Source organism: Streptomyces roseicoloratus, assembly GCF_004117935.1.
In the GTDB taxonomy this organism is placed as follows: domain Bacteria; phylum Actinomycetota; class Actinomycetes; order Streptomycetales; family Streptomycetaceae; genus Streptomyces; species Streptomyces roseicoloratus.
Window position 1 is genome coordinate 1 of record NZ_SDOY01000101.1, and the last position, 57,671, is coordinate 57,671.

38 protein-coding genes (1 of these 38 running past the window's edge) are annotated in these 57,671 nt (G+C 72.8%); 21 read left to right on the forward strand and 17 right to left on the reverse strand.

Annotated features, from left to right (window positions below; translation table 11 throughout):
- Positions 1-321 precede the first annotated feature (321 nt).
- From ESG85_RS11205 to ESG85_RS11220, 4 genes are all read left to right on the forward strand, one after another.
- Complete coding sequence (locus tag ESG85_RS11205; protein WP_128978066.1) at positions 322-1,149, forward strand: hypothetical protein; 828 nt, start codon at positions 322-324, stop codon at positions 1,147-1,149.
- Positions 1,146-2,579 carry a sensor histidine kinase gene (locus tag ESG85_RS11210; RefSeq protein WP_246094933.1) on the forward strand — a complete coding sequence of 478 codons (1,434 nt, stop codon included), beginning with the start codon at positions 1,146-1,148 and terminating at the stop codon, positions 2,577-2,579. The genes ESG85_RS11205 and ESG85_RS11210 overlap by 4 nt, the downstream gene beginning before the upstream one ends.
- 96 nt (positions 2,580-2,675) lie before the next feature.
- The gene (locus tag ESG85_RS11215; RefSeq protein ID WP_128978068.1) at positions 2,676-4,124 is read left to right on the forward strand and encodes an FtsW/RodA/SpoVE family cell cycle protein; all 1,449 of its coding nucleotides are present in this window, start codon (positions 2,676-2,678) and stop codon (positions 4,122-4,124) included.
- Between the two features lie 28 nt (positions 4,125-4,152).
- Positions 4,153-5,625 (forward strand): penicillin-binding transpeptidase domain-containing protein, encoded by a 1,473-nt coding sequence (locus ESG85_RS11220; protein WP_128978070.1) that lies wholly within the window; start codon positions 4,153-4,155, stop codon positions 5,623-5,625.
- 91 nt (positions 5,626-5,716) lie between these two features.
- On the opposite strand, the gene ESG85_RS11225 is transcribed toward ESG85_RS11220, so the two are convergent.
- Together ESG85_RS11225 and ESG85_RS11230 are read right to left on the reverse strand one after the other, a co-directional pair.
- Positions 5,717-6,334: a hypothetical protein gene (locus ESG85_RS11225; RefSeq protein ID WP_128978072.1), complete on the reverse strand. Its 618-nt coding sequence runs from the start codon at positions 6,332-6,334 to the stop codon at positions 5,717-5,719.
- Between the two features lie 88 nt (positions 6,335-6,422).
- Entirely contained in the window at positions 6,423-14,315 is a 7,893-nt protein-coding gene (locus ESG85_RS11230) for a ricin-type beta-trefoil lectin domain protein (protein WP_246094935.1), read from the reverse strand.
- A gap of 648 nt (positions 14,316-14,963) precedes the next feature.
- Between ESG85_RS11230 and ESG85_RS11235 the strand changes: the two genes are divergently transcribed.
- The 5 genes from ESG85_RS11235 to ESG85_RS11255 all read left to right on the forward strand — a co-directional run bounded on the left by ESG85_RS11235 (position 14,964) and on the right by ESG85_RS11255 (position 21,729).
- Positions 14,964-18,089, forward strand: coding sequence for a DNRLRE domain-containing protein (locus ESG85_RS11235; RefSeq protein WP_246094934.1), 3,126 nt, complete (start codon positions 14,964-14,966; stop codon positions 18,087-18,089).
- Positions 18,090-18,285: 196 nt separating this feature from the next.
- Positions 18,286-19,221 (forward strand): AurF N-oxygenase family protein, encoded by a 936-nt coding sequence (locus tag ESG85_RS11240; RefSeq protein ID WP_128978078.1) that lies wholly within the window; start codon positions 18,286-18,288, stop codon positions 19,219-19,221.
- A 29-nt stretch (positions 19,222-19,250) separates the two neighbouring features.
- Positions 19,251-19,973, forward strand: coding sequence for a TetR/AcrR family transcriptional regulator (locus ESG85_RS11245; RefSeq protein WP_128978080.1), 723 nt, complete (start codon positions 19,251-19,253; stop codon positions 19,971-19,973).
- 43 nt (positions 19,974-20,016) lie between these two features.
- A complete protein-coding gene (locus tag ESG85_RS11250) occupies positions 20,017-20,331 on the forward strand; it encodes a hypothetical protein (protein ID WP_128978082.1) in 315 nt (104 codons plus the stop codon).
- Positions 20,332-20,586: 255 nt separating this feature from the next.
- Positions 20,587-21,729, forward strand: coding sequence for a C40 family peptidase (locus ESG85_RS11255; protein ID WP_181019009.1), 1,143 nt, complete (start codon positions 20,587-20,589; stop codon positions 21,727-21,729).
- Here ESG85_RS11255 and ESG85_RS11260 read toward each other — a convergent pair.
- The 5 genes from ESG85_RS11260 to ESG85_RS11280 all read right to left on the reverse strand — a co-directional run bounded on the left by ESG85_RS11260 (position 21,702) and on the right by ESG85_RS11280 (position 27,777).
- Positions 21,702-22,955 carry a styrene monooxygenase/indole monooxygenase family protein gene (locus ESG85_RS11260; protein ID WP_128978084.1) on the reverse strand — a complete coding sequence of 418 codons (1,254 nt, stop codon included), beginning with the start codon at positions 22,953-22,955 and terminating at the stop codon, positions 21,702-21,704. The two genes, ESG85_RS11255 and ESG85_RS11260, sit on opposite strands and share 28 nt — an antisense overlap.
- Before the next feature lie 182 nt (positions 22,956-23,137).
- Entirely contained in the window at positions 23,138-23,845 is a 708-nt protein-coding gene (locus ESG85_RS11265) for a GTP-binding protein (RefSeq protein ID WP_181019010.1), read from the reverse strand.
- Positions 23,826-24,239: a DUF742 domain-containing protein gene (locus ESG85_RS11270; protein ID WP_128978086.1), complete on the reverse strand. Its 414-nt coding sequence runs from the start codon at positions 24,237-24,239 to the stop codon at positions 23,826-23,828. Before ESG85_RS11270 ends, ESG85_RS11265 begins: the two co-directional genes overlap by 20 nt.
- Entirely contained in the window at positions 24,236-24,727 is a 492-nt protein-coding gene (locus ESG85_RS11275; RefSeq protein ID WP_128978088.1) for a roadblock/LC7 domain-containing protein, read from the reverse strand. Before ESG85_RS11275 ends, ESG85_RS11270 begins: the two co-directional genes overlap by 4 nt.
- A complete protein-coding gene (locus ESG85_RS11280) occupies positions 24,724-27,777 on the reverse strand; it encodes a sensor histidine kinase (protein ID WP_128978090.1) in 3,054 nt (1,017 codons plus the stop codon). Before ESG85_RS11280 ends, ESG85_RS11275 begins: the two co-directional genes overlap by 4 nt.
- Before the next feature lie 373 nt (positions 27,778-28,150).
- On the opposite strand from ESG85_RS11280, the gene ESG85_RS11285 reads away from it, so the two are divergent.
- Positions 28,151-28,933 (forward strand): protein phosphatase 2C domain-containing protein, encoded by a 783-nt coding sequence (locus ESG85_RS11285; RefSeq protein ID WP_128978092.1) that lies wholly within the window; start codon positions 28,151-28,153, stop codon positions 28,931-28,933.
- Between the two features lie 116 nt (positions 28,934-29,049).
- On the opposite strand, the gene ESG85_RS11290 is transcribed toward ESG85_RS11285, so the two are convergent.
- Positions 29,050-29,535, reverse strand: coding sequence for a MarR family winged helix-turn-helix transcriptional regulator (locus ESG85_RS11290; protein WP_128978094.1), 486 nt, complete (start codon positions 29,533-29,535; stop codon positions 29,050-29,052).
- 233 nt (positions 29,536-29,768) lie between these two features.
- On the opposite strand from ESG85_RS11290, the gene ESG85_RS11295 reads away from it, so the two are divergent.
- From ESG85_RS11295 to ESG85_RS11305, 3 genes are all read left to right on the forward strand, one after another.
- Positions 29,769-30,605 (forward strand): lysozyme, encoded by an 837-nt coding sequence (locus ESG85_RS11295; protein ID WP_128978096.1) that lies wholly within the window; start codon positions 29,769-29,771, stop codon positions 30,603-30,605.
- Between the two features lie 296 nt (positions 30,606-30,901).
- Positions 30,902-31,834 carry a lytic polysaccharide monooxygenase auxiliary activity family 9 protein gene (locus ESG85_RS11300; protein ID WP_128978098.1) on the forward strand — a complete coding sequence of 311 codons (933 nt, stop codon included), beginning with the start codon at positions 30,902-30,904 and terminating at the stop codon, positions 31,832-31,834.
- Between the two features lie 201 nt (positions 31,835-32,035).
- On the forward strand, positions 32,036-33,187 hold the full coding sequence (locus ESG85_RS11305) for a carboxylate-amine ligase (RefSeq protein ID WP_128978100.1): 1,152 nt from the start codon (positions 32,036-32,038) through the stop codon (positions 33,185-33,187).
- 420 nt (positions 33,188-33,607) lie between these two features.
- Here ESG85_RS11305 and lon read toward each other — a convergent pair whose 3' ends face one another.
- Positions 33,608-36,019 (reverse strand): endopeptidase La, encoded by a 2,412-nt coding sequence (gene lon, locus ESG85_RS11315; RefSeq protein ID WP_128978102.1) that lies wholly within the window; start codon positions 36,017-36,019, stop codon positions 33,608-33,610.
- Positions 36,020-36,218: 199 nt separating this feature from the next.
- The gene (locus tag ESG85_RS11320) at positions 36,219-36,503 is read right to left on the reverse strand and encodes a DUF3027 domain-containing protein (RefSeq protein WP_128978104.1); all 285 of its coding nucleotides are present in this window, start codon (positions 36,501-36,503) and stop codon (positions 36,219-36,221) included.
- A 160-nt stretch (positions 36,504-36,663) separates the two neighbouring features.
- Between ESG85_RS11320 and ESG85_RS11325 the strand changes: the two genes are divergently transcribed.
- The 6 genes from ESG85_RS11325 (at position 36,664) to ESG85_RS11355 (ending at position 44,619) form a co-directional block, all read left to right on the forward strand.
- Positions 36,664-37,299, forward strand: coding sequence for a GNAT family N-acetyltransferase (locus ESG85_RS11325; RefSeq protein WP_128978106.1), 636 nt, complete (start codon positions 36,664-36,666; stop codon positions 37,297-37,299).
- 47 nt (positions 37,300-37,346) lie between these two features.
- Positions 37,347-37,865, forward strand: a complete 519-nt coding sequence (locus tag ESG85_RS11330) for a hypothetical protein (RefSeq protein ID WP_128978108.1) — start codon at positions 37,347-37,349, stop codon at positions 37,863-37,865.
- A gap of 104 nt (positions 37,866-37,969) precedes the next feature.
- On the forward strand, positions 37,970-38,653 hold the full coding sequence (locus ESG85_RS11335; RefSeq protein WP_128978110.1) for a spermidine synthase family protein: 684 nt from the start codon (positions 37,970-37,972) through the stop codon (positions 38,651-38,653).
- A gap of 72 nt (positions 38,654-38,725) precedes the next feature.
- Complete coding sequence (locus ESG85_RS11340) at positions 38,726-39,463, forward strand: response regulator transcription factor (protein ID WP_128978112.1); 738 nt, start codon at positions 38,726-38,728, stop codon at positions 39,461-39,463.
- On the forward strand, positions 39,460-40,557 hold the full coding sequence (locus tag ESG85_RS11345; protein ID WP_181019011.1) for a HAMP domain-containing sensor histidine kinase: 1,098 nt from the start codon (positions 39,460-39,462) through the stop codon (positions 40,555-40,557). The genes ESG85_RS11340 and ESG85_RS11345 overlap by 4 nt, the downstream gene beginning before the upstream one ends.
- A gap of 303 nt (positions 40,558-40,860) precedes the next feature.
- Entirely contained in the window at positions 40,861-44,619 is a 3,759-nt protein-coding gene (locus ESG85_RS11355; protein WP_128978116.1) for a multifunctional oxoglutarate decarboxylase/oxoglutarate dehydrogenase thiamine pyrophosphate-binding subunit/dihydrolipoyllysine-residue succinyltransferase subunit, read from the forward strand.
- Between the two features lie 154 nt (positions 44,620-44,773).
- Here ESG85_RS11355 and fxsT read toward each other — a convergent pair whose 3' ends face one another.
- The 7 genes from fxsT to ESG85_RS11390 all read right to left on the reverse strand — a co-directional run bounded on the left by fxsT (position 44,774) and on the right by ESG85_RS11390 (position 56,904).
- Complete coding sequence (gene fxsT / locus ESG85_RS11360; RefSeq protein WP_128978118.1) at positions 44,774-47,800, reverse strand: FxSxx-COOH system tetratricopeptide repeat protein; 3,027 nt, start codon at positions 47,798-47,800, stop codon at positions 44,774-44,776.
- 35 nt (positions 47,801-47,835) lie between these two features.
- On the reverse strand, positions 47,836-49,134 hold the full coding sequence (locus tag ESG85_RS36575; RefSeq protein WP_164986220.1) for an aKG-HExxH-type peptide beta-hydroxylase: 1,299 nt from the start codon (positions 49,132-49,134) through the stop codon (positions 47,836-47,838).
- Between the two features lie 135 nt (positions 49,135-49,269).
- A complete protein-coding gene (locus tag ESG85_RS11370; RefSeq protein WP_128978122.1) occupies positions 49,270-49,491 on the reverse strand; it encodes a hypothetical protein in 222 nt (73 codons plus the stop codon).
- A gap of 140 nt (positions 49,492-49,631) precedes the next feature.
- Positions 49,632-53,066 carry an SAV_2336 N-terminal domain-related protein gene (locus ESG85_RS11375; RefSeq protein WP_128978124.1) on the reverse strand — a complete coding sequence of 1,145 codons (3,435 nt, stop codon included), beginning with the start codon at positions 53,064-53,066 and terminating at the stop codon, positions 49,632-49,634.
- A gap of 7 nt (positions 53,067-53,073) precedes the next feature.
- Positions 53,074-54,081 (reverse strand): AAA family ATPase, encoded by a 1,008-nt coding sequence (locus ESG85_RS11380; protein ID WP_128978126.1) that lies wholly within the window; start codon positions 54,079-54,081, stop codon positions 53,074-53,076.
- 349 nt (positions 54,082-54,430) lie between these two features.
- Positions 54,431-56,491 (reverse strand): VMAP-C domain-containing protein, encoded by a 2,061-nt coding sequence (locus ESG85_RS11385; protein ID WP_128978128.1) that lies wholly within the window; start codon positions 56,489-56,491, stop codon positions 54,431-54,433.
- Positions 56,488-56,904, reverse strand: coding sequence for a CU044_2847 family protein (locus tag ESG85_RS11390; protein ID WP_219825178.1), 417 nt, complete (start codon positions 56,902-56,904; stop codon positions 56,488-56,490). The genes ESG85_RS11385 and ESG85_RS11390 overlap by 4 nt, the downstream gene beginning before the upstream one ends.
- Before the next feature lie 105 nt (positions 56,905-57,009).
- Between ESG85_RS11390 and ESG85_RS11395 the strand changes: the two genes are divergently transcribed.
- On the forward strand, positions 57,010-57,192 hold the full coding sequence (locus ESG85_RS11395; RefSeq protein WP_005312030.1) for a DUF6104 family protein: 183 nt from the start codon (positions 57,010-57,012) through the stop codon (positions 57,190-57,192).
- Positions 57,193-57,598: 406 nt separating this feature from the next.
- On the forward strand, positions 57,599-57,671 hold the start of the coding sequence (locus ESG85_RS11400; protein WP_128978129.1) for a DUF4097 family beta strand repeat-containing protein. It continues 815 nt past the right edge of the window; the window shows 73 of its 888 coding nt (coding positions 1-73); the start codon lies at positions 57,599-57,601; its stop codon lies off the right edge, out of view.

The following is a 57,671-nucleotide window of genomic DNA, read 5'->3' on the forward strand; positions in this document are numbered from 1 at the left end:
GTGCCGGCGGTCCCGCCGCGGGGGCCGTGCCGGCGGCTCCACAACGGGGCCGTGCCGGCGGTCCCGCCGCGATGGGCGCGGGCGCACCGGCCGGCGCGGGCGGGACGCATAGGGGTGCGCGGACGGCGGCGTACGGAGCGCCGACGGCGCCGGGACGTGCGTACGAATAAGGTCTGAGGAAAGCCCACCGGCCCGAGCGCCGGTGAGCCGCCCCGTCCCGACCCGCCCCGACCGTTCCGACCCGTTCCGACCGGTCCCGGTCCCTTCCCGGACCGGTCCCGACCCGGATCCGCCCCCGCCCCGCCCCGCCCCGAGGAAGCAGTGTCCCCGCGACGCCGAGCGCGGCTCTCCGCCGCCACCGTCACCGCCACCGCGGCCGTCCCGGTCGCGGCCCTCGGCGCGCTCGCGCTCGTCCTGACCGGCGTCCTCACCGGCTGCGGCGGCCACGGTGAACTCCAGAGCTCCGGCCGTACGCCCTCCGCCGTCGGCCCGGTCCGGCTCTGGCCCGACCTGCCGCCCGCGACCAACCCGCCGCTCGACTACGGCGAGACCGACACCGAACGCGTCCCCGGGATCGGCGTCCCGGACAACGACGTCCACGCCGTCGACGCCATCGCGGTCGTCCAGGCCGAGGTGCGCGCCGACCCGAGCGCCCGTTCCGGCGGGAACGGCCTGTACGAGGAGACCGCGCGGGCCATCGAGAACTGCCGCGAGGGCGCCGCCGGGCGCGCCGCCTGTCCGGTGCTCAAGCCGTACTACCGCGACCTCACCGGCAACGGCCGCGACGAGCTCATCGTCGGCGTCCGCCTGCCGGAGCAGCAGCTCGCCGTCCGGGTCTACCTCGCCGAGAACGGCGGCCTGACCAGGATCATGTCCACCGTCGACCAGGTCGTCAGCATCGAGCTGGCCGGCCGGGACCTGATCATGCGGGTCAGCTCGGCCGGGATCCCCGGCTACGAGTACCGGACCGCGTGGTCGTGGGACGAGCAGCAGGGGGCGATGCTGCCGGCCCGGGACGAGATCATCCGGGTGAAGCCCGGGCCACGGGCGTCGATGGTTCCCGCGCCCCAGCTCGTGAGCCCGACCGCCACCACCGCTCCGGCCGCCCCCACCGCTCGCACCCCCCACCCCTCCGAGGCGGCGCCGTGACCCGTCTGCCCGCCTGGACCGCGACCCTCACGTGGAAGGCCGCGGTCTTCATCACCGTGATGTGCTGCGCCCTCGCCGCGCTCCTCGGCACCCTCGTCCACGTGTCGGTCGCCGGACAGACCGTGAAGGACTCCCGGGGCAAGGCGCTGTCCCGGCTCGACGAGGTCAGCCGGCTGTACGAGTCGGGCGAGCCGCTGCCCCGGTTCGCGGGGGTCGACCCGGCCGGGCTGCCCGAGTCCCTCCGGGCCCTCGCGCTGCGCGGCGAGCGGGGCACGATGGTGACCGAGTTCGAGGGCCGTCCGACCATGTGGGCGGCGGCGCCCGCGGACGGCCGCGCCCTCGCCGTACGCATCGACTACACCCAGAGCGCCGCCACGATCGACGGGCTCGACCGCTCGATCCTCGGCTCCTCCGTCCTCGCCATCGGGGCGACCCTGCTCGTCGGAGCGTTCTCCGTCACCCGGATCACCCGGCGCCTGCACGCGACCGCGCAGGTGGCGCGGCGGATCAGCGCCGGCGACCTGGACGCGCGCGTCGACGATCCCCGTACGAAGGACCCTTCACGTCCCCAGGACGAGGTGGCCACGGTCTCCGGGGCGCTCGACACCATGGCCTCCTCGCTCCAGCGCAAGCTGCAGACCGAACAGCGGTTCACCGCCGACGTGGCGCACGAGCTGCGCACCCCGCTCACCGGCCTGTCCGCCGCGGCCGAACTGCTGCCCGAGGGCCGGCCCTCGGAGATGGTCCGGGAGCGGGTGCGGACGATGCGGGCGCTCACCGAGGACCTGCTGGAGATCTCGCGGCTCGACGCGGGCACCGAGAAGGTGGACCTGGCTGTGCACGACCTGGGCCCCCTCGCCGAACGCGTCGTCCGTGCCTCGGGCACCGCCACCGAGGTGCGGGTGGTGCGGGACGTGAGGGTGGAGACGGACAGGCGGCGTCTCGAACGGGTGCTCGGCAACCTGGTCGCCAACGCCCACAAGCACGGCGCGCCACCGGTGGTCCTGACCGTCGACGGGCCGGTGGTGACGGTACGGGACCACGGGCCGGGCTTTCCGGAGTACCTGCTGGCGGCCGGGCCGCAGCGGTTCCGCACGGAGAGCGGCGGCAAGGGCCACGGCCTCGGGCTGACCATCGCGGCCGGCCAGGCGGAGGTGATCGGCGCGGAACTCGTCTTCTCCGACGTACGGGTGGAGGACGAGGAGGGAGCGGGCGCCGAGCACGGTGGCGGCGCCCTCGCCCGCCTCACGCTGCCGACGCGCCCGCCCGTGAGCGCCGACGACGCCGACGGCACCACCGTCGTGGGCGGCACCGACGGCATGCGCGACACCGACGACACCGACCGCACCACCGTCACGGGCGACACCGACGGCACCCACGGAGCCGGCGGCACCGACGGCACCCCTGGAGCCGGCCGCACCGGCGCGTGACGAGCACGCGCGGATCGGTCACGACGCAGATGTACGACGACGGCGCACCGCCACACAAAAGGGACATAAGGCTTACTGCTTGCTACGTTGCCGTGCATGACCGCCGCACCGCCGCCGACGGGCGCGAAGGACGGGAAGGACGCGAGGGGCGAGCGAGGCGCGAGGGGTGCGAAGGACCCCGGTGACGCGCCGCCGCCCGGCGGGTGCGTGCCCAAGCGCCGTGGTGTGGAGTTCTCGCTGCTCGTGGGCGCGGTCCTCATCTCCGTCCTCGGTTACGCGGAGGTGGGCCTCGCCCGCAGCGGCGCCGTACCGCCCGACGCGGCACGCTACGGCGCCGGCCTCGGGTTCCTCTCCCTGCTCGCGCATCTCGCGGTCCGGCTGCGCGCCCCGTACGCCGACCCGCTCCTGCTGCCGATCGCCGTCCTGCTCAACGGCCTCGGCCTGGTCCTCATCTACCGCCTCGACCTGGAGACGCCGGGCGACCGGGCCGCGCCGACCCAGCTGGTCTGGTCGACGCTGGGGGTCGGCCTGTTCATCGCCGTCGTCCTGCTGATCCGCGACCACCGGGTGCTGCAGCGGTACGCGTACCTGTCCGTCGCCGGCGCGCTCGCGCTCATGATCCTGCCGATCTTCTTCCCGGCCGTGAACGGCGCGAGGATCTGGATCCGGATCGGCGGTCTCTCCTTCCAGCCCGGCGAGTTCGCCAAGATCCTGCTCGCCGTCTTCTTCGCCGCGTACCTCGCCGCCAACCGCACCGCGCTCGCGCACGCCGGGCGGAGGATCTGGCGGCTGCAGTTCCCGGCGGGCCGGGTGCTGGGGCCGATCGTGGCGATCTGGCTGCTGAGCGTCGGCGTGCTCGTCCTGGAGCGGGACCTGGGCACCTCGCTGCTGTTCTTCGGCCTGTTCGTGATCATGCTGTACGTGGCGACCGGCCGTACCGGCTGGATCGCCGTGGGACTGCTGCTCGCCTCGGCCGGCGCCTTCCTCGTCGGCTCGCTCGAACCGCACGTCCACGGCCGGGTACAGGACTGGCTGGATCCGTACGCCTCGATCCGGGCGGGCGACGGGCCCGGCCAGCTCGCACAGTCCCTCTTCGCGTTCGCCGCCGGCGGGATGCAGGGCACGGGCCTCGGGCTCGGACACTCGGTGCTGATCGGCTTCGCCGCCAAGTCGGACTTCATCCTGGCGACGGTGGGCGAGGAGCTCGGCCTGGTCGGCCTGTCGGCGTTCTTCCTCCTCTACGCGCTCCTCGTGGCCCGCGGCTACCGTGCCGGGCTGGCCCTGCGGGACGCCTTCGGACGGCTGCTCGCCGTCGGCCTGGCGTCGATCGTCGCGCTGCAGGTCTTCGTCATCGCGGGCGGGGTGACGGGCCTGATCCCGCTGACGGGCATGGCGATGCCGTTCCTGGCCCAGGGCGGCTCGTCGGTGGTCACCAACTGGGTGATCGTGGCGCTGCTCGTACGGGTCTCGGACTCGGCGCGGACCCCGCGCCCGGACACGGCGGACACCGGCGAGATCGCGCCGGTCACGGAGGACACGCGATGAGAGCCCGCGGGACGGGAGCCGGCCGACCATGATCCGCTACATCCGGCGAGCGGCCGGCCTCAGCCTGCTCCTCCTCGTCGCACTGCTCGTCAACGCGGTCCGGGTGATGCTCGTCGAGGCGGACGAGCTCGACGCCGACCCGGCCAACCGCCGCATCGCCATCTCCCGCTGGGAGCGGCCGCGCGGCGAGATCCTGGTGGACGGCCGGCCGGTGACCGGCTCGCGCGACAGCGGACAGCAGCTGCGCTGGGAACGCACGTACCCGCAGGGCCCGTTGTACGCGCCGGTGACGGGCTACGCCTCCCAGACGTACGGCACGTCGCTCCTGGAGAACGCCGAGGACGAGCTGCTCTCCGGCGCCGACCCGATGCTGGCGCCGCTGCCGCTGTGGAACGACGTGACCCGCGGCCGCAACCCGGGCGGTGACGTGGTCACCACCATCCGGGCCCGGATGCAGGAGGCCGCCTTCCGCGGGCTCGCCGGCAGGCGCGGTGCGGTCGTGGCGATCCAGCCGTGGAGCGGCCGGATCCTGGCGCTGGTCTCGTCCCCGTCGTACGACCCGGGAGTTCTGTCCGGCACGGGCCGCGAGGTCAAGCGGTCCTGGCAGCACCTCACCACCTCCCCCGACCAGCCGATGCTGGCGCGGGCGATCCGGCAGACGTATCCGCCGGGCTCCACCTTCAAGATCGTGACGGCGGCGGCCGCCCTGGACGCGGGCGTGGTGACGGACGTCGACGCCCCCACCGACACCCCGGACCCGTTCGTCCTGCCCGGCACCCGCCGGGTGCTGCCGAACGAGGCGAAGGGCTGCGCGGACGCCTCGCTGGCCGACGCCGTCCGCTGGTCGTGCAACACGGTGATGGCCGGCCTGGGCGTGAAGGTCGGCCTGGAGAAGATGGTGGAGGCGGCGGGCAACTTCGGGTTCAACGACCCCGGCCTGCGGGTCCCGTCCTGGGTGGCGAGGTCGAACTTCGACACGGACATGAGCCCGGACCAGTTGGCGCTGTCCTCGATCGGCCAGTTCAACACGGCGGCGACCCCGCTGCAGATGGCGCTGGTGGCGGCGGCCGTCGCGAACAACGGCGAGATCCCCCGACCCCACCTGATCGAGCGCACGACGACCGCGGGCGGCACGACGCTCACCACGACCGTCCGCCGCACGTACCGCCGGGCGATGACCCCGTCGACCGCGACCCGCCTCCAGGACCTGATGGTCCGCGCGGTCACGGAGGGCACGGGCACGAACGCCGCCATCCCGGGCGCCCGCGTGGGCGGCAAGACGGGCACGGCCCAGCACGGCCCCGACAACACGGGCACCCCGTACGCCTGGTTCATCGCCTGGGCCCAGGCAGCGGACTCGGCCCAGCCGGCGGTCGCGGTGGCGGTGGTCGTCGAGGACGCGGAGGCGAACCGCACGGACATCAGCGGCGGCGGTGACGCGGCGCCGATCGCTCGGGCGGTGATGGAGGAGGGGTTGCGGGGGGAGGCGGAGGGGCGGTGAGGGGAATCTGTGGTCGCTTACGTGCGTGAGAGGTCCCGCCGAACGTCTCCGTTCGGCGGGACCTCTCACGTTTCAGCAATACGCCGTACGACTATCCGAGGTCCGCTGTCACGTGAGCGAGCCAGCGCTCGGCCCACTCTCGCGTCTCGGGCTCCAACCAGTCGAAGGCGAAGGCGATTCTTCCGGCGTGATCACGCAGTTCCTCGAAACGAGCAGGATGCGAGACGGCGCTCGCCCCAATGCCGTCCTGCCAAGAGGCGCCGTGCACGAGGATGTCCCCGTCGAGGGACATCATGATGAAGGCCGGATTATTCGCTCCCGCCCCAAGGATCCCGTTCTCACAGCCGACTCCCGCGATGTCCCAGTGGTCGGACAGCGTCACCCTGGCCCATCGCCAGGACTGGGACTCCCCGTCGACGGACGTGTCCTGCGCGACATCGACGCCGAGAAGAAATTCAGGACGGCCGCCGGCTCCCGGGGAGAACAGTCCGCTGTCCCGCGCCAGCCGTTCCCACTCCACGTTGAAACGGCTCCCCAGGTCCTTCTCCTCGTGCGCGAGGACGAACCCGTGCCGGCCGCTGTCCGGGCCGACGTGGCCCATGTAGCTGGCGACGTTGACGGGGGGCAGGTCATCGCGCGTTTCCAGCACCCCGTGGAAGACGAGCCCGGCGGCAATGAGCTTCTCCAGGGCCTCCTCTGCGACATCCACGCCACTGCTTCCTTTCTTGCCTGCAAAGACGAGCGGGCGGGCCGTCCTTTGCGGACGGCCCGCCCGTTCAGCATCTCACGGCCGGATATTACCTACGGCGCGCGTAGTGGTGGAGCGTCGGCCTGTTGTAATCGTGGACCCCCTTCTTCAGCGGGAACCACGCGATCTCACCGGTCGACGTATTCAACATGACACGGAGCTGGTTGTTCGCCGGAAGACCGATGTTCTCTCCATCGAAGATGGGGGAACCCACCCAGCTGTCCCAGCCTCGCGCGTTTCCTTCGTTCCGGAAGAAGTCCGGACCATTCGAGTTCACCCGCTGCCGGGCACCCGGGTTGTCGGCGACATAACGGCTCAGCCTGTCGAGCTGCCTGGTCAGGTCTTCGTAGTTCCTGAAGTACTCGTGCCAGGCGTCACTGCGGGCGTCACGTGCGGCGACGCTGTAGGGGTCGCCGTCGAACGCCGGGTTCTCCGGCGTCAGGCCGTCGCCTTCGTTGTCCCGGCTCGAACCGCAGTTGTGAACGAGAGCCGAGACATTCGCCGCCACGACGTAGTACGTGTGGACATCGGAGACGGTCAGGTTGTGGACCGTGGCGCCCCGAGCGGTCCAGCGCTCGATCGAACCGATCTGCACGTACGTGCCCGTGCTGGTCCGCAGCCACTGGCCCGGCGTGAGGTCGGTGGCATTGATCCACTTGCCGATCTCGGGCACCCAGAAGGGGTGACCATCGGTGGCCGTGAACTTCGCTGTCTTCGTCCCAGCCTTGCCGTCGATGTCGACAGTGACGGTCACGAGGTGCTTGAGGCCCTCGCCCTTGATGGCCGCCGTGACCGTCTCGATCCGGGTCTCGCCCGTCTTCGGGTCGGTCGCCACGACCTTGTCGCCGGCCTTGACCTTGTCGATCGACTTGGTGGAGCCGTCGGCCATCAGCACCTTCGTGCCGGGCACGAAGCTGTTGTTGATGGGGCAGGAACCACCGTCGGCCTTGCCGGAGCCACCGCTACCGCTCGAGCCGCCCTTGCTGCGTGAGGAGCCGCCGGCCTTGCCGCCGCCTCCGCCGCCACCGGAACTCTTGCCGGCGGACGCCTTCGGCTTCGGCTGGGAGGACGACTTCGGTGCCGCCTTGGCCTGCGACTTCTTCTGGACGGGGTTACCCGTCTTCCGCTTCGCGGCGGCCGCCGCGTCGGCCTTTCTCTTGGCTGCCTCCGCGGCCTTCTTCTTCGCTCTTTGAGCGGCCTCCTTCTTGGCCTTCTCGATGGCGGCCTTCTTGGCCCTCAAGGCTGCCGCCTCAGCGGCCTTGGCCGCCTTGAGCACGGCCTCCGCGGCCTTCTTCGCCGCCTTGAACGCCTGGATGGCGTTGATGGTGCGGTTGACCGCCTTGATGACGGACGGGATCTTGCCGAGCTTGGTCCACGGGATCGCGCCGATGATCAGGCTGCCGCAGGACCACATGTCACCGCCGAAGCAGGCCATGGCGTCGTTGATACCGATGAAGTCCTTCAGCGTCGCCCACGCGACGGAGAGGATCACCGAGGTCAGCGACTTGCCCATGGTGGCCTGCGCCTGCGCGACCTGCGCCGCGGACAGTCCGGCGCCTGCCAGTGCTGCGGCCTTCTCCGAAGCGGTCAGGCTGATCGCCAGACCGGTCGGATCCGAGTACGTCACCGGGTTGTTGTGCGCGTACACGTAGCCGTTGGCCTGCTGCGGATCGTTCAGGTCCAGCAGCGGGTCCGCGGACAGGAAGCGTCCGACGACGGGGTCGTAGAGACGGGCGCCGAGCGGCTGGAAGCCGGAGGCGTCGTCCCGCGTCTGTCCCGTGAATCCCCTGTGGTTCTGCATGTTCTGACCCGCGGTGCCGGCGGCACGCTCGTTGCCGAACGGGTCCTGCTTGCGGACACGGACCGGCTGGCCGCTGTAGAGGCCGACCTCGGTGTACGCGCTGCTCTGGTGATCCGTGGTCTGGGCGACCAGGGCGTCACCACCGGTGCCGTTGGCGTAGCGCATGACCGCGCCACCCGGAGCACTGTAGGTCCGCTCGGTGCGAACCAGGACGCCCCCCTGCTGGACGGTGACCGAGGTGTCGCCCAGGTTCAGAGTGGCCTGCTTGCCCTGGATGGTCAGCAGACGCCCGCCGTCGGGACCGTAGATGTGTCGGGTGTCGTTCTGCGGCAGCCACTGCTGGGCGGCTTGGGCCGCGTCACAGGTGGCGAGCACGATCGGCGTCGCGTTCGCGTTCACCGCGCCCTGCACCGCGAGGCACAGGCCGGAGGCGACGTGCGTCAGCTGACCCGCGGCGTTCCGCTTGAGCTGCTGCGCGCTGGTGCCGTCACACTTCCGCAGCTGGAGCGCCGAACCGGCGGTGTTGGCCGTCGGCTGGACACACCAGGTGTCGTACACCTGGAGCGTTCCGAGGCCGGCGTCCGACTGACCCGGAACCGGCTCGAAGTGCCATGCCTGCGCGACGGTGGCGTTGCACTGGTACAGCTGGATCGGCTGGCCGGCAGAGGCCAGACCCGACTTCAGGTCGAGGCACTTCTGGCCCAGACCCACGTACGGGGTCTTGCCGCCGGTGCCGGCGCCGGTGATCCGGTCCACCTGGCCGTCGGGGGTCCAGGACAACTCCTGCTTGTCGCCGTTCTGGATCGAGGTGATCGACTTGGTTTCGCCGGTCAGCTCGTACAGACGCGTCGCCTCTGCCGTGACCTGCGCACCTGCGGGCGTGGTGAAGGTCTTCGACACCTTGGTCAGCGTGTGCGGCTGCGCCTTGTCCACGCCCTTGCCGTACGTGTACGAGGTGACGGCGTCCTTGGCGGTGTTGCCGGAGAGGTCCTTCTCGTTCAGCACCGTACGGTTGCCGAGAAGGTCGTACTGGTACTCCTGCCAGTAGCCGGAGCCGTCCGGGCCGGAGGCGACGTTGACCGTGCCGTCGGCGTTCTTCGGGTCGGCCGAGCAGGAGGTCTGGTTCTTGTCGGTCCAGGCCTTTGCCAACTGACCCAGCGGGTCGTAGGCGAAGCACTGACGCTCCTCGATCCCGACGGACCTCTCCTGGATCGAGGTGATGTTACCGGCCGGGTCGTACGTGTAGGCCCGATTCGAGACGAGGTTGCCGCCGACCAGGCTGGCCGTGTTCTGCTCGCGGTAGACCGACTGTTCCTTGAGCTCACCGCTGCCCTCGTCGTACGAGCTCTGCGTCCACACCCGGTAGGGCTGGGCGCCGAGGGTGGAGCGGAGCACCTGGCCGTAGGGCGAGTAGACGGTCTCGGAGCCGTACCAGTCCTTGCCGGAGATGGAGAGCGGCTTGCCGTCCTTGTTGTAGCGGACGATCAGCTTCTCGGCATCGAACTTGCCCACCGCCGGAAGCGTGGTCTCCTCGAGCGCTCCCGTGTCCGAGTAGCTGTAGCTGTAGTTGTAGTCCCTGCTCAGGCCCCATGTGTCGGCGATCGACTGCGGCAGCGACAGGGTGGTCGAGGTCGGCTGGTACTCCTTGGTGTAGCCGTTGACCTTCTGCGTGTACGCCAGGTCATCGGTGTAGCGGGTGGCGGAGGCGGGCATGCCCTTGCCGCCCGGCACCGTGTCGTACGTGAACTCCGACAGGACCTTGCCGGTGGGGCCGTCCAGGCGCTGCTGCTTCGGCCGCGACAGCTCGTCGTAGCTGTTCCAGATCTTGACGCCACGGGCGTTGGTGAGCATCAGCAGGCGGCCGTGAGAGTCGTACTCGCTGCTGGTCGTACCCGTGTCCGGGTCGGTCGCCGTCAGCATCCGCCCGTTGTGGTCGTACGTCCACGTCCACGGGTGCGTCGGATCGGCAGACGCGGTGGCCTTCACGAGCTGGCCCAGGCGGTCGTACTCGTAGCGGGTCGAGGTGAAGCCGCCGGGTGCCGCCGGGTTGAAGGTGTCCGCGCGGGTGGTACGGCCAAGCGCGTCGGTCCAGACGCGGTAGGACGAGTCGCCCTGCGGCTGGATGACCTTCGACCAGCCCTGGCCGTACTCGTAGCGGACGGCCCGCTCCGGGTACGCCCTGGAGGTGGCCTCCTGGGTGGTCGGGTCCACGTACTTCATGTACGGGGTCTCCTGGACCACACGGCCCAGGCCGTCGTACGTGTAGCGCGTGATGTTCGGAATGGCGGTGTCGGCCAGCGGCGTGAACAGCTGGCCCGGCGTGGCCTCCCTGGTCAGGTAGGCGTTGTTGGTCTGCCAGACCTCACCGGAGCTGTTGTACAGGGTGTCGGTGACGAGCCAGCCGGCGTCGTTGTCGGCCTCCTCCATCTGCTGCCGCTCACGGCCGAGGCCGTCGTACAGCGTCACGGAGGTCTCGATCCGGTCCTCGTAGCCACGCGAGTAGGTCGTGACGTACGGAGGCTTGCGGATCTTGGTGTTCTCGTCGGTGGGGTCGGTCTCTTCCTTCGGGATCGTGTAGACCGCGCGGAAGTCCGGCACGCCGGAACCGGGGGTGCGGCCCGGGGCCCACGCCTCGGCAAGCCGGCCCATGGGGTCGTACAAGGCCTCGCTGACGTGGCCGTTGGCATCGGTCGTCTTCAGGGTGACCGAGCGGCCCGGCTCCAGCTCCTGGATCTGGGTGTGGCCCAGAGTGTTGGACTGCGTGATCTTGAAGACCTGCCCGGTGGGCGGGTCGAACGTGATGGTGGACGACTTGCCGTCGGGGTCTGTCTGGCGAATCACACGGCCGATGGCGTCGAAGCCGGTGGTGCCCGCACTCTGGAAGCCGGTACCAGCACCGTTCAGCGACCACGCCTCAGTGGCCAGACCACGAGTGGTGGAGGCGAGCGCAGTCCCGTACGCCGTGCCGTCGTACGCGGTACGCGTAGCACCGCTCAGCGTCGACAGGTCCGCGAAGTTCGCCGCCGCACACGTCGTCGGCGAGACCAGCACCTGCTTCGAAAGCCCGATCAGGTTCTTCGTCGTCTGGTGCAGGTACTCCGACTTCGTGCACGACTCGTCACCGCTCTTGCCGGTGTCGCCCAGCGACTCCACCAGCACCGGCAGCCCGTACGTCGGCTCGTACGTCGTCAGCGTCTTGACCGTGCGCAGGGTGCGCGGGTCGTCCGTGTTCGTGCCCGACGACTTGGTGTACGCGATCTCCTCGGGCTCCGTGACGCGCCAGGCCTTGAGGTCGCTCACGCCGTCGTCGCGGTCGCGCTTGGCCAGTTCCGTGGCCTCGGGGATGGTGACGCTGCGGGACAGCCAGTCGGTGTCCGCGTCCGTCGCGTCGGTGTAGGTGAGTTCCTCGGATATGCGGCCGGCGAACGGCTCACGGTCGTAGACCGTCGACCCGTCCGAGGCCTTGATCACGTTGCCGTGGACGTCCTTCATCGGCACGGTGTCGCCCATGCCGCGGAAGAAGCGGGTCACGGCCTTGGACTGCTTGCTGTTGACCGAGGGGTCCTCGGTGCCCGTGATGACGGTGGTCTGCTCGAAGCCCGCGAACTGCGAGTACGTCCGGGTGGACTTCTTGGAGAACTCGGCCTCGGCCAGCTTCCAGCCGGGGTTCTTGTACGCGTACGCCGTCTTGGTGGGGTAGGCGCCGTCGACGTTCGGGAGTTCCTCGATCGCCGTGGCCACGTACTTGTGGAACCACGAGATGTCCTCGACCTCGGGGTCCGGGTTCCAGTACGACGGGTAGCAGAGGCGGTTGTTGGCCTTCAGCGCGGCCGTGTCCGTCTTGCCGGGCAGGTTCTGGCCGGTGGCGCAGTCGTCCGCGGTGTCGCCCCACGCGGGGATGTTGTACGTGACGACGGTCTCGCCGCCGTACTCGTTGATGACACGCGCGACGCGCAGCCGGGAGAAGCCCGGACGCGGGTCGATCGGGTCGCCCTTCTTGGCCGAGCCGTCCGCGGCGTCCGTGGTGCGCCGCTTCATGACGCGGTTCGGCATGTCCTCGGCGTTGGGCTCGAACCGCACCGGGTTGAGCTCGACCTTCGCGTCGGTGGTGCCCTTGCGGGCGTAACCGGTGCGCTGGATGGACTCCAGCCACAGGGCGGTGTTCGCGTTCGGGGTGCCGTTGCGCTGCTCGGCGAAGCTCTGCGTCAGCGTGTACTCGTCGACGACCTGGCGGGCGTCGGTGTCGGTACGGCGCTGGGCGGACGTGGTGATCTTGGTGAGGCGCTTGCGGGACCAGAAGCTCGGGCCCGCGTTCCAGCACATCTTGCCCTTGTCGCAGCGCAGGTCTGCGGGGGTGTCGTACCAGATGCTGAAGTTGGTGGGGTTCTTCGAGGTGAAGTTGGCCTCGGTGCACTTCACGGCGTCCAGGCAGCGCTCGTCGACGGTGAAGCCGACGCGGGCCGGGGCGGTCGCGCTGAAGATGTTGTCCTTGCGCTGGCCGTAGTAGATGTGGTCGAGCCAGCCGTCGCGGTCGTAGACGACCGGACCCTTGAAGTACAGGTTCCGGGCGTAGTAGTTCTGTTCCTTCTTCCACCACAGCGACATGGCGTTGCCGTGGACGTCCTCGACGTAGTCGAGGCCCCAGCGCCAGCCCTGGTTGCAGTAGGACTTCTTCCAGTCCTCGACCGTCGAGCCCTGGTAGCACGGCTCACCGGAGTGGTTGCCGTAGACGGGGACGTTGAGGACCGAGTTGGTCTTCGGGTCGTCGTCGGCGGTGTCCGTGGTGCCCTTGTCGGACCAGCCGGGCAGCTTGTTCAGGCCGAAGTGGTACCGGGTGCCGTCCTTGGTGGTGACGATCCAGTACTCGCCGTCCTTGGCGCCGTTGCCGGTGCTCTGGCCCTTGACCTGCTCGATCTTGGAGCCGTCACCGTTGGCGGTGAACCACTTGCCCTTGGCGGCGTCCCAGACCAGCTCGGTGGTCATGCCGCCGAGCGAGAGGGTGGCGTTGTTGGAACCCCAGCACAGGTCGGGCGTCTTGTGGGTGGGGTTGTTGGAGCCGGCCTTCTTCGCGTCCTGGCGGCAGCTGGTGTACGTACGGGTGATGGAGCCCGCGTTGTAGTCCCAGCCGTCACCGATCCAGGAGGCCTGGTTGTTGCTCGACGAGGTGCGGCCGTCGACCGTCTGCGACGAGTAGCCCAGGGCGACCTTCGGCATGAGGCCGCCGGCGGTCTCCGGCACCTGCACGTCGTACGAGTAGGTGAAGGCACCGGAGGAGGAGCCCGCCGACCAGTTGCCGGAGGACAGCAGCGGGGTGGCGGTGAAGTCACCGGACGCGGAGGCGCCGGTGTCCATCATGCCGACCGCGCCGGAGCCGCTGGAGGTGCCGGCGGTCGAGAAGGACGCCTTGTCGGCCGTCCTCTTGCCGTTGCCGTCGGTGGTGGCGTCGCCGCCGTCGAGCAGCTTGCCCACCGGGACGGTGCCGGTGACCAGCGTGCGGTGCTTGGCGGACTTGGCGGACTTGGTGTTGGTCGGCGCGTCCTTGGCCGGGACCGTCTCCACGGTCGAGCGCAGCGGCTCGAGCGTGTCGCCGGTGTCGGAGCCGTCCTTGCCGGACATGGTCTCCGTGCCGGCCTCGGCCTCGCAGTCGCCCACGCCGAGACCGTCGATGACGCAGTCGGGCAGCAGGACGAGACCGAACCGGTCGGCGGCCTGCGGACCGTAGAGGTCGGCGAAGCCGGTGGTGTCGACGCTGAGCGCGACCTGGGCGGCCGGGTCCGCGGTGGCCGGCGGCGTGATCTTCATGATCAGGCCGGGCACGCCCGCGTCCTGGGACTCGGTCGGGGTCTGCAGGTCGACGGTCCAGTCGCCCGCGACGGCCGCCGGGTCCGTGCCCTCGGGCACGCCGATGGCGACGGGCAGGTCACCGGAGACCGGCTTCATGGTGCCGGGCTCGTCGGTCGGCTCCAGCGGGGCCGTACCCACGCCGCCCGTCCACGGGACCGCGTTCTTCGGGTCGTACGGGTCGATCGGGTTCTGCGGAGCCAGGCTCAGCTTCGTGTCCGCCGTGTCGTCGCCCTCGGCCTCGGTGGCCTTGGGCAGGTCCGGCAGATCGACCTCGGAGATGGACTCCTCACGGCTCATGCCCGGGCCGGGGATGGCCAGCGCCTCCCCGCCCAGGCTCGTCACCGTCAGTGTCGAGGACAACAGCAGGACGATCGCCGCGCGGCTTCGCCGCCGGCGCCGTCGTTGAGACTCTGTCAAGGCTGGGCGTCCCCGCCCCAGCCATGACAGCGGACCTGAAGCACGCATACGCGTCGACTCCCACCCTGGCAGTTCGAACAACCGATTGAGGTGCGGAAACACCAAAAGGCACACGCCTGGCTCAGGCGCGTGCGTGCGCACTCTCTGTCATGTCTGGACCACGTGGCAATTCCGGTCCGGACCGCGTAAAGCAGAGATAAGTGATCTCGCTCACGGGATGAAGAGCGTCGGATCGTCGCACTGACGAGCATTCGGACAGACGCCCCAATAACCCGCGATCATGGCCGTTCTCCGCACCGAAACACCCTGAACCGGACCTCACTGACGCCCCGTCGAGGAGGTTCCCTCGTTTGCGTAACGGATTCATAAATCCTTCACGCATGGACGTGGTCCTTCACGTGTGTGATCGTGTGCGCGCCTTATGCCCCGCGGCCTGCCGAACGGGGCTTGCTGTGTTGTCCACCATCCGTCTGGTTCACACGGGAGTAGACCGCCGTGCCCGCGCCGCCTCGTTATCTCAGCCCCTTCGTGCGCACGCGCACACGGCTGTCCCTGACACTCGGCCTCGTTCTGGCCGCCCTGACCGCTGCCCTGCTGCCCTGGTGGCAGCCCGGCTCCACCCCGCCCGCCGAAGCCGGCAAGCGGCCCGTCGACGCCAAGCCCGCGTCGACCGGCCCCAAGGACGAGGCCACCGCCATGGCCGAGGCCGTCCGCACCGGCAAGAAGGTCCTCGTCGAGACGGCCACCACGGCCACGGACATGACCTGGGCCCTGCCCGAGGGCACGTTCCGCACGCAGGCGCACGCGCTGCCGCAGCGCGCGAAGAACGCCGCCGGACACTGGGCCCCGATCGACAACACCCTGAAGCGTTCCGCGAAGGCGGGCCGTGGACTGGGCATCGCGCCGGTGAACGCCGCCGTGCCGGTCCGGTTCGCCTCCGGGAACGCCGACGGCTCGCGTGCGAACCGCTCGTACGCCCGCGCCCCGCAGCCCGGTGAGTCGGTGCTGGCGGAGGCCGAGTTCGCCGGTCACACCATTTCCTTCACCTGGCCCGGCGCGCTGCCCGAGCCGGTGCTCGACGGTCCGCGCGCCCTCTACTCCGAGGTGCTGCCCGGCGTCGACCTGCTGCTGGTCGCCCGCGAGGAGGGCGGCTTCGGCCAGGTCCTCATCGTGAAGACCGCCGAAGCGGCGAAGAACCCGGCCCTCGCCAAGGTGCGTTACGGGCTGCGCTCGGCCACCGCCACCTTCCGCAACGACCCCGAGCACGGTCGTGTCGTGGCCACGGACAAGGCCGGCAAGGAGGTCGCCTCCCTGCCGACGCCGTTCGCCTGGGACTCCCGCGGCCGCGACCGCGAACTCCCCGCGGGCACCGCGCCGCGCACCGCCACGGGCACCCCGGCCGAGGTCCTGAAGCTGTCCGGCCTGTCCGGCATCGAGCCGGGCGCCACGTCCGCGCAGCTGCCCGTCGCGCTGGAGGGTGACGGCACCGGAACCGCCACGATCGCGCTCGACGTCGCCGGAACGGGTCTGCTGTCGAAGAAGGACGTGACGTACCCCGTCTTCGTCGACCCGACGCTCACTCCCGGCACCGCCGCCTGGGCTCTGGTGGTCAAGAACTACCCGAACTCGAACTACCTCAACGGCACCAACTACAGCGGTGGTACGACCGAGGCCCGCGTCGGCCACGAGAACGACACCAACATCACCGCCCGCTCGTTCTGGCGCATCGGCTTCAACAACAACATCAAGACCGCGACGGTCACGCGCGCCGTCTTCAAGGTGAACAACACCCACTCGTGGTCCTGCAGCGGCCGCGAGTTCCAGTTCTACCGGACGGGCTCGATCTCCTCCGGCACGACCTGGAACGCCCAGCCGTCCTGGTCGGCGCAGCTGAAGAAGTGGAGCTTCGCGCACGGCTACTCCTCGTCCTGCCCGGACGAGTACGAGGCCATCGACGTCAAGTCGACCGCGCAGAGCGCCGCCACCGGCGGCTGGTCGAGCATCACCTTCGGCCTGCGCGCGACCTCGGAGACGGACACCTACACGTGGCGCAAGTTCGCCGCCAAGTCCGCGCTGATGGAGTACGACTACAACCGGCCGCCGAACGAGCCCACCGACGGTGAGATCAACGGCTTCGACTGCGTCGTCAGCGCCACCGGCCCGGGCCAGACCCTGGGCAAGACCAACCTGGTCCTGAAGGCCAAGGCCGTCGACCCCGACAACAACCTCAAGGGTCTGCGGTTCAAGTTCTGGAAGAAGGGCGACGCCGTCCCGGCCGGCACCCTGGTGACCAACCTGTCCAGCGGCTGGGCGTCGACGACGATCGCGTCGACCACCCTGGTGGACAAGGCCACCTACTTCTGGGCGGTCCGCGCCGAGGACTCCGGCGGCCTCTCGTCCAGCTACTTCCCGGCCAACACCGCCGACAACTGCGCCGTCACCATCGACGGCTCGGCGCCTCCGCCGCCGTCGGTCGCCAGCACGGAGTTCAAGCGGGCCACCTCCGACGGAGCCACCTGGGCCACCGTCAAGTTCGGCTCGACCGGCTCCATGACCTTCACCTCCCCGGGCGCCGCCAAGTTCCGCTACGGCTGGGAGGGCGTCAGCTACGTCGACGTGCCCGCCACCAACGGCTCGTACACCGCGACGGGCCTGAAGCCGCTGCACGCCGGTCCCAACTGGATGCACGTCTTCGCGCTGGACTCCGTCGGCAACGTCAGCGCCCGCACCGACTACGCCACCTACGTCCCGCCGCGCGACGCCGCGGACGGACCGATGGACGTGGGCGGCGACGGCGTCCCCGACCTGATGATCATCGACGCCAACGGCAACTTCTTCTCGTACCCGGGCACCCCGGGCGGCGAGCTGTACGCCGGCCTCACCGGCTCGTACTCCATCGGTGCCGACGGCAAGCCGGTCCTGGCGCCCAAGACGCCCTGGTGGAACGGCACCAAGGCCGCGCTGATCTCCCACTACCAGGACGTCTACCCGGGCGACGGCTCGACCGACCTGTTCGCGGTCGACCCCGACGGCACGTTCTACCTGTACCCGGGTGACGGCTACGGCACGTTCAACGTCGACCAGCGGCTGAAGATCCGCCTGCCGTCGAACGCCCCCGCGCCGTCCACCTGGGTCCAGATGAAGGCCATCGGCGACATCACCGGTGACAAGCTGCCGGACGTCGCCGTGCGGGCCGGCACCGCGTTCTGGGTCCTCTCCGGCTACACCGGCGCCAGCTTCCAGTCGGCGACGCTGATGGAGGGCACCGCCTGGGCGCGCCGCGACATCGTCAACCTCGCGGACATCAACAAGGACGGCACGCCGGACCTGCTCTGGCGCAACCTGGACGCCGGCTCCATGTACGTGCGTCACGGCAAGCCGGGCTCCGTGGCCGGCAGCGTCGACCTGAACTCCCTGAAGGTGGCCGCGAACTCGCTCAACGGCGACGTGTCCTACGGCTCCAGCTGGACCGAGGCCAACGTGTCCACGGCGATCGGCATCCCCGACGTCAACGGCGACGGCGTCCCGGACATCTGGGCCCGGTTCGCCGACACCGGCAACATCAAGCTGTACTACCCGTCCACCACCAACACCAACCCGCCGGTCAAGACGGTCCTGTCGGTGAACTGGAACGGCATCAAGTCCTTCGGCTGATCCGTCCCCCGCACACCGGCCGCAGGCCGGCCGTACGGCGAGCGAGCCCCCGGCGCCTCATGGCACCGGGGGCTCGCCCGTCGTGGCGCCCGGGATGACCGTCGAGGCCCGGCGGGCCTCCTGCTGCCGGACACCGGGTCGACAAGTCGTGCGCGAGGGATTGACGGCGTTGCTGACGGCGAGTCTCATAAGTGGCATGGCGAGTCTCACCGAGCCCGACTTCACCCTCCTGCGCGACGCCCTCGGCCCGTTGCGCGACCGCGAGCAGGTCGCCGAACGGCTCCTGGAGTCGTCCCTCCGGCACTCCTTCGACCCCGAGACCGACCTCGACTGGGACGCGCCCTTCGAGGACGGCAAGTGGTTCTGGCCGCCGGAGCTCGTCTCGCTCTACGACACCCCGCTGTGGCGGCGGATGTCCGAGGAGCAGCGGATCGACCTGTCCCGCCACGAGGCCGCCTCGCTGGCCTCGCTCGGGATCTGGTTCGAGGTCATCCTGATGCAGCTCCTCGTCCGGCACATCTACGACAAGCCGCTCACCAGCAGCCACGTCCGCTACGCGCTCACCGAGATCGCCGACGAGTGCCGGCACTCGATGATGTTCGCCAGGCTGATCCGGCGCGGCGGCGCGCCCGAGTACCCGGTGCCGCGGGTCTACCACAACCTCGGCCGGATCCTGAAGACCGTCTCCACCACGCCCGGCTCCTTCGCGGCGACCCTGCTCGGCGAGGAGATCCTCGACTGGATGCAGCGGCTGACCTTCCCGGACGAGCGCGTGCAGACGCTGGTGCGCGGCGTCACCCGCATCCACGTGGTCGAGGAGGCCCGGCACGTCCGCTACGCGCGGGAGGAGCTGCGCCGCCAGATGATCACCGCGCCGCGCTGGGAGCAGGAGTTCACCCGCCTCAGCTGCGGCGAGGCCGCCCGGGTCTTCTCCACCTGCTTCGTCAACCCGGCCGTCTACGACCACGTGGGCCTCGACCGGCGCGAGGCCGTCGCGCAGGTACGGGCGAGCGGCCACCGGCGCGAGGTGATGCAGTCCGGCGCCAGGCGGCTCACCGACTTCCTCGACGACATCGGCGTGCTGCGCGGTCCGGGCCGCCGGCTCTGGAAGTCGTCCGGATTGCTGGCCTGAGGACCCGGCACCGGCGTTACGCTGCGGGCATGACCAGTGCCGCCACGCCCGCGTACCGCCGGCTCAGCGTCGAGGAGCGGCGGCTCCAGCTGCTCGACGCGGCCCAGACGCTGTTCGCGCACCGGCCGCCGGAGGACGTCTCGCTCGACGACGTCGCCGAGGCCGCGGGCGTCTCGCGCCCGCTCGTCTACCGCTACTTCCCGGGCGGGAAGCAGCAGCTGTACGAGGCGGCGCTGCGCTCCTCCGCGGACGCGCTGGAGCACTGCTTCGCCGAGCCGCCCGAGGGCCCGCCCACCGAGCGGCTCGCCCGGGTGCTCGACCGCTACCTGGCCTTCGTCGACCAGCACGACGCCGGGTTCGCCGCCCTGCTGCGCGGTGGGAGCGTCGCCGGGACCTCGCGGACCTCGGCGATCGTGGACGAGGTGCGGCGGGCCGCGGCGGAGCAGATCCTGTTCCACCTGGGCGTGACCGAGCCCGGGCCGCGCCTGTCGATGATGGTGCGGACCTGGATCGCGGCGGTGGAGGCCGCCTCGCTGATCTGGGTGGACGAGGACAAGCGGCCGCCGGCCGGCGAACTGCGGGACTGGCTGGTCGACCACCTGGTGGCGCTGCTGACGGTGACCGCGGCGAGCGACCCGGAGACCGCCGGGGTGGTGGCCCGGATCCTGAGGCAGGAGCGTGCGGCGGGGCCGGTCGGCACGCTGGCGAGGAACGTCGCGCCGGTGGTGAGCGAGGCCGCCCACCTGCTGTGAGTCCGGCGCCGGGCTCGCGCACGGCGGAGGGGACACTGGTGGGGTGAAGAGCGAGAACACCCCTTTCCGCGGCGGCCCCCTCGACGGCCGGGTGCTGCCCGTCCTGGTCGGCCCGACCGGTCATCCTCCGAAGTGGTACGAGGTGCCGGTCCCCGCGCACGACGGCCGCCCCCCGGTGCTGTACGCCTACCGCCGCGAGCCGGCCGGCTACACCAGGCGGCTCGGGCTCCAGCGCGGCTGGGTGTACGTGTACGCGCCGGGCGGGCGGGAGCGCCGGGAGATCAGGTGGCCCTGGTCGAAGCCGGCCGCTCCGGAGGAGGCCGGTCCGTCCGGGAAGCCGACTGCTCCGGACGAGTGAGCGCGCCGAGCCGCCACCCGTTCATCCGTTCATCGGACTATTCCTGCCGTCATCATCCCCGGTGGAGGTGGTGACGTGCCGGGACGACAGCTGCGCACGGTCCGCACGGGGACGAAGGCAGGCTCGGAGACGGGCACGAGGACAGGGGCGACGGCGGGGAGGCAGGCGGGAAGGCGGACAGGGAGGCGGGGCACGAGGCAGGCGGGAAGGCAGGCGGGGACGCGGCCGGGGAGGACGACGCGAAGGCTGACCCGCGTGCTCACCGGTGTGCTGACCGGCGTGCTCGCCACGGTGACGACCCTCGCCGCGGGCCCGGCGGCGGCGACGGCAGCCGCGACGGCTCCCGCCGAACCCACCGACTCCGTATCCGGACTTCTCACCCGCCTCCGCACCCTCTACCAGGAGACCGAGCGGGCGGCCGAGGCCTACAACGCCGCCGACGAGGCGCTCAGGAAGCAGACCGCCGACACCCGCAGGACGGACGCCGAGCTGACCACCGCCCGGCGGGCCCTGGAGCGGGGCCGCGACGAGGCCGGCCTGCTGGCCCGGAAGCAGTACCAGGGCCGCTCCGAACTCTCCCCGTACCTCGGGCTGCTGCTCGCGCCCGACCCCCGGCGCGCCCTCGACCAGGAGCACCTGCTGGCCCGCGCGGCCCGCGAACGGGCCGGCGTCGTCACGCGCCTCCAGACCGCCGAGAAGAAGGCCGACGCCCTCGCCACGGCCTCCCGCAAGGCCCTCGACCGCCGCAAGGCCCTGCTCGCCGGCCTGCGGAAGCAGCAGGACACGGTCAGGACGAGGCTCGGCGAGGTCGAACGGCTGCTCGCCTCGCTCACCGCCGAGCAGCTCGCCCGGCTCGCCTCCCTGGAGAAGGCCCAGACCGCGGGCGCGCAGAGCCAACTCCTCGGCTCCGGTGCCCTCGGCGGTCCGCGCACCCCCACCGCGGCCGGCGCCGAGGCGCTGCGCTTCGCGGTCCGGCAGATCGGCAAGCCGTACGAGTGGGGGGCGGAGGGCCCCGACACCTACGACTGCTCCGGTCTCACCCAGCAGGCCTGGGCGGCGGCGGGCCGCGAGGTCCCGCGCACCAGCCAGGAACAGTGGGCCACGCTCCCCCGCGTGCCCCTCGACCGGCTGCGTCCCGGCGACCTGGTCGTCTACTTCCCCGAGGCCACCCACGTCGCGCTCTACCTCGGCGACGGGCGCGTCGTCCACGCCCCGCGCCCCGGTGCCCGCGTCAAGGTCTCCCCGATCGCCGCCAACCCGCTGCTCGGTGCCGTCCGCCCGGACCCGGACGGCGGGCCCCTGAAGACGTACACGCCGCCCGAGCTCCCCGAGGGAGCCACGGACGGCGCGGACGAGGGCTTCGGCGGGACTCAGCCCGCGGACACCGAGGCCAGGTAGGCGGCGGTCTTCTCCGGGTCGAAGAAGAAGTCCTCGAAGTCCGCGGGGTCGTCGAAGCCGTTCGCGAAGCGGTCGGCGACCGGCTGGAGCTGCCCCGCGGCGCCCAGCAGGCCGAGGACGTGCTCCGGCGGCGGCGCCAGCATCGCGTTGGTCCACTTGGTGACGGGCTCCGCGATCCGCCAGTAGCGGTCGAAGGTGGCCCGCATCCACTCCTCGTCGAAGGGACGGTCGCCGTGCTCGACGATCGACGCGAGGTACGTGGCGGCGCACTTGGACGCCGAGTTGGAACCCTGGCCGGTGATCGGGTCGTTGGCCACGACCACGTCGGCGACGCCGAGGACGAGACCGCCGCCGGGCAGGCGGCCGATCGGGTTGCGGACGGTCGGGGCGTAGCGGCCGGCCAGGGTGCCACCCGCGTCGGTCAGCTCGACCTTGGTGGCACGCGCGTACTCCCAGGGCGTGAACCTCTCCATCAGCTCCAGGGTGAGCGCCAGGTGCTCGGACGGGTCCTTGACGCCCTGGAAGACGTCGAGCGGGCCGCCCGGGACGCCCTCCCAGAAGAGGATGTCGGCGCGTCCCGAGGTGGTGAGGGTCGGCATCACGAACAGCTCGCCGACGCCCGGCACGACGTTGCACCGCACCGCGTCGAACTCCGGGTGCTCCGGCCGCGGGCCGAGACCGTGGACGTACGCCACGGCGAGGGCGCGCTGCGGCCGGTCGTACGGAGAGCGGGCGGCGTCCCGGGCGAACATGGAGACCAGCTCGCCCTTGCCGGCCGCGACCAGGACCAGGTCGTAGCCGCGCGAGAAGTAGTCCAGGTCGCCGACGGCCGCGCCGTGGACGACCAGCTGGCCGCCGCGCTGGACGAAGGTCTCCATCCAGCCGGACATCTTCACCCGCTGGTCGACGGACTGCGCGTGGCCGTCGAGCCGGCCGACCCAGTCGATGGCGCGGGCCGGGGAGTCCGTGCCGACGGTGGCGGGGTCGGCGACCGAGACGCCGAGGCCCTCGATCCTCGGGGCCTGCTGCTCCCAGAAGTCGAGGCCCAGGTCACGCTCGTGCCCGAGCGCGGTGGCGAACATGCACTGCGTGGACATCACCCGCCCGGCGCGGATCTCGTCCGCTGTGCGGTTGGACATCAGGGTGACTTCGTAGCCCTTCGACTGCAGTCCGAGGGCGAGCTGGAGACCGGACTGGCCGGCGCCGACTATGAGTATCTTCCGCATGGGCGACCTTGGGTGTGCTCGGAGGGTGTGCTCGGTGGTGGGCGGAGGGGGAGGGACGAGGGCCGTTCGCGAACGGCAGGGCCGTCCGGGACCGATCAGGAGCCGTTCGGGAACGGCCGGGCCGTCCGGGAACGATCAGGAGCCGTTCGGGAACGACCACGAGTCGTTCGGGAACGCCCGGGCTATTCCGGAGTGGCTTCGAGGGCGTGCTCGACCATCGCGAGCAGCGTCTCGACCACGCTGTACCGCTTGCGCGCGTCCATGATCATTATCGGGACGTGCGGCGGTACGGTCAGGGCGTCCCGGACGTCCTCGATCTCGAACCGCTCGGTGCCCTCGAAGTGGTTGACGGCCACGATGTACGGCAGCTCGCAGCTCTCGAAGTAGTCGAGCGCCGGGAAGCAGTCGGTGAGCCGGCGCGTGTCGGCCATGACGATCGCGCCGATCGCGCCCCGCACCAGGTCGTCCCACATGAACCAGAAGCGCTGCTGGCCGGGCGTGCCGAAGACGTAGAGCACCAGGTCGTCGTCGAGCGTGATCCGGCCGAAGTCCATCGCGACGGTCGTGGTCAGCTTGTCGGGCGTGGCGGTGAGGTCGTCGGTGTCCTCGCTCGCCGAGGTCATCAGCGCCTCGGTCTGGAGCGGGGTGATCTCGGAGACGGCGCGGACGAACGTCGTCTTTCCGACGCCGAAGCCGCCCGCGACGACGACCTTGGTGGCCGTGGGGGCACGCGTGTGGTCCAGCTGCCAGTCCTGGGCGCCCTCTTCGGGATCGGGCGCCGCGGACCCGGCCGGGGATCCGCCCGGGGACTCGGCCGTGGGCTGGGCGGGAATGCCGGCGACCGCCGGCGGTTCGGCGACCGAGGTCGCGTCAGAGACGGCGGAGTCCACTCAGCACCCTTTCGAGGAGCGCGCGGTCGGGCTGGCCGGTGCCGTGACCGGTCCCGTACACACGGATCTTTCCCTGGTCGGCCAGGTCGCTGAGCAGCACCCGGACGACACCCAACGGCATCTTCAGGAGGGCCGAGATCTCCGCGACCGTGCGCATCCGGCGACAGACCTCGACGACGGCCCGCATCTCCGGCATCAGGCCGCGCGCCGCGGGGCCTCGGTCGGTGAGGGCCTTGCGCTCGGGCGCCGCCTCCAGCGCGGCCACGAAGGTCTCCACCAGGAGCACGTGGCCGAAGCGGGTGCGGCCGCCGGTGAGCGAGTAGGGACGGACTCGGGAGGGGCGGCGCCCCTCCCCGCGTATCGGCAGCCGGTGGGCGTGCACGGCCGCGGTCACCGGTCGCCCTCCGCGGTCCGGGCCGACCTGGCCAGTTCACTGCGCAGCTCGGGGGTGAGGACGTGCCCGGCACGGCCCACGAACAGCGCCATGTGGTACGCGACGACGCTCATGTCGCAGTCGGGCGTGGCGTGCACGCCGAGCAGCGAGCCGTCGCTGATCGACATGACGAAGACGCTGCCCTCCTCCATCGCCACCATGGTCTGCTTGACGCCGCCGCCGTCCATCAGCCGGGCGGCGCCCACGGTGAGGCTGCCGATGCCCGAGACGATGGTGGCGAGGTCGGCGCTGGAGCCGCGCGGGCCGTCCGTGCGGTCGGCCGTGGGTGCCCCGGTCTGGGCGTCCGGGTCCGACGAGAGCAGGAGCAGTCCGTCCGAGGACACCACGGCGACGGAGCGGACCCCCGGCACCTCCTCGACCAGGTTGCCCAGCAGCCACTGCAGGTTGCGGGCCTCGCTGCTCAGTCCGAATGTTCCGGTCGCGGTCAACTGCGTGCCTCCTCGACGGTGTCCCCCGTGTTCTCCGTGTACGTATCGGGCCGTGCGGTCTCAGCGGCGCGGATCTCGGCGGCCACGTCGCGGCGGCCGTTCTCGGCTCCTCGCTGGAAGCCGCCGAGCCGCCTGCGCAGCGCCTCGGCGTCCACGCCGCCGCGTCGTATCGGGGCGGCGGAGGTCCTGGTCTGGCGCACGGTCCGCGGCGTCCGCTTGGGCAGGCCCTTGTCGGTGACGCGCTCCCACCGCCCGGCCTGCGGACCGGGCTCGGGCTCCCCGGCCGCCGGTGCCTCCGCGAACGGCTCCTCGGGCGCCCGCTCGTGGACGTCCGGCTCGGCCGGCGGATCCGGCAGCCGCACCTGGAGCGTGGTCTCGGCCACGGACTGTCCGGGGGCGGGGACGGACGGCACGGGCTGCCCGGACGGGGCAGCATGCGCGGTCTGCGCGGTCTGCCGGGTCTGCCGGGTCTGCGCGGACGGGTCAGCCTGCGCGGCCTGCCCTGACTCCCTGGTCTGCTCGAACCGCCCGGGCTGCTCGAACTGCCCGGGCTGCTCGAACTGCCCGGGCTGCTCGAACCGCCCGGCCTGCCCTGGCTCCCCGGCCTGCTCGAACTGCCCGGCCTCGGGCTGCTGCCGTGCCTCCGGGGCGGGGACGCCCTCGTACGTCGGCTCCGGCGCCGTCGCCGCCTGCGCCTCGGCCGCCTGCGCGGCTTCGGCCTCCGCGGCCTCCGCCTCCGCGATCGCGCGTTCCGCCGCCTCGACCAGCGGGTCGCGGTGGCGGGAGGGCAGCGTGTTGGAGTTGGCCTCGGCGACGGAGCCGGGGAGGTTGAGGACGGGCGCCTGGGCGCCCGTGGCCGCGAGCGTCACGGTCGGCGGCACGGTGGCCGGCGGGGCCGTGGGCAGCAGCGGAAGCGGGAGGACCACGACGGCTGTGGTGCCGCCCTGGGTGTGCTCGCGCAGCTCCACCCGTACGCCGTGGCGCGCGGCGAGCAGCGCGGTGACGCGAATGCCGAGTCCCTCGCCGTCCGCGCCGGCGGTCCCGGGGTCGGCGAGCCGGGCGTTGAGCTCGGCGAGGCGGGCCGCGGCGATGCCGATGCCGCCGTCCTGGACGGAGAGCATCACCTCGCCGGACTCCAGGAGCCAGCCGGAGAGCTGGACCTGGGTGTCGGGCGGCGAGAAGGAGGTCGCGTTCTCCAGGAGTTCGGCGATCAGGTGGCTGAGGTCGTCGGCCGCGAAGCCGGCGACCTGGGCGTGCGGGGGCAGCGACTGGATGCTGACCCGCTCGTAGCGCTCGATCTCGCTGACCGCGGCGCGCAGCACGTCCACCAGCGGGACCGGTCCCGGGTGGCCGTGGTGGTGCTCGTGGCCGGCCAGGACCAGCAGGTTCTCGCTGTGCCGGCGCATGACGGTCGCCATGTGGTCCAGCTTGAAGAGGGTGGCGAGCCGGTCCGGGTCCTGCTCGCGCTCCTCCAGCTTCTCGATGACGCCGAGCTGGCGCTCGACCAGCCCGAGGCTGCGCAGCGAGAGGTTGACGAAGGTGTGGTGGACGGTGTCGCGCAGCCGTTCGAGCTCGGCGGTGAGCAGGGCGTTCTGGCCCTGGAGCTCGGCGCGCTGGGCGGCGAGCTCGGCAGCGAGTGCCTCGCGGGCCTCGGCGAGGTCGGCGCGTTCGCCGTCGAGCCGCTCGACCTGGGCGGAGAGCGCGGCCAGCCTGCCCTGAAGGGTGTTGAGGGACCGTACGACCTGGGCGAACTCGTCGTTGCGTCCGGTGAAGCGGATCGGCTGCTCGTGCTGCGGCTCGGGCGCGGCGGCGAGCCGGGCGGCGCCGATGCGGACGGCGGCGAGCGGCCGGGTCATGCTGCGTGCGACGTACGTGGCGATGCCGACGGCGACGAGCAGACAGCCGCCGAGGAAGGCGACGCGGACCTCGAGGGCGGTGACGTCGTCGTCGCGGAGCGCGGAGAGCCGCTCGACGCGCTGGGCGGCGAGCGAGGACTCGACGCCGCGCATCTGCTCGATGCGGGAGGAGAGGGCGGCGTCCAGCTTGGCCGGGTCGGTGTCGAGCTCGGACTCGGAGAGCTCCGGCCGGTCGGTGAGGCGGGCCAGATGGCGCTCGGCGCTCTTCACTTCGGGGCCGGCGACGGTGGCGGCGAGGGAGTCGCGCGCCTCGGTGTCCGCGGCCTGGTCGAAGTCGGCGAGGGCGGCGAGTTCGCGGACCCGGGCCTGCTGGGCGGCGGCGGTGAGCGCGTTGCGGGCGCGGTCGGCCTCCTCCGCGCCCTCGGGCCGGTCGGTGACGTAGGTGCCGGTGGCCGGGTCGTAGTGGGTGGCGCCGCTCGGCTCGGGGCGCGGGACGGCGAGCGCGGCGAGGAGGAGTCCGCGTTCGGTGGAGGCCTGTTCGGTGGCGCGACCGAGGGCGGCGGGGGCGCGGACGGCCTCGGCGGCGCGGGCGGGGGTGTGGGCGGCGAGCCGGTCGGCGAGGGCCTGGAGCTTGGCGATGACGTCGGTGTAGGCCTTGTGGGCCTCCAGGGCGCTGCCCTTGCCGGTGAGCGCGGCGCGCCGGATGGAGGGCACGCCGGCGAGTTCGCGGCGCAGCTCCTCGGGGGCGGCGGGGCGGATCTCGTCGATCTGGCGGTCGACGCGCGCGGAGCGGGCGTCGGTGATGCGGCGCTTGTCCTTGGCGGCACCGTCGCCGCCCTGGTCGTCGCGGCCGGCGGCGATGTAGGCGACGACCTCGTCGCGCTCGTCGGACAGGGAGTGGGCGAGGGTGACGGCCTGGCGGTCGAGCTCCGCGAGGGCGACCAGGCCGACGGACTCGTCGAGGTCGGCGGAGGCGGTGAGGAGCATGGGGGCGCCGGCGGCGAGCATGGTGACGCCGACCAGGGCGACTCCGGCGACGAGGCGGCCGCGGACGCGCTTGGCGCGGCCGCCGGAGGTCACGGGCTCGGGGGTCGCGGGCTCCGCGGGCAGCCCGGGGTTCTGCGGGTCACCGGGGGTCTGGCTCCGCGCGCCGTTGTTGCTCCGAGGCCGCTTCTTCTGCACCGGTGCTCGCATTCTTGACTCGTCCGCCCATGAAGCAGAGGTGACGACCGGTCACATGTAAGAGCCCCCACCCCTGGTGTGTCTTCCGACCATTTCAGCGGTTCTGGTCAGGGGACTGGCATCGGCCGCTCCGCCACCCGAACGAGTGAACAACACTCCGTAGTTGGGGAACAACTCGCCTCCGTGCGCGCAGGGGCGCCGGGCTTACCGCCGGTTGGATCTTCCGCGCGGGCTTTGGCAGGATGCCCGCCCGCAGCTTCCGGAGCCCCCGGCTCCTGCCCCGCCGCCACCGTCGGAACCTTTTGGTACAGGCCATATCGGGTCGTCCGGACGCGTCGGGGAGGACCGGTGCGGCGGGGGCGCCCGGCGGGGCAGACTGTGGATCATGCGTACGGAAGCGGCGTCCCTGCCCGGCAGCACCGAACGGCCCAATGAGGACTGGCTGGCCGCCGTTCTGCCCGCCTCGGGGGTGGGCGGCGTGGTCGTGGTCCTGGACGGGGTGACGCCGCCGGCGGACGGCGACGGCTGTGCGCACGGGGTGCCGTGGTTCACCGCCCGCCTCGGGGGCGCTTTGACGGAACTGTCCGCTTCGCGAGGTGATCTGACGTTGCCCGGGGTCCTCTCCCTGGCAATCCGGCGCACCGCGGACGCCCACCGGAACACCTGTGACCTTTCTCACGTGCGCACGCCGCAGGCGACGGTGGCCATGGCGCGCTGGGGCGCGACCGCGGTGGAGCACCTCGTACTGTCCGACGCGGCCCTGCTCCTCCAGGGCCCGGACGGCGCGGTGCGGTCGGTCCTCGACGACCGGCTCGACCACGTCCCGGCGGAGGTGCTGCGCTCCCGGGAGGCGACGGACCGGCTGCGCAACCAGGAGGGCGGCTTCTTCACGGCCGCCGCCGATCCGTCGGTCGCGGACCGCGCGGTGACCGGTACGACCCCGAGGGCGGAGGTCCGGGCGCTCGCGGCGCTGTCGGACGGGGCGACCCGCTGGGTGGAGCGGTTCCGCGAGGGCGACTGGGCGGACCTCTTCGCGGTCCTGGACGGAGAGGGCCCGTACGGCCTGCTGCGGCGGGTGCGCACGCTGGAGACGGCGTGCGCCGGCGCGGGCGGCCCGCACCGCCGGAAGCTCCATGACGACGCGTCGGCGGTGTACGCGGTGCTGTGACGCGTCGGCGGGCACGCGAACGCCGACCCCGTCGCACCGGTGCGCACGCGGGCCGTGGCGCGCCGACGAGCACGCGGCCCCGCGACGGGCGGGGCCGGCGGCGTGCGGGCGCCGGGTCAGCCCTCCGCCGACCGGACGTTGAAGTGGTGCAGCAGCCGGGCCAGTTCCGCGACCTCCGCGCGGTCCCAGTCGGCGAGCTTGCGCACGTACCGTTCACGGCGGGCGTCCCGCACGTGCCGGAAGCGGCCCTGGCCCTCCTCCGTGAGCCGGACCAGCGAGGCGCGGCCGTCGGCGGGGTCGGGGTCGCGGGCGACCAGGCCGAGTTCCTCCAGGGCGCGCAGCTGCCGGCTCATCGTGGCCTTGCCGACGCCGAACCAGCCGGCGAGGTCGGTGGCGCGCTGGGGCCCGGCCTCGTCGAGGCGTACGAACAGGCCGTAGGCGGCGGGCTCCAGTTCGGGGTGGACCTCGCGGGCCATCTCGCCGGACTGGGCGCGGGCGCGGCGCAGGAAAACCGCCAGTTCCCGCTCCAGGGCGAGGAATTCCTGGTCCACACCATGACCGCCCCTGGGTCCGGGGTCCTTCCCGGTACCGCTTCCGTGCACGTCAGCACCCCTCGCGCGCTTTCCGCTCGCTGAAAGTTTCCTTCGGGCCGCGGCCATCGCCGCAGCTCCTTCAGTATTTCGCAGGCGTAGACCAACGGCGGCACCCAGGCCCTCTTCCGCCGGGCGGTCTACGTGCGTAGCGTCGTGTCCGGCGACACCGCCTGACATGTCCACACCATAAATCCCCGGGGCATGTCCGCCAGGTTCCCCCACCGAGCTTTCGGAGGCACGCGATGCGTGTGCACAGATCCGGAACGTCCCTCGCCGGCGCCGCCCTCGCGGCCCTGGCCCTCCTCCTCCCCCTCACCCTCGCCGGCCCCGCCGGCGCCGCCGAGGACCCCGGCGCCCGACAGGTGCCCGCCCGCGGCTCCGCCTACATGGGCATGGGCGTGATCGCCCACGACGGCCAGGGCGCCCGGCCGGGCGGCATCTCGGTCCAGGCCGTCCAGACCGAGGGCGTCGACGTCTCCAGCCACCAGGGCAACGTCGCCTGGTCGACGCTGTGGAACAGCGGGGTCAAGTGGGCCTACGTCAAGGCGACGGAAGGCACCTACTACAAGAACACCTACTTCACGCAGCAGTACAACGGCTCGTACAACGTGGGCATGATCCGCGGCTCGTACCACTTCGCGACGCCCGACACGACGAGCGGCGCAACCCAGGCCGACTACTTCGTGAACAACGGCGGCGGCTGGTCCAAGGACGGCCGGACGCTGCCCGGCGCGCTCGACATCGAGTGGAACCCGTACGGCGCCACCTGCTACGGCAAGAGCCAGTCCGGGATGGTCTCCTGGATCCGCGACTTCGTGAACCGCTACAAGTACCGGACCGGCCGCGACCCGGTGATCTACACGGCGACCAGCTGGTGGAAGCAGTGCACCGGCAACTACGGCGGCTTCGCCACGGCGAACCCGCTCTGGATCGCCCGGTACGCGTCCACGGTCGGCGAACTCCCGGCGGGCTGGGGCTACTACACGATGTGGCAGTACACCTCGTCCGGCCCGACGGTCGGCGACCACAACCACTTCAACGGGGACCTCACCCGCGTGAAGGCGCTCGCGAACGGCTGACGGGCGCCCACCGGACGCCTACGGGCGCACGCCGGACGCCTGCGACGGACGTCCGCGCCGTACGGGTGCGGCACGGACCGACGACGGGTGCGTACGGCGGACGGCGTGACGAGAAGGGGGCGACGGGCTCCCGGGTGGCGGCAGCGCACCCGGGAGCCCGTCTCTTTCGCCGCACCTCTTGCCCATTGGTATGGACCAATGCGACCCTCGGACCGTGCGCGGCATCCGCAACTGCCGCGTGCCGCAGGCCTGTTGCTCGTCACGTCCTCCCCCACGCACGAGAGAGAGCTGCCCGCATGCCCCGCATCACGACCTCACGGACCCGCCGCGCCGCCGCCGCGACCGCGTTCACCGCCGCCGGCGCCGCCGCGCTGGTCTCCCTCACCCCGGCCGCCGCCCAGGCCCACGGCGCCGTGTTCAACCCGGTCAGCCGGATCGCGGCCTGTTACGCCGAGGGACCGGAGACGCCCACGTCCCAGGTGTGCAAGGACCTCGTCGCCGACTCCGGCACCCAGCCGCTGTACGACTGGAACGAGGTCAACATCGCCAACGCCGACGGCAACCACCAGGCCCTCATCCCGGACGGCAAGCTCTGCTCGGCGAACCGGGAGAAGTACCGCGCCCTCGACTGGGCCCGCACCGACTGGCCCGCCACGCCGGTGAACTCCGGCGCCTTCGGGTTCAAGGTCCGGGTGACCGCGCCGCACTCCGGCACCATGACGATGTACCTCACCAAGCAGGGCTTCGACCCGACCCAGCCGCTCAGGTGGTCCGACCTCGACAGCACCCCGGTCGCCGTCCACCAGACCACCCGCACCGCGACCGACGGCTACTACGCCTTCACCGGCGACCTCCCCGCCCGCACCGGCCGCCACATCGTCTACATGGTGTGGCAGCGCAACGACAGCCCCGAGGCCTTCTACAGCTGCTCGGACGTCACCTTCGGCGGCGCCGCCCAGGCCGTGACCACGACGTCCGCGACCACGACGTCCCGGGCCGCCACGGCCGGGACCGCGCAGGCCCCGACGGAGGCGGAGATCGCGGCGGGCGCCTCCCTGTCGACCGTCAGCCACGCCGGCCACGGCGGCGACGAGCAGGCCCCGGCCCTGTCCGCCGACACCGCCGATGCCCCCGCCTCGCCCCTCCCGCTCGCCCTGGCGGGCGCCGGCGCCCTGGCCGCCTTCGGCGCGGGCAGCCTGCTGCTGACGCGGCGGCGCGGCGAGAACTGACACCGCACACGGCTCACGGAGGGGCATCCGCACCGGGCGCCCCTCCGGTGGCTCCCCGGGCGGTGCCCCGGGCGGCATTTCGCGCCATGTCGGCGCGGACGGGTGAGAGCGGGCGCGGTCCTGGACACCCTTGGGGAAGGCTCTGTTCGAACAGCCGTCCCGCGCACCCCCGCCCGCCCCGCCCATGAAGGAGTGCCTTCCATGCGCCATGACCAGCCGTGGACCTACCACCGCGGAGAAGGGCTGCGCACGTTCGGAGTGGAGGAAGAACTGCTCCTCGTCGATCCCGAGACCGGGGTCCCGCAGCCGCTCTCCGGCCCCGTCACCGAGATCGCCGGCTGGCACGCCGACGTGCTGCGGCCCGCCGACCGGCTGGAGCCGGTGAAGCCCGAGCTGTTCTGCGAGATGCTGGAGATCGGCACCCGGCCCTGTGTCACCTCGGCCGAGCTCGACGAGCAGCTGCGGCAGGCCAGGATCGCGGCCGCGGCCGCCGCCAAGGAGGCGGGCGCGGCGGTGGCGGCGCTCGCGACCGCGCCGGTGCGGTTCGACCCTCGGCTCAACCCGGCCGAGCGGTACCGGCGCATCGAGGACCGGTTCGCCCGGCTCGTCGACGACAAGCTCACCTGCGCCTGTCACGTCCACGTCCACCTCACCTCGGCCGAGGAGGGCGTCGGCGTCCTCGACCGGATCCGGCCCTGGCTGGCCCCGCTGCTCGCGCTCAGCGCCAACTCGCCGTACTGGCAGGGCCGGGACACCGGCTACGCGAGCTGGCGCCACCAGCTCTGGTCGCGCTGGCCGATGGCCGGGCCGAGCGAGCTGTACGGCGACGTCGAGGCGTACGAGGAGACCACCCGGGCGATGCTGGCGAGCGAGGTGCTCGTCGACGACCACATGGTCTACTTCGACGCCCGGCTGTCCCGTAGCTACCCGACCGTGGAGGTCCGGGTCGGGGACGTCTGCCAGCACGTCGAGGACGGCGTGCTGCTCGCCGTCCTGGTCCGCGCTCTGGTGGAGACCGAAGCCAGGTCCTGGCGGGCCGGTCTGGAGGCCGACCCGGTACCGACCGCCGTGCTGCGCCTGGCAGCCTGGCGGGCCAGCCGGCACGGCCTCGGCGCCGAACTGCTGCACCCGCTGACCTGGCAGCCGGCCGCGGCGGCCGAGGTCCTGGAGGCCCTGCTCGACCACGTCGGCCCGGCCCTGGACGCCGCCGGCGACCGGGACCTGGCGGAGCGCGGCGTCGCGCAGCTGCTCGCCCGCGGCACCGGCGCCGACCTCCAGCGCGCCGCCCACGACGGCGACCCGGACCTGGCCGCGGTCGTCGCCGACGCCGTACGCCGAACGGTCCCGGCCTGACCGTGACGCCCCCCGACAGGGGGAGCCGCCGGGCCGGGAGCCGCCGGGCGGGGAGCCGCCGAGCCGGGGCCCGCCGAGCCGGGAGCCGCCGACCCGGGAGCCGCCAGGTGGGGAGCCGCCGGACGCCGGCCTCGTGAGCGGTGCCGCGCGGTGGGGCGCCGCCGGGCGAGGAGCCGCCGACCCGGGAGCCGCCAGGCGGGGAGCCGCCGAGCGAGGAGCCGCCGACCGGGGAGCCGCCGGACGCCGGCCTCGTGAGCGGTGCCGCGCGGTGGGGCGCCGACCCCGTGGCCGCCGCGCGGTGGGACGCCCGACCCGTGACCGCCGCACCCTGGGCCGCCCGCCCCGTGAACGCCGCGCGGTAGGGCGCCCGCCCGGCAGTGCTTCCCCGGCAGGGCGCCCCGGCGGCGCCCCACCGGTGCGTCAGGCCGCCGCGGTCACCGGGATCTCCGCCGGGGTGAGGGCGAGCTCCAGGACCTGGCGGACGTCCGTGACCGGGTGGACGTCCAGCTTCTCCAGGATCTCGGCCGGCACGTCGTCCAGGTCCGCCTCGTTCCGCTTGGGGATCACGACCGTCGTGATGCCCGCGCGGTGCGCCGCCAGGAGCTTCTGCTTCACGCCGCCGATCGGCAGGACCCGCCCGGTCAGGGAGACCTCGCCGGTCATCGCGACGTCCGTGCGGACCAGCCGGCCGGACAGCAGCGAGGCCAGGGCCGTGGTCATCGTGATGCCCGCGCTCGGACCGTCCTTCGGGACCGCGCCCGCCGGGAAGTGGATGTGCACGCCGCGGTCCTTGAGACCGGTGACGGGCAGCTCCAGTTCCGCGCCGTGCGAGCGGAGGAAGGACAGCGCGATCTGCGCGGACTCCTTCATCACGTCGCCCAGCTGACCGGTCAGGGTCAGCCCCGCCGCGCCCGTCTCCGGGTCGGCCAGGGACGCCTCGACGAAGAGGACGTCACCACCCGCTCCGGTCACCGCGAGTCCGGTGGCGACACCGGGCACGGACGTGCGGCGCTCGGCCGGGTCCTGGGCGGACTCGGGCACATGGTGCGGACGGCCGATCAGGGCGCGCAGGTCGTCCGGGCCGATGGTGAACGGCAGTTCCCGCTCGCCCAGTTCGTGCTGGGCCGCCACCTTCCGCAGCAGCCGGGCGATGGAGCGCTCCAGGGTGCGGACGCCCGCCTCCCGGGTGTACTCGCCGGCCAGCCTGCGCAGCGCCGCCTCCTCCAGGACGACCTCGTCCTTCTCCAGGCCGGCCCGCTCCAGCTGCCGGGGCAGCAGGTGGTCACGGGCGATGACGACCTTCTCGTCCTCGGTGTAGCCGTCGAGGCGGACCAGCTCCATGCGGTCGAGCAGGGCCTTGGGGATGGCTTCCAGGACGTTCGCCGTGGCGAGGAACACCACGTCGCTCAGGTCGAGTTCGACCTCCAGGTAGTGGTCACGGAAGGTGTGGTTCTGCGCCGGGTCGAGGACCTCCAGGAGCGCCGCCGCCGGGTCGCCGCGGAAGTCGGAGCCGACCTTGTCGATCTCGTCGAGCAGGACGACCGGGTTCATCGACCCGGCCTCCTTGATCGCGCGCACGATCCGGCCGGGCAGCGCGCCCACGTACGTGCGCCGGTGACCGCGGATCTCCGCCTCGTCGCGGACGCCGCCGAGGGCGACCCGGACGAACTTCCGCCCCATGGCGTGCGCGACGGACTCGCCGAGCGAGGTCTTGCCGACGCCGGGCGGGCCGACCAGGGCGAGCACGGCGCCGCCGCGCCGGCCGCCCACGACGCCGAGCCCGCGCTCGGCGCGCCGCTTGCGCACCGCCAGGTACTCGGTGATGCGCTCCTTCACGTCCTCGAGGCCCGCGTGCTCGGCGTCCAGGACGGCCTTCGCGCCCTGGATGTCGTACGCGTCCTCGGTCCGCTCGTTCCAGGGGAGTTCGAGGACGGTGTCCAGCCAGGTGCGGATCCAGGAGCCCTCGGGCGACTGGTCGCTGGAGCGCTCCAGCTTCCCGACCTCCTTGAGGGCCGCCTCGCGGACCTTCTCGGGCAGGTCGGCGGCGTCGACGCGGGCGCGGTAGTCGTCGGACTCGTCGCCCTCGCCCTCGCCGTTGAGCTCGCGCAGCTCCTTGCGGACGGCCTCCAGCTGGCGGCGCAGCAGGAACTCGCGCTGCTGCTTGTCGACGCCCTCCTGGACGTCCTTCGCGATGGTCTCGGCGACGTCCTGCTCGGCCAGGTGCTCGCGCAGCTGCGCGGTGGCGAGCCGGAGGCGGGCGACCGGGTCGGCGGTCTCCAGGAGCTCGACCTTCTGGTCCAGGGTCAGGAAGGGCGAGTAGCCGGAGTTGTCGGCGAGGGCGCCGACGCCCTCGATCTGCTGGACGCGGTCGACGACCTGCCAGGCCCCGCGCTTCTTCAGCCAGCTGGTGGCCAGCGCCTTGTACTCCTTGACCAGTTCGGTCACGGCGCCGGGCAGCGGGTCGGGCACGGTCTCCTCGACGGCGGTGCCCTCGACCCACAGGGCCGCGCCGGGCCCGGTCGTGCCCGCGCCGATGCGGACGCGGCCGCGGCCGCGGATGAGCGCGCCGGGGTCGCCGTCGGACAGCCGTCCGACCTGCTCGACGGTGCCGAGGACACCGGTCCCGGCGTAGGTGCCGTCCACCCGCGGCACGAGCAGCACGCGCGGCTTGCCCGCGGCGCCGCGCGCGGCGGCCTGCGCGGCCTCGACCGCGGCCCGCACGTCCGCGTCGGACAGGTCGAGCGGCACGACCATGCCGGGCAGCACCACCTCGTCGTCGAGCGGCAGCACAGGCAGAGTGAGCGGCGCGGACGCCATGGACTCAGAAGCCATGATCTCCCCTTCGGCAGTCAAGTTGAGCTGTACCGACTCAATGCAGGTGAGCCGCCGAATGTTCCCCACCCCATGTTCGCTCTGAGCGATCAGCCACCCACTGTCCCGTACAGGTGAACCCCGTGAGTTCCGAGTCAAGGTTGCGAGGGATGTCGCGCAGTCCACCCGGAAGTTGCGAAACGTCTGATCCGAAACGCCTTCAGCCGAAGGCGCCGTCGGCTCGGGCGACGAAGCGTTCGCAGCCGTCGTGCTCGAAGCGCACCCGTCCGTCGAACGGCGAGCCGGCGCGGGCGCACGCTCCCCAGTCCAGGCCCAGCTCGCCGCTCAGCGCGATCCAGAAGCGGCATCCGCCGCACTGCTCGTCGAACCACTCATCCCGGTATCCAGGGTCCCCGGTAGAGCGGTTGAGCAGCTGCAACCAGCGCTCGTGAACATCGCCCTCGCCTTCACCCTTGCCGTCCGCCCACAGCCCGCCCGGTTCCATCCGCTCCCCGTCTCCATCGAATTCGCAAGGCCAATCTGCACGGAGTCGGCGCCGAGTCGCCAGCCGATTCCCGCGAGCCGCAGAGCACCTGGCTCAGCGTGTCGCAGACATCACACGCAAAGGACACCCACAGCCCGCGAACAGGGTCTGTAATACCTCCATGGATATCTCAGCCATTACATCAGCCTGGGTGGCCGGCTGGACCGTCTCCCGCGGCACACCGCCCGCCGTCGTCGAGCCCTGGGGCTACCGCATCGACGTGGGGCTGCCCGGCCACGTCTTCCGCCACGTGCTGCCGCACCCGGACGAGGTGTCCGTGGGCAAGCTGTGCGCCGGCATCACCGAACCCGGCGCCTGGCTGAAGGTGATGGCGGCGCCCGAGGACGTGGCGCCCTGGATCACCGAGGGCTGGACGATCCCCGACGACCCCGGCTTCATGATGACCAAGCGGCTCGACCCCTCGGTCCGGCCCGCGCCGCCCGAGGGCTACGCGCGCACCACCGAGACCAGGGACGGCGTGATCCAGGTCCGGATCCTCGCGCCCGACGGGACCCTGGCCGCCGGCGGCCGGATCGCGCCGACCGGGCCGACCGCCGTCGCCGACCGGATCGAGACCGACCCGGCCCACCGCCGCCGCGGCCTCGGCGCGAACGTGATGCGCACCCTGGAGGCGGCAGCCGCGCAGGCGGGCGCGGAGACCGGGGTCCTCTCGGCCACCACCGACGGCATGGCCCTCTACGACGCGCTCGACTGGAGGTACCGGGGCCCGCTGACGGGGGTCGTCCGCACCGGTTGAGCCGTTCCGGCTGCGCGGACACCGGGTGAGCGGGCATGCTCGGGACCATGGAGTACGTGAAGCGGTACGGGACGGCGGCGGTGCTGGCCGCGGTCGTCGCCGTGACGGGCTGCGGCACGTCCCCGGCGGCCCCTCCCGACGACTCGGGCCTGAGCGTCCCCCCGACCCCCGGCACCCCGACCCCCGGCACGCCGACGCCCGGGACGGACCGGCCGGCGCCCCAGGAGGTGCTGGTCGAAGTCGTCGTCAACGGCGGCTTCGCCGGCGTCCGCAACAAGCTGGTCGTCCACTACGACGGCTCGTACGAGCTCCGCAAGGGCACCGGGAAGCCCACCTCGGGCCGGATGACCGAGGCCCAGGCCGCCGAGCTGCGCGCGGCCCTGGAGGACCCGGCGTACGCGAAGGTCCCGGACCGGCCCACCGGCTCGCCCGCGCCGGACGGCTTCGAGTACTCCGTCACCCACGCCCACCGGGTCGTCGTCACCCGCGACGGCGAGGACCGGCCGCCCGCGCTCGACCGGGTCTTCAGGGCGCTCCCGGGCGGCCACCCGCCGACCGCGCCCTGAACCCGCCCCGCCCCGCGATCCGGCTCGTCGACGGCTTGTCCCGCCGCCCGGGCGTGCTCAGGATGGCCGGGACGAACACGTACACATCGAGCCACGGAGTGAGCATGACCAGCCCCGTCACCCTCGACCGCCGCGAGGGCCCGTACGGAGAAGTCGTCCTGCGCCGACGGGACGCGCAGGACCGGACCCACTACGAGATCATCGCCAACGGCACCTTCCTCATGGACACCTCCGACGGGCGCTCGGAGCGGCTGCTCGTCGACGCCGCGATGGACGCGCTGCCCGAGCACCGGCGGCCCGGCGCCGCCGTCCTCGTCGGCGGACTCGGCGTCGGCTTCTCTCTCGCGCACGCCGCCGCCGACCCGCGCTGGGGACGGATCGCCGTCGCCGAGCGTGAGGAGGCGATCATCGACTGGCACCGGCAGGGTCCGCTCGCGGCCCTCTCGGGGCGCGCGCTCGCCGATCCGCGCACCGTGATCCTGCACACGGACCTGATGGACTACCTCCGCACCACCTCCGACCACTACGACGCGCTCTGCCTGGACATCGACAACGGGCCCGACTGGACGGTCACCGAGGACAACGAATCCCTGTACTCCGCCGAGGGTTTGGCCGCCTGCCGGGAGCGGCTGACCCCGGGCGGGATCCTCGCCGTGTGGTCCGCCCGGCCGTCCGCCGATTTCGAAGACTCGTTGCGGAATGCCGGATTCAGCGGGGTACGGACCGAAGAGGTGCCCGTTGCCCGGGGCGTACCGGACGCGGTCCACCTCGCCGTCCGTCCCGCCTGATCACCTGCGTAGCCTTGACGCCGCCGGTGCCTCTAGGCTGCTGCACCGACATCGGCGACGCGAGGCGGGGCAATGGAGCAGACACACACCACGAACCAGGGTGCGGCGACGACTCCGGGAGCCCAACGCCGTGTCCTGGTCGTCGAGGACGACGCCACCATCGTGGAGGCGATCTCCGCGCGACTGCGGGCGGAGGGCTTCCTCGTCCAGACCGCGACCGACGGCCCGGCGGCCGTGGACGCCGCCGAGGCGTGGCAGCCGGACCTGATGGTGCTCGACGTGATGCTGCCGGGCTTCGACGGTCTGGAGGTGTGCCGCCGGGTGCAGGCCCAGCGCCCCGTCCCGGTCCTGATGCTCACCGCCCGGGACGACGAGACGGACATGCTGGTCGGCCTCGGCGTCGGCGCCGACGACTACATGACGAAGCCGTTCTCGATGCGCGAGCTGGCCGCCCGGGTGCACGTGCTGCTGCGCCGGGTCGAGCGGGCCGCCCTCGCGGCGGTCACCCCGCGCAGCGGGATCCTGCGGCTCGGCGAGCTGGAGATCGACCACGCGCAGCGCCGGGTCCGGGTCAGGGCCGAGGACGTGCACCTGACGCCCACCGAGTTCGACCTGCTGGTCTGCCTGGCGAATACCCCGCGCGCGGTGCTCTCGCGCGAGCAGCTGCTGGCCGAGGTGTGGGACTGGGCGGACGCCTCCGGCACCCGGACCGTGGACAGCCACATCAAGGCCCTGCGCCGGAAGATCGGCGCGGAGCGGATCCGTACGGTCCACGGGGTCGGGTACGCGCTGGAGACCCCGGCGCCGTGAGCCGCCGGGGGCCGGACCCCGAGCGCCGCGGCAGGCGCCGGATCGTCATCTCGATCAAGACCAAGCTGGGCGCGCTGGTGGTCGGGGCGGTCCTGCTCACCTCGGGACTGGCGCTGGTGGCGATCCGGACCTCCACGGAGTTCCGCTACATCACGATCTTCGCGATGATCGCGACCCTGCTGATCACCCAGTTCGTGGCGCAGTCGCTGACGGCGCCGCTGGACGAGATGAACCACGTCGCCGGGTCGATCTCGCGCGGCGACTTCAGCCGGCGGGTGCGCGGCGCGGACCGCCGCGACGAGCTGGGCGACCTCGCCTCGACGATCAACCGCATGGCGGACGACCTGGAGGCGGTCGACCGGCACCGCAAGGAGCTGGTCGCCAACGTCTCGCACGAGCTGCGCACGCCCATCGCCGCGCTCCGCGCCGTTCTGGAGAACGTGGTGGACGGGGTCTCCGAGGCCGATCCGGAGACGATGCGGACGGCCCTGAAGCAGACCGAGCGGCTGGGCCGGCTCGTGGAGACCCTGCTCGACCTGTCACGGCTCGACAACGGTGTCGTCACGCTCAGGAAGCGCCGCTTCGAGGTCTGGCCGTACCTGTCCGGAGTGCTGCGCGAGGCCAATCTGGCCGCCACCCAGCGCGGCCTGCCCTCCACCTCGGGCCTGCACAACCGCACCGACGTCCATCTGCACCTGGACGTGTCGCCGCCGGAGCTGGTCGCGCACGCGGACGCGGAGCGGCTGCACCAGGTGATGGCCAACCTCATCGACAACGCCGTGAAGCACTCGCCGCCGCACGGGCGCGTGACGGTGCGGGCGCGGCGCGGGCTGTGCCCCGAGTCGCTGGTGATCGAGGTCGAGGACGAGGGCCCGGGCATCCCGGAGTCGGAACGGCACAAGGTCTTCGAGCGTTTCAACCGCGGCGCGGTCCCGGCCCAGCACGGCCCGGGCAGCGACGGGGGCACCGGTCTCGGCCTGGCCATCGCCCGCTGGGCGGTGGACCTCCACGGCGGCCACATCGGAGTGGCCGAATCCTCACGCGGCTGCCGGATCCAGCTCACCCTTCCGGGGAGCCTTCCGCCCCGACATTGACGTAGGGTTCGAACCGGAAGCTCTCGTTCTGCGTGTACGTGTACGACTGCTCGGACGAGCGCTCGTACCGGATACCCGTGGGATCCGGTCAGGGGTGCGGCTCACGGGGCCGCAGCCGCGGTTCCCCGTACCCTCACAGAACCGGAACCCCGCTTGTTTCCCGCCATTCATGGCACCGAAACACGTCGTCAAGTGTGACTTGCGCGACGTTGGAGCGCCCGGCCTGCACCTCCCGGCCGGGGAGGCGTAGCCTTTATTTCCGCTGTCCATCACCTTGCGAAGCGGAAGAGGGCGGTTGCCGCCGTGTCGTCTCAGTCCCCCAGTACCCCGAGCTCCCCGGCCGACCAAGACGGGCAGGGCATGAGCCCCGCGACCGCCTTCGGTGCCAATGAGTGGCTCGTCGACGAGATCTACCAGCAGTACCTCCAGGACCCGAATTCGGTCGATCGTGCCTGGTGGGACTTCTTCGCCGACTACAAGCCCGGCGCCTCCGAGAGCCCCGCGGCCCCGGCCGTCACCACGCCGAGCGCGCCCGCCGCGCCGCAGGCGGGCCCCGCACAGGCCGCGCCTGCCGCCACCGTGCCCGCCCCGGCCGCCCCGGCGCCCGCCGCCCCGGCTCCGGCTCCCGCCGCCCCGGCGAAGCCCGCCGCCGCTCCGGCGAAGCCGGCCGCGGCCCCCGCGGCCGAGGCGCCCGCCGGCCCCGAGCTCATCACCCTGCGCGGCCCGGCCGCCGCCGTGGCGAAGAACATGAACGCCTCGCTGGAGATGCCGACGGCCACGTCCGTCCGCGCCGTCCCGGTGAAGCTGCTCTTCGACAACCGGATCGTCATCAACAACCACCTGAAGCGCGCCCGGGGCGGGAAGATCTCCTTCACCCACCTCATCGGCTACGCGATGGTGCAGGCGATCAAGGCCATGCCGTCGATGAACTACTCCTTCGCGGAGAAGGACGGCAAGCCGACCCTGGTCAAGCCGGAGCACGTGAACTTCGGTCTCGCGATCGACCTGGTGAAGCCCAACGGCGACCGCCAGCTCGTCGTCGCCGGCATCAAGAAGGCCGAGACCCTGAACTTCTTCGAGTTCTGGCAGGCCTACGAGGACATCGTCAAGCGCGCCCGCGTCGGCAAGCTGACGATGGAGGACTTCACCGGCGTCACGGTCTCCCTGACCAACCCCGGCGGCCTCGGCACCGTCCACTCCGTGCCGCGTCTGATGCCCGGCCAGTCCGTCATCATGGGCGTCGGCTCCATGGACTACCCGGCCGAGTTCCAGGGCACCTCCCAGGACACCCTGAACAAGCTGGGCATCTCCAAGGTCATGACCCTGACCTCGACCTACGACCACCGGGTCATCCAGGGTGCCGCCTCCGGCGAGTTCCTGCGCATCGTCGCGGGCCTCCTCCTCGGCGATGACGGCTTCTACGACGACGTCTTCAAGTCGCTGCGCATCCCCTACGAGCCGGTCCGCTGGCTCAAGGACATCGACGCCTCGCACGACGACGACGTCACCAAGGCCGCGCGCGTCTTCGAGCTGATCCACTCCTACCGGGTCCGCGGCCACGTCATGGCCGACACCGACCCGCTGGAGTACAAGCAGCGCAAGCACCCCGACCTGGACATCACCGAGCACGGCCTCACCCTGTGGGACCTGGAGCGCGAGTTCGCGGTCGGCGGCTTCGCCGGCAAGTCGATGATGAAGCTCCGCGACATCCTCGGCGTGCTCCGCGACTCGTACTGCCGCACCACCGGCATCGAGTTCATGCACATCCAGGACCCGAAGCAGCGCAAGTGGATCCAGGACCGCGTGGAGCGCCCGCACGCCCGCGTGGAGCGCGAGGAGCAGCTGCGCATCCTGCGCCGCCTGAACTCCGCCGAGGCCTTCGAGACCTTCCTGCAGACCAAGTACGTCGGCCAGAAGCGCTTCTCGCTCGAGGGCGGCGAGTCGGTCATCCCGCTGCTCGACGCTGTCATCGACTCCGCCGCGGAGTCCCGCCTCGACGAGGTCGTCATCGGCATGGCCCACCGCGGCCGCCTCAACGTCCTCGCGAACATCGTCGGCAAGTCGTACGCGCAGATCTTCCGCGAGTTCGAGGGCAACCTCGACCCGAAGTCGATGCACGGCTCCGGCGACGTGAAGTACCACCTGGGCGCCGAGGGCACCTTCACCGGTCTCGACGGCGAGCAGATCAAGGTCTCCCTGGTCGCCAACCCGTCCCACCTGGAGGCGGTCGACCCGGTCCTCGAGGGTGTCGTCCGCGCCAAGCAGGACGTCATCAACAAGGGCGGCACGGACTTCACCGTCCTGCCGGTCGCCCTGCACGGTGACGCGGCCTTCGCGGGCCAGGGCGTCGTGGCCGAGACCCTGAACATGTCGCAGCTGCGCGGCTACCGCACCGGCGGCACGGTCCACATCGTCATCAACAACCAGGTCGGCTTCACCGCGGCCCCCGAGTCCTCGCGTTCCTCCATGTACGCGACGGACGTGGCCCGCATGATCGAGGCGCCGATCTTCCACGTGAACGGCGACGACCCGGAGGCCTGCGTCCGGGTGGCGCGGCTCGCCTTCGAGTTCCGCCAGACGTTCAACAAGGACGTCGTGATCGACCTCATCTGCTACCGCCGCCGCGGTCACAACGAGGGCGACAACCCGCAGTTCACCAACCCGCAGATGTACAACCTGATCGACAAGAAGCGTTCGGTGCGCAAGCTGTACACCGAGTCGCTCATCGGTCGCGGCGACATCACCCTGGAAGAGGCCGAGCAGGCCCTGCAGGACTTCCAGGGCCAGCTGGAGAAGGTCTTCGCGGAGGTCCGCGAGGCCACCTCGGCCCCGGCGCCGACCCAGGTCCCGGACGCCCGGCCCGAGTTCCCGGTCGCCGTCACCACCGCGGTCTCCCAGGAGGTCGTGAAGCGGATCGCCGAGTCGCAGGTCAACGTCCCCGACCGGGTCACGGTCCACCCGCGCCTGCTGCCCCAGCTGCAGCGCCGCGCGGCCTCGATCGACGACGGCACCATCGACTGGGGCTTCGGCGAGACCCTCGCCATCGGCTCGCTGCTCATGGAGGGCACCACGGTCCGCCTGTCGGGCCAGGACTCCCGCCGCGGCACCTTCGGCCAGCGTCACGCGGTGCTCGTGGACCAGGAGACCGGCGAGGACTACACCCCGCTGCTCTACCTGACCGAGGACCAGGCCCACTTCAACGTCTACGACTCGCTGCTCAGCGAGTACGCGGCGATGGGCTTCGAGTACGGCTACTCGCTGGCGCGCCCGGACTCCCTGGTCGTCTGGGAGGCCCAGTTCGGTGACTTCGTCAACGGCGCGCAGACCGTCGTCGACGAGTTCATCTCCTCGGCCGAGCAGAAGTGGGGCCAGACCTCCGGCGTCACCCTGCTCCTGCCGCACGGCTACGAGGGCCAGGGCCCGGACCACTCGTCCGCCCGCCCGGAGCGCTTCCTCCAGATGTGCGCCCAGGACAACATGACGGTCGCCATGCCGACGCTGCCGTCGAACTACTTCCACCTGCTGCGCTGGCAGGTCCACAACCCGCACCACAAGCCGCTCATCGTCTTCACCCCGAAGTCGATGCTGCGTCTGAAGGCCGCGGCCTCGAAGGTGGAGGAGTTCACCACCGGCGGCTTCCGCCCGGTGATCGGCGACAGCACGGTCGACCCGGCGAACGTCCGCAAGGTCGTCTTCTGCGCCGGCAAGGTCTACTACGACCTGGAGGCCGAGCGTCAGAAGCGCGGCGTGACGGACACCGCGATCATCCGTCTGGAGCGCCTGTACCCGCTGCCGGGTGCCGAGCTCCAGGCCGAGATCGCCAAGTACCCGAACGCGGCGAAGTACATCTGGGCCCAGGAGGAGCCGGCGAACCAGGGTGCCTGGCCGTTCATCGCGCTGAACCTGATCGACCACCTGGACCTGGCGGTCGGCGCGGACATCCCGGCGGGCGAGCGCCTGCGCCGGATCTCCCGCCCGCACTCCTCGTCCCCGGCGGTCGGCTCGGCCAAGCGTCACCAGGCCGAGCAGGCCCAGCTGGTGTCCGAGGTCTTCGACGCCTGATCCCGGACCCGGTCCGTACGACCGGAGGCCCGGCACCCCCCTCGGGGTGCCGGGCCTCCGGCGTGTCGGCTCCGCGCGCCGCGCCGGCCGGCCTCTCCGCACCGGGCGCCGCGCCGGCCGGCCGGTCCCGCTTCGGGTGCCGGCCGGCCGGGGCTCAGCCCAGGTTGGCCTCGAAGTCCCAGTACGGCCGGTTCCGCTGGCGTGCGGACAGGGTGTGCGGGTGCTGGGCGCCGAGCGTCCGGGTGAGGGTGAGCAGGGCGTCCTCCTCCAGCTTGCCCGCCTCCTCGTTCTCCCTGAGCCCGCGCAGGTCGGTCGCGAGGGCGACCTGGCAGGAGAGGGTGAGGGGGTGTTCGCCGCCGAGCACGTGCCGGGCCCGGCGCAGGGTCTCCCGGCTGAGTTCGGCGGCGTCGCCGACCCGGCCGTTGAAGTTGCGGGCGGCCGTGGTGTTGAGCGCGCAGCCCAGCACCCAGGGGTGGTCGGGGCCGAGGGAGGAGGTGAGTCCGGCGAGCGCGCCCTCCAGGATGGCGAGGGCGTCGGCCCGCTGTCCGGAGGCCTGGAGGACGAGGGCGGAGTTGGCGAAGACGCCGGTGGCGACCGGGTGGGCGGGACCGACGAGCGCGCGGTAGCCGGCCTCGGCCTCCTGGATGAGGTCCCGGGCGTGCGCGAGGTCGCCGTGCTCGCGCAGGTAGTTGGCGTAGTTGTTGATGGACGAGAGCGTGATGTAGTGCTCGCGCCCGTGCACCTGCTGCATCTGGTCGAGGAGGCTCTCGAAGGCGGCGCCGAGGTCCTGCTGGAAGCCGCCCTCCCGGCGGCGGCAGAGGGCCAGCTGGGCCCGGGCGTACAGGGTGTTCAGGTGCTGCGGGCCGAGCACCTGCGCGTGGAAGCGGACGTTGTTCTCCTGGCGGGCCAGCGCCTCCCGGTAGTTGCCGAGGAGCCGGAGGTCCTGGGCGACGGCGTTGCTGACGCTGAGGGTGTGCGAGTGCCGGGCGCCGAGGGCGTTCTCGCTGCGGGCGAGGGAGGCGACGTCGTGCTCGTACGCCTCCTTGTAGCGGCCCAGCATGCGCAGCATGACGCCGAGGTTGTGCCCGGCGACGAGGGTGAGGAACTCGTTGTCCCCGAGGAGGCGCCGGGCCTCGTCGAAGGCCTCGCGCTGGATCCGCTCGGACTCCTGGTACTGGCCGAGGAAGCGCAGGTCGCTGGCGATGGAGACGGCCGAGCGCAGCGAGCCGAGTTCGTCGCGGGCGGCGGCCTCGTCGAGGCGGGCGCGCAGGGCGAGGTCGAGTTCGTACGCCTCGCGGAAGCGGCCGAACGCCCGCAGGATGTAGCACTCCTGGGTGGTGAGCTCCTGCATCTCGGCGCTGACCGGGTCCATGAAGGCGGACCAGTGCTCGCGGATCCGCTCGGCGAGCCGGATGCCGGCCCGGAACTCGGCGCTGCGGAAGCAGTAGCGCAGACAGTTGAGGACGGCGGTCTGCACGCGCGGGTTGCGGCTGGCGAGGGCGCCGGACGGCTCCAGGTGCGGGAGGAGTTCGGCGTAGCGGGGCCAGTGGCGGCTGTCCATGGGGTTGCCGGGGTCGGCCTCGGCGAGCAGGGTGCGGACCGCCTTGCGGTGGGCGGCGCGGTGTTCGCCGTCGGTGAGCCGGGCGACGATGTCGTGGACGAGCCGGTGCATGTGCACGGACTCCTGGTGCGGGCCCGTCTCGACGCCGGCGACGGGGCCGCGGGACTCGCGGCTGAGCACCGAGTAGTTGACCAGGGTGTCGAGGGCGCGGTTCCAGGCGGGCAGGTCGGTCGTCATCCAGCGCAGGTCCTCGGGCAGTTCGGCCTGCGGGTAGGCGCGGACGATGCCGAGGGGGATGCGGCCGGGGGCGAAGGAGGCGCACAGGCTGAGTACGTCGATGGCCTGCGGCTGGGCGCGCCGGAGCCGGTTGATCAGTATCGACCAGGAGGTGAGGGAGGCGTTGGGGAAGCCGTCGCCGACCCGCTCGTCCACGGTGGACAGGCGTCCGTCGCGGACCATCCGCAGGTAGTCGGCGACCTCCATGCCGGACTCGCCGAGCCAGGCGGCGGCCTGGACGAGCGGCAGCGGCACGTCGCCGAACTCGGCGGCGACCTCGTCGGCCTCGGGCGCGGTGATGTGCGGGGCGCGCCGCATCAGGTAGGCGGTGGACTCGGCCCGGTCGAAGCCGGGCACGTCGAGGATGTCGGTGTGCTCGGCCCAGGCGCGGTTGCGGGAGGTGACAAGCACGTGGCCGGGGCCCTGTGGCAGCATCACGCCCGCGCCGTCGGTGTCGTCCCAGCCGTCGAAGACGACGAGCCAGCGGGCGTGCGGGTCGCCGCGGCGCAGGGCCTCGCGGACGGCGCGGATGCGTTCGCCGGGCTCGTTGCCGCTGGGCAGGCGCAGGACGGCGGCGAGTTCGCCGAAGCGGTCGCGCTGGACGTTGCGGTCGTCGGAGCTGACCCACCAGACGACGTCGTAGTCGGGGCTGAAGCGGTGGGCGTACTCGGCGGCGATCTGGGTCTTGCCGATGCCGGACATGCCGAGGAGCGTGCAGGCGGCCTTGCCGCGCTCGGCGTCCATGAGCCGTTCCTGGAGCTCGGTGAGGAGGTCGTCGCGGCCGGTGAAGCGGGGGTTGCGGCGCGGGACCTCTCCCCAGATCTCGGGCGGTGTCTCCGGGTAGCGCACGAGGGACCCGGGTGTGAGGCGGCGGCCGGCCTGGCGACGGGGTTCGATGCCGAGCCGGTTCAGCAGGCGTGCCTCGGCCTCCTCCTCGCCGACGCCCCAGAGGCTGACCGGTTCGAGGACGGCGGTGGCGGGCAGGAGGGTGCGGTTGGTCAGGTTGACGGCCGCGAAGCGTTCGGCGCGTTCGAGGACGAAGCCGCGGAGGACCTCGTTCCATTCGCCGGTGGGGCGGGGGCCGAGCTGGAAGAACCAGTCGTCGAGGACGAGCAGCACGGTGCCGCGGGCGAGCAGCAGGTCGCCGAGGGAGTCGACGAGGGGCGTCTCGCGCGGCGGGTCCCAGCGCTGGAGGGTGGCGCGTACGCCGTGGGCCTCGAGCCGCTGGTTGATCCAGGTCGCCCAGGGGCGGTGGTAGCCGGGGAAGACCACGAGGACGTGTTCCGGCGCGGCTCTTCCGCCGTGATCCGCCGCCGCACCGCCGCCCGACCGCTGTTCCGCCATCCGATTCTCCCGTCCCGCTCCCGCGCAACGCAGTGTCATGTGCCGTGGGCACAGTGTGACCCAGTCGCCCCCGGCGCCGCTCCCAGGCTCGCGTGGTGCCTGCCCATCTGTCGGGCGAACTTCCGCCCCTCACTGGTCAGTTCATCAGATTCAAGCAGGATCGCCAGACCCTCGCCCACCTGATCGTAGATACGGTCGAACTGCTGTCCGGCCCGGATCCGCCAGGCCGCCGGGACGCCCTCGGCGACGGCGGCGCGGCGCCACAGGTCGGTCAGCGCCAGATGCGCGTAGGTCCCGTGCATCACCCCGGGGATGGGCCGCGGGTCGGCGCGCCAGCCGACCCGGTGCACGGCGGCCCGGCCGGGCCGGTAGAGCGGGACCAGCTCGTGCAGCGTGGCCATCTTGCTGTGGTGCAGCTCGTGGACCAGGGTCTCGGCCATGTCCTCGGCCCCGGCCGGCAGCGAGGTGAGGACGGCGCCGGGCGCGGCGCTCATCGTGGCCCCGAAGGCGCCCGGACCCCGTGCCACCAGCGGCACGAGCGCACGCACCGCGCGGCGCACCTCGCCGGCCCGGTCCGGGTCCGTACGGTGCAGCAGGTCGAGCCCGGACTCCCAGCGGGCGGACCAGGCGGCGCGGTCGGTCGTGCCGTGGTCCTCCGCGCCGCGGGGCGGCGAGCCGATGCCGCCGGCCGGCACGCGGTACGGGTCCATGTCGTCGAGCCGGGCGGCGGAACCGCTCAGCACGTGCAGGCCGCTCCAGCCGGGACCGCGGCCGGCCAGGGCGCCGGTCCGCGGGTCGGTGAGCAGCAGGACGACGGGCGGGGCGTGCCCGGGGACGTCGGGGCGGACCCGCCCGGTCCGGGAATCCGACCTGATCCGCACCCGGGACGCGCCGGCCCGCAGCCGCCCGACGCCGGGCAGCGCGAGGAGGCCGCCCGGAGCGTCGACGGTCGTGTTCACGGGGCAGCCGGACCGCAGGGCGGCGGTGACGGCGAGGACGTCGAGGCGGGCGAGATGGCGGTCGAGGGCCGGCCCGACCGGTTCGGCCAGGGCGGCGGCGAGCCAGCCGCCGGTCGTCGGGTAGTCGAGCAGGTCACGGACGACGTCGGGACGGCGCCGCTCGGCCCGTTCGAGCAGCTGCCAGGCGGCGCCGAAGCGGCGGTACGCGGCGCCGTCGACGCCGTCCCGGTGCCGCTGGACGCGGACGAGCAGGGCCTTGAGCAGCAGCAGACGCCGGGCGTGCAGGGCGGAGCTCAGCAGGGCCGCGCTGCTGACCGCGGAGCGCGTACGGGCCAGCTCGGTGAGGGCCTCGGCGTGGGGCCCGGCGAAGGTCACGACCACCTCACCACCCGGCCCCGCGGCCGGCGCGCCCCAGGGAGCGTCTCGGCCCGGTCGGGCCGCCGCGCGGCCGCGTCCGGCGGCCGGCGCGCGTCTCTGGCCGGAAACCGACGCCGTCGACGGGCCCAGCGGTCAGTGGGCGACGCGGTTCCCGTCGTCCTCGGTGAGGGCGCCCTCAGGCCAGGCGTCGGCCAGTTCACCGGGCTGCCACAGCAGTCGCTCGACGGCCGCGACGAGTTCGGGATCCTCCATGAAACGCAGCGTCCGCAGGTCGACGGCCGTGAGATCGGGCAGGTGCGGTGGGCGGGCCTCCTCCCGGTCGACATCGGCCACCCACTCCATGTGCTCCAACACTCTCGGCTCCTCCTCACCGGCGCGTGTCCCCCACGGTCGTAGCGGCGGAGCGGTTCTTCCCGACGCCGCAAAGTGAGAAACGTGTTCGACTCAACTGCGCCCATGCGCGCCCCCGTTATCCAGCCGTTCCGGTTCGGGCCTCAGCCGTCCGTGCCCTCCCAGGCCCACCACGGCGGTGCGATCCGGCGCCGTTCCTCGCGGGAGAGGCGGTCGGGAGGCGGGAGGGAACCGCTGCCGGTCTCCGCGAGGAGCGCTCTGGTGCGTTCCACGTCGTCCCAGTCGACGTCCACCAGGGCCGCGTCGAGCCCGCGCCAGCGGCCCAGGGCGGACCGCAGGACGGCCGCGGCCCGTCCCGCGCTCCCCATCAGGAACAGCACCGCCCCCTGCGCGTGCAGCGCCCGCGCCAGCGTGACGGTGCCGGGATCGTCGCCGTGGGCGGCGCGGGTGTCGTCGGCGGCGCGCTGGTAGGCGGTCAGGGCGTCGACGAGCGGGCCGTCGCGGGCGACCTCGCTCAACTGGAGCCGCACCCAGCCCAGCTGCAGCCACACCTCGGCGCGCTCGCCGGGTTCACGGGCGGTGCGCAGGGCCTCGTCGAGGAGGTGGCGGCTCTCGAAGAGGTCGGGCAGGAACCCGGCCCGGTCGAAGCGCAGCGCGAGCACGCTGCCGATGAGGATCCGGGCCCGGGACCGGGCACCGTCCCGCGCGGGCAGGCAGGTCAGGGCCTCGCGAAGGACGGATTCGGCGCGGTCGACGGGGGCGGTGCCGGTGCCGGCGGCGGCCCGGCGCAGCAGTGACTCGCCCCAGGTCAGCAGGAGCCGGCCGCGCTGCTCGCCCTCGGGCGGGGTGAGCAGCGTGGCGCTCTCGTACGCCTCGTCGGCGGCCGGGCCGTCGCCGGTGCTGTCGTACAGCCGGGCCCGCGCCGTGGTCCAGCGCAGCCGCAGCGCGACGGAGTCGCCGAGCAGGGGTGCGGCCCGGTCGAGGGCGTCGGCCACGGACGCGGGGCCGGAGCCGGCGAGCCGATGGGCGTCAGCGAGGTCGAGCAGCACCGGGCCGCTCTCCTCCGTGGCCAGGGCCTCGGTGAACGCGGTCGCCGCGGCGGCGCCTTCGCCACGGGCGAGCAGCAGCCGCCCGCGCCGTACGAGCAGGGCGTGACGGTGGCCCTCGGGCCAGTCCGCCGGGTCGCCGGCCAGCGCGGCGAGGGCCGCGTCGAGCATGCGGCCGTCGCCGCCGAGTCGCCACAGGGCGTGCTGGGCGGCGGCCTGTTCGAGCCGGGCCTCGGCCCGGTCGGTGCCGTCCGGGCCGGCGAGCTCCGCCGCCCGCACGAGCTCGGTCACGGCCCGTTCGAGCAGCTCCCGGCGCTGTCCTCGGTCCCGTACGGCGGCGGTGCCGGCCTGCGCGTGGAGGACCTGGCCGAGGACCAGCCGGGCGGCGGCGATCTCGGCGGGGCTGCCCGGCGGCCCGTCGGCGGCGAGCGCGTTCTCGACGAGTGCGCGGGCGGAGTCGAGGAGCGAGGGGTCGGACTGGGCGCGCCACTGGTCGAGCAGCCGGCGGGCGGCGGCGAGCGGTTCGGGGGTGACGAGGTCGGGGTGGTAGAAGCGCAGCACGCGCGCGGGGATGCGGGCGAAGAGCTCGGAGGCGGCGCCGGCCGGCTCCTCGTCCTCCTCCACCGGCCCGTGCGCGCGCGTGCCCGGCGCGCGCGTCTCCTCCTCGTCGGTGCCGTGTCCGGCGAGCCGGGCGGCGGCGAGCGCCGGGAAGTTGCGCATGCCCTGGCCGAAGTGGCGCTCGACGAACTCGGAGCAGTGCTTGAGCACGAGGGCGGCGGCGCTGCGGTCGAGCGAGCCGAGGAGGTGTTCCTGCACGGCCGGCGGATAGCTGAAGCAGGGGTACGGGGTGGGCTCGGGCAGTCGCCACAGGAGGCCGCTGAGCAGCACCTCGGCGAGCTCCATGGGGCCGGTGTCGGGGAGCATGGCGCGCTGGACGAGCTGCATCACGGGCAGGGCGAGCGGGGCGGCGGCGAGGTGGACGGCGAGCCGCACCGCTCCGGGGGAGGCTCCGGCGCGGAAGGCGCGCAGCAGTTCCTCGTCCTCGCGCCGGAGCGCCCGCCCGGGCCCCGCTACGGCGCCGGCCTCGGGACGCGCTTCGGATGCGGCTCCGGCTCGGGCATCGGATCCGGGCCCGGCTGCGGCTCCGGCTGCGGCTCCGGCTCCGGCTCCGGCTCCGGCTCCGGCGGATGTCGGAGGGGTGGTCGTGGCGGCGGCCGCGGCGGCCCAGGCTGACGGGATGGCCGGGGTCGCCGCGGTGGCCGGGGTGGCCGGGGTGGTGCCGACGGACGTGGTGCCCGTGGCGGGCCCGATGCGCGCGGCCCAGCCGCGTACCGCTCCGCCGCCGTGGCCGGTGAGCAGCCGGGCCCAGGAGGCGAAGGCCTCCGGGGTCGGGGTGAGCACGGGCACGGCCCGCAGGCCGGCGGCGACGGGCTCCCAGGCCTGCTCGTCGGGTTCGAAGCGGACGTGGCCGCCGGGCGTCGCGGGCCGCACCAGGGTGCCGGGTTCGACGGACAGCCCGGTGCGCTGCCACAGCCGGGGCGGCAGCGGCTGGACGAGGGCGATCGGGGAGTGCCGCGGCCACTGGTGGATCAGCCGCTGGGCGGCGCCGCGCCGCCAGAGCGGGCCGACGCAGTCGCTGACGACGAGGGTGAGGCGACGGCCGGTGGGCTCGTGGAGCTGGTCGCCGGGCCGGAGCCGGGGCCGGCCGTCGGGCCCGGAGGTGGTGGTGACGAGCGGCGGGCCCTCGCCGGTGTCGTGGAGGCGGTGGACCTGGACGTCCCGGAAGGCGCCGGACTGCTGGCAGGCCTGGCGCAGTTCCTCCACCATGCGGGCCCACACGACCATCGCCGGGCCGGCGTCCATGAGGAGCTGGATGTCCGGGCGCTGGCCGGCGGCGGGGCGCAGGACGGGGGTGAGGATGCCGGAGGCGGCGCTGTGTTCGGCGGTCGCCTCCTCGTCGAGGCGCTCCTCGCCGGGCCGGGCGGGGAGGTGGGAGGCGTAGTGGCGCAGCGGTCGGAGCGCCTTCTGCAGCCCGAGGAGCCCGGGCAGGGCGTTGGCGCCGGGCGCGCGGACGGGCAGGGCGGCGCCCGGCAGGCCGCGCACGCCCCCGGTTCCGGGCGGCCGGCCGCCACGGGGGCCGGCGGTTCCGCCGCCGCGGGGCGGCGGCATGAGGAGGTCGACGGTCTCGCCCGGGCGGGCCGGCGATGCGGGGGTGTCGGGTGGGGTCGGCGGTGCCGCGGTGGCGGGTGTGCCGGTGGCCGGATCTCGACGGTCCGCACCGGCCCCGGAGGCGCCCGCTGTTCCCGTGGGGCGGCCGGCGCGGAGCGGATCCCGCGCAAGGTCCGCGTCGGCGTCTCCGCCCGGGATCCGGTGCGGATCTCCGCCCTCCCCCGGTCCTCCTCCGGAGCCGTCCGCTCCGGCACGCGGCAGCCACTGGGCGAGCCAGACGGCGTCCGCGAGCTCCTCGGCCGTCGGGTCCTGCCCGCCGGCCCGGAGTCTGCGGGTGAGCTCTTCCAGATGCATCCGGTGCATCCGGCCATCACCTCGGCTGATCGAGCGGCTGCATGAGCATGTCCGCGATGCGGTCCCGGGTCACCCGCTCGGCGCGCGGGGCGTGCTGGGTCAGGTAGAGCGCGTTGAGGAGCTGGTCGGTGGCGATGACCTCGCCGGGCTCCCGGTCGAGAAACCGGGCGACGAGACCGGGTTCGGACGCCGCGGCGTCCGCGCCGAGATGGGCCTCGATCATGGCGTTCAGCTGTTCCTCGCCGGGCGGCTCCAGCTCGAGCCGGATGCAGCGCCGCAACAGGGCCGCGGGGAAGTCCCGTTCGCCGTTGGAGGTGAGCACGATGAACGGGAAGGTGGTGCAGCGGATCCGCCCGCCGCGTACCGGAACCTTGCGGCCGTCGTCGGTGAGGACCTCCACGACCGGCTCGCGGTCGGCGAGCCGTTCCAGCTCGGGGATCGCGAACTCGCCTTCCTCCAGGGCGTTCAGCAGGTCGTTGGGCAGGTCGAGGTCGCTCTTGTCGAGCTCGTCGATGAGCAGGACACGGGGAAGCTCGGAGGGGAGCAGCGCGGTGCCGAGCGGTCCGAGCCTGAGGTACGAGCCGATGCCGGCCGGGCTCGCGGCGCCACCCTGGGCGTCGGCGCGGGCGCGCTCCAGCTGCACGTCCTGGAGGCGGCCGATGGCGTCGTAGCGGTAGAGCCCGTCCTGGAGCGTCGAGCGGCTGACGATGGGCCAGCGCAGCACCCGGCCGAGGCCCAGCTCGTGGGCGACGGCATGGGCGAGGGTGGACTTGCCGGTGCCGGGGTTGCCGGTGACGAGGAGGGGGCGGCGCAGGTAGAGCGCGGCGTTCACCGCGTCCGTCTCCGCGGGCCTGGGGTGGTGGTTCTGCACCAGCCTGCGGCGCACGCCGAGCCGCCGGTCGGAGCCGGCGAGGGTGTCGTCGGCGCCACCGGCGGAGAAGTCGCGCCAGGGCGGCGGCGGGGGAAGCCGCCGTATCTCCTCGTGCGGATGGCCGGCCCCACGGTAGATCCGCCAATCGTTCACGCCTGACTCCTCCTGGCTGTGATCCCTGTGCCGGCCCCGACGAAGGTACCGCCCGACGCCCCGCCCTGCCGACTCCCAAACCGGCCCGTTTGCCCACGAGTCGACGGCCCGCCGCACCGCGAGGCCCCGACCGCCGGACGCGGCGAGCGAGCCGACCGCCACGCGGGCGGGGGCTCGGTGCGCGGCCCGGGCGGGAGCACGTAGCGCGGCGCGGGCGGGAGTCCGTGGCGCGGCTCGGGCGGGCGCTCGGTGCGCGGCGCGGCCGGGCGCTCGGTGCGCGGCGCGGGCGGGAGCACGTAGCGCGGCTCGGGTCCCGTCGGGTCCGGCCGTGGCCGCCGGTCCGGGCGGCTCACCGTTCGCCCTCGCCGAGCAGCGGCGGGCCCTGGAGCGGAACCTCGTACGGAGGGCGGTCGGGCGGGTCGTAGAGGACGGCCAGGTCCTCGGCCCAGGCGTGCTCGGACCGCTCCTCGGGCCCGGCCTCGGCGTCGTCGGCCCGCATCCGGCGCAGGGTGCGCACCGGCCGGTGCAGCCCCTCGGCTCCCCGGACGCCGTCGAGGAACATGCCGGCCCGCTTGTGGAAGTCGGCGCAGTCGGTGTGCTCGCGGGCCGAGTGCCGCCACAGGGCGATGGGGTGGCCGGCGGCCAGCGCCGCCTCCATGGCCCGCTGGCCGTCGCCGCCGCCCGCCGGGCCGCAGTACACCGGCACGCTGCCGTCGGCCGCCGCGTCGAGGCGGATGAAGGCGGCCATCCTGGTCTCCCTGCGCAGCTGCGGCGCGTGTCCTTCCGCGCCCTGGGTGAGGACTTCGGCGCGCAGTGGGACCGCCCGCAGCGGGCCGCTCTCGCTGCCCCGCCAGCGCCGCCGCCACTCCGGGGACGGCGGATGGTGGCTGCGGTAGCGGTCGCGGACGACGACGGCGCGCCGCTGGCCGAGCGGCAGGGAGCGCTCGCCGAAGGGCTCGTCGTCGGGCGAGAGCCGCCAGGTGTCGAGCGGCTCGTCGAACAGCTCGCGCGGCAGCACCGCTTCGACGGCTGCGAGGTGGTCGCCGCTGTCGCCGAGGCCGAGCGCGTCGGCGAGCGGGCCGCGGAGCGTCTCGCGGAGCCGGTCGCGGGTGACTCCGGTGTCGTCGCCGCTGAGCGGGCTGACGGTGCGGCCGTCGAAGAGCAGCATCACACGCCAGGCGTACCGCGGCGGGGTGCTGTACGGGACGGGGTCGACCTCGACGCGGACGTCGGCCCGCGCGCCCGCCTTCCGCGCGGGGACGGCCGCGGCGGGCGGCGGCCCGGGGGCGAGGAGGGCGGTGATCTCCTCGTGCACGGCGGGGTGCGCCTCTCCCGACTCGCCGGCGATCCAGTCGACGAGGCCCGTCAGTCCGGCCGGTCCGGCCTCCTCGCCGTACCGATCGGTGACGTGGCGCGCGACGTGCGCCGCGTACAGCAGGACGGCGTCGAGACCGAGGTCCGTGCCGTCCAGGCGGCCGGGGCCGGCGGGCAGTTCGTGGAGCCGGCCCACTCCGTCCCGCCAGGTGCGGGCGTCGGTCTCCAGGACCGCCTGGTAGTCGGGGTGCAGGACGCGGCGCTTGACCGCGTCGACGAGGGACATGACCTCGCCGGGGCCGTCGGGCGGCGGGAGTTCGGCGAAGTGGCCGTAGAGCTGGGCCCGGCGGCGAGGGCTCACGCCGCGCGCGGTGGGCGACCACAGGGCGGTCTGGGCGGCGGTCCAGCTGTGCCCGGGGCGGCTCGCGCGCCGGCGGTGGTGCCGGTCGTGGGCCCGTAACGCGTCGTGGAGCACGGGGGCTTCGGAGACGTCGTGCAGCTCGCGCAGCGAGGTCAGCGGGACGACGGCGCCCTCGCCGTCGCCGCGGCCCTTGATGACACCGATGACGGCACCGCGCCCGAGGTCGACGACGGGGCCGCCGGAGCAGCCCTCGATGAAGACGGCGTCGCGCACCAGCAGGGCCTTGCCCACGGCGCCGAACGCCTCCCCCTCCACGTCGCGGACGCCGGGTTCGCCGGTCTGGAGGGCCCATCCGTGCAGGCTGACCCGGCTGGGCGTGGTGGGGGGCCGCTCGCTGAGCCGTACGCAGTCGGCGTGCTCGGCGCCGTCGACGCGGACGAGCGCGAGGTCGGGGAAGTCCCAGGAGGCGAGCTCCTGGTCGGGCGTGGCGGGGCGCGGCTTGGCCAGCACGACCCGGCCGGTGGTCCGGCCGCCCTCCCAGGTGATGCCGACGGCCGGTTCTTCCCTCCACACCGCGCTTCCCCCCTTGGCCACGACGTGGGCGCAGGTCAGCACCCAGCCGGGGGCGATGAAGAAGCCCGTGCCCCAGAACGGGTCGCCGTGCGGGTCATACCCGCCCTCGGGAGCGGAGATGCGCACGAGGGCGGGGCGCACGAGCGCGTCGAAGGCGCTCATACGGCGCCGGGGCCGTTCTCCGGGGAGACGACGGGCGAGGGCAGGGCGGGCGCCGTGGTGCCGGTGCCGTCGGCGGCCGGTTCGCGGCCGGGCTCGGTCCAGGTCAGGGAGACGTTGACGGAGGCCTTGCCGCCGCCGTCGGCGAGCACGCCGATCACCTTGCCCGCCTGCGCGGAGAGTTCGATGCCGAAGCTGACGGCGACCTCCACCGAGCCCTGCGGGTCGAGTCCGGCGCGCAGCGAGCCGACCACGCCGCGCACCACGTCGGTGAGGCCGCCCGCCATCGAGACCACCCGGTCGCCGATGCCGGTGTCCTGGAACCCGCCGCCCCGGCCGAGTTCCTCCGCCCCGCTGACGCGGGCCCAGACGGGCGTGCCGTCGTCCAGCCGTATCCGAGCGATCCCATGCGTCACAGCGGCCCCCGCTCCCCGAAACGATGATGAACGAGGCTAGTCCGTGGTGCGGAAGAGGAACAGGGGACGCGGTCGGGTCCGCCCGGCACGGCCTATTCTGATCGCATGTACTTCACCGACCGTGGCATCGAGGAACTGGAGAAGCGGCGCGGCGAGGAGGAGGTCACCTTCGAGTGGCTCGCCGAGCAGCTGCGGACGTTCGTCGACCTCAACCCCGACTTCGAGGTGCCGGTCGAGCGCCTCGCGACCTGGCTGGCCCGTCTCGACGACGAGGACGACGAGGAGTGACGGCGGACGACCAGGAGTAGGACCGCTTGAGGGGTATTGATCACGGGTGGCGCGACGCTCGTGATCAATACCCCTTTGCGCTGTCCCGGGAGCCCTCGGACCGCCCTCGGAACGGTCGCCGGACCCGGCCCGGACCCGCCCCCGGACCCGGTCTCGATCTCGGTCTCGGTCTCGGATCCGCCCTCGAACCCGGCCCGGACCGGACCCGACCTACCTTCGACCCCACCCCGGCCTGCCTCCGACCCGACCTTGGCCCGCCTCCGACGCGACCCCGGCCCGCCTCCGACGCGTCCCCGAGGACCCCTGTCAGGGGTGAGTCAGGGTTGACTTGACGAAGCCGCGATATATCGTGTCTATCGGAGACGCGATATGTTGCGTCGCGTTCGCGACACGGGAGGTCAGCACCATGACAGAGTGGTCCGTCACCGAGCCTGGAAAGATCCCGCTGGCCGGCCCCGTGACCCGGGTGCGGGTGCGGG

What these genes read in the sequence shown, in the direction of transcription:
- ESG85_RS11215 (WP_128978068.1), top strand. Translation starts at nt 2,676, where the DNA reads ATGACCGCCGCACCGCCGCCGACGGGCGCGAAGGACGGGAAGGACGCG.
- ESG85_RS11220 (WP_128978070.1), top strand. Translation starts at nt 4,153, where the DNA reads ATGATCCGCTACATCCGGCGAGCGGCCGGCCTCAGCCTGCTCCTCCTC.
- ESG85_RS11230 (WP_246094935.1), bottom strand. Translation starts at nt 14,315, where the DNA reads ATGAGCCGTGAGGAGTCCATCTCCGAGGTCGATCTGCCGGACCTGCCC.
- ESG85_RS11240 (WP_128978078.1), top strand. Translation starts at nt 18,286, where the DNA reads ATGGCGAGTCTCACCGAGCCCGACTTCACCCTCCTGCGCGACGCCCTC.
- ESG85_RS11245 (WP_128978080.1), top strand. Translation starts at nt 19,251, where the DNA reads ATGACCAGTGCCGCCACGCCCGCGTACCGCCGGCTCAGCGTCGAGGAG.
- ESG85_RS11260 (WP_128978084.1), bottom strand. Translation starts at nt 22,955, where the DNA reads ATGCGGAAGATACTCATAGTCGGCGCCGGCCAGTCCGGTCTCCAGCTC.
- ESG85_RS11280 (WP_128978090.1), bottom strand. Translation starts at nt 27,777, where the DNA reads ATGCGAGCACCGGTGCAGAAGAAGCGGCCTCGGAGCAACAACGGCGCG.
- ESG85_RS11285 (WP_128978092.1), top strand. Translation starts at nt 28,151, where the DNA reads ATGCGTACGGAAGCGGCGTCCCTGCCCGGCAGCACCGAACGGCCCAAT.
- ESG85_RS11295 (WP_128978096.1), top strand. Translation starts at nt 29,769, where the DNA reads ATGCGTGTGCACAGATCCGGAACGTCCCTCGCCGGCGCCGCCCTCGCG.
- ESG85_RS11300 (WP_128978098.1), top strand. Translation starts at nt 30,902, where the DNA reads ATGCCCCGCATCACGACCTCACGGACCCGCCGCGCCGCCGCCGCGACC.
- ESG85_RS11305 (WP_128978100.1), top strand. Translation starts at nt 32,036, where the DNA reads ATGCGCCATGACCAGCCGTGGACCTACCACCGCGGAGAAGGGCTGCGC.
- lon (WP_128978102.1), bottom strand. Translation starts at nt 36,019, where the DNA reads ATGGCTTCTGAGTCCATGGCGTCCGCGCCGCTCACTCTGCCTGTGCTG.
- ESG85_RS11320 (WP_128978104.1), bottom strand. Translation starts at nt 36,503, where the DNA reads ATGGAACCGGGCGGGCTGTGGGCGGACGGCAAGGGTGAAGGCGAGGGC.
- ESG85_RS11325 (WP_128978106.1), top strand. Translation starts at nt 36,664, where the DNA reads ATGGATATCTCAGCCATTACATCAGCCTGGGTGGCCGGCTGGACCGTC.
- ESG85_RS11330 (WP_128978108.1), top strand. Translation starts at nt 37,347, where the DNA reads ATGGAGTACGTGAAGCGGTACGGGACGGCGGCGGTGCTGGCCGCGGTC.
- ESG85_RS11335 (WP_128978110.1), top strand. Translation starts at nt 37,970, where the DNA reads ATGACCAGCCCCGTCACCCTCGACCGCCGCGAGGGCCCGTACGGAGAA.
- ESG85_RS11340 (WP_128978112.1), top strand. Translation starts at nt 38,726, where the DNA reads ATGGAGCAGACACACACCACGAACCAGGGTGCGGCGACGACTCCGGGA.
- fxsT (WP_128978118.1), bottom strand. Translation starts at nt 47,800, where the DNA reads ATGGCGGAACAGCGGTCGGGCGGCGGTGCGGCGGCGGATCACGGCGGA.
- ESG85_RS11375 (WP_128978124.1), bottom strand. Translation starts at nt 53,066, where the DNA reads ATGCACCGGATGCATCTGGAAGAGCTCACCCGCAGACTCCGGGCCGGC.
- ESG85_RS11385 (WP_128978128.1), bottom strand. Translation starts at nt 56,491, where the DNA reads ATGAGCGCCTTCGACGCGCTCGTGCGCCCCGCCCTCGTGCGCATCTCC.
- ESG85_RS11395 (WP_005312030.1), top strand. Translation starts at nt 57,010, where the DNA reads ATGTACTTCACCGACCGTGGCATCGAGGAACTGGAGAAGCGGCGCGGC.